The 53,546-nt window shown below is 70.5% G+C and carries 64 protein-coding genes (2 of these 64 cut by a window edge); 33 read left to right on the forward strand and 31 right to left on the reverse strand.

The window, feature by feature from the left end; all coding sequences use genetic code 11:
- From ACZ7CF_RS18290 to yhjD, 10 genes are all read left to right on the forward strand, one after another.
- On the forward strand, positions 1-46 hold the final stretch of the coding sequence (locus tag ACZ7CF_RS18290) for an SH3 domain-containing protein (protein WP_360395950.1). 242 nt of this gene lie to the left of the window's left edge; only the last 46 of its 288 coding nucleotides appear in the window; its start codon lies beyond the left edge, outside the window; the stop codon is at positions 44-46.
- A 22-nt stretch (positions 47-68) separates the two neighbouring features.
- Positions 69-287 (forward strand): hypothetical protein, encoded by a 219-nt coding sequence (locus tag ACZ7CF_RS18295; protein ID WP_360395951.1) that lies wholly within the window; start codon positions 69-71, stop codon positions 285-287.
- 11 nt (positions 288-298) lie between these two features.
- Positions 299-1,093, forward strand: a complete 795-nt coding sequence (locus ACZ7CF_RS18300) for an exodeoxyribonuclease III (protein WP_470370080.1) — start codon at positions 299-301, stop codon at positions 1,091-1,093.
- Between the two features lie 169 nt (positions 1,094-1,262).
- On the forward strand, positions 1,263-1,448 hold the full coding sequence (locus tag ACZ7CF_RS18305; RefSeq protein ID WP_470370081.1) for a nucleotidyltransferase family protein: 186 nt from the start codon (positions 1,263-1,265) through the stop codon (positions 1,446-1,448).
- Positions 1,438-1,578 carry a hypothetical protein gene (locus ACZ7CF_RS18310; protein WP_470370082.1) on the forward strand — a complete coding sequence of 47 codons (141 nt, stop codon included), beginning with the start codon at positions 1,438-1,440 and terminating at the stop codon, positions 1,576-1,578. The genes ACZ7CF_RS18305 and ACZ7CF_RS18310 overlap by 11 nt, the downstream gene beginning before the upstream one ends.
- 176 nt (positions 1,579-1,754) lie before the next feature.
- Complete coding sequence (locus ACZ7CF_RS18315; RefSeq protein ID WP_470370083.1) at positions 1,755-3,419, forward strand: TIGR03767 family metallophosphoesterase; 1,665 nt, start codon at positions 1,755-1,757, stop codon at positions 3,417-3,419.
- Positions 3,420-3,483: 64 nt separating this feature from the next.
- Entirely contained in the window at positions 3,484-6,006 is a 2,523-nt protein-coding gene (locus tag ACZ7CF_RS18320) for a bifunctional FO biosynthesis protein CofGH (RefSeq protein ID WP_360395961.1), read from the forward strand.
- Positions 6,007-6,128: 122 nt separating this feature from the next.
- Positions 6,129-6,323 carry a hypothetical protein gene (locus ACZ7CF_RS18325; RefSeq protein WP_360395962.1) on the forward strand — a complete coding sequence of 65 codons (195 nt, stop codon included), beginning with the start codon at positions 6,129-6,131 and terminating at the stop codon, positions 6,321-6,323.
- Positions 6,324-6,350: 27 nt separating this feature from the next.
- A complete protein-coding gene (gene trpS, locus ACZ7CF_RS18330) occupies positions 6,351-7,376 on the forward strand; it encodes a tryptophan--tRNA ligase (RefSeq protein WP_458430248.1) in 1,026 nt (341 codons plus the stop codon).
- 24 nt (positions 7,377-7,400) lie between these two features.
- Positions 7,401-8,387: an inner membrane protein YhjD gene (yhjD, locus tag ACZ7CF_RS18335; protein ID WP_458430249.1), complete on the forward strand. Its 987-nt coding sequence runs from the start codon at positions 7,401-7,403 to the stop codon at positions 8,385-8,387.
- A 4-nt stretch (positions 8,388-8,391) separates the two neighbouring features.
- On the opposite strand, the gene ACZ7CF_RS18340 is transcribed toward yhjD, so the two are convergent.
- Both ACZ7CF_RS18340 and ACZ7CF_RS18345 read right to left on the reverse strand, forming a co-directional pair.
- Entirely contained in the window at positions 8,392-9,327 is a 936-nt protein-coding gene (locus ACZ7CF_RS18340) for a hypothetical protein (RefSeq protein ID WP_470370084.1), read from the reverse strand.
- Between the two features lie 40 nt (positions 9,328-9,367).
- Entirely contained in the window at positions 9,368-9,589 is a 222-nt protein-coding gene (locus tag ACZ7CF_RS18345) for an LPXTG cell wall anchor domain-containing protein (protein WP_458430251.1), read from the reverse strand.
- Between ACZ7CF_RS18345 and ACZ7CF_RS18350 the strand changes: the two genes are divergently transcribed.
- The gene (locus ACZ7CF_RS18350; protein WP_470370085.1) at positions 9,567-10,085 is read left to right on the forward strand and encodes a hypothetical protein; all 519 of its coding nucleotides are present in this window, start codon (positions 9,567-9,569) and stop codon (positions 10,083-10,085) included. The genes ACZ7CF_RS18345 and ACZ7CF_RS18350 overlap by 23 nt on opposite strands.
- Before the next feature lie 96 nt (positions 10,086-10,181).
- Here ACZ7CF_RS18350 and ACZ7CF_RS18355 read toward each other — a convergent pair whose 3' ends face one another.
- Both ACZ7CF_RS18355 and ACZ7CF_RS18360 read right to left on the reverse strand, forming a co-directional pair.
- The gene (locus ACZ7CF_RS18355) at positions 10,182-10,532 is read right to left on the reverse strand and encodes a hypothetical protein (protein ID WP_360395969.1); all 351 of its coding nucleotides are present in this window, start codon (positions 10,530-10,532) and stop codon (positions 10,182-10,184) included.
- Positions 10,533-10,541: 9 nt separating this feature from the next.
- Positions 10,542-10,769, reverse strand: coding sequence for an SCO4848 family membrane protein (locus ACZ7CF_RS18360; protein ID WP_053737542.1), 228 nt, complete (start codon positions 10,767-10,769; stop codon positions 10,542-10,544).
- 61 nt (positions 10,770-10,830) lie between these two features.
- On the opposite strand from ACZ7CF_RS18360, the gene ACZ7CF_RS18365 reads away from it, so the two are divergent.
- Positions 10,831-12,093 carry a D-alanyl-D-alanine carboxypeptidase family protein gene (locus tag ACZ7CF_RS18365; protein ID WP_360395971.1) on the forward strand — a complete coding sequence of 421 codons (1,263 nt, stop codon included), beginning with the start codon at positions 10,831-10,833 and terminating at the stop codon, positions 12,091-12,093.
- A 122-nt stretch (positions 12,094-12,215) separates the two neighbouring features.
- Here ACZ7CF_RS18365 and ACZ7CF_RS18370 read toward each other — a convergent pair whose 3' ends face one another.
- From ACZ7CF_RS18370 to sdhC, 4 genes are read right to left on the reverse strand one after another with little or no spacing between them, the layout of a single operon-like run.
- Positions 12,216-12,995, reverse strand: coding sequence for a succinate dehydrogenase iron-sulfur subunit (locus ACZ7CF_RS18370; RefSeq protein WP_470370086.1), 780 nt, complete (start codon positions 12,993-12,995; stop codon positions 12,216-12,218).
- Positions 12,995-14,749, reverse strand: a complete 1,755-nt coding sequence (gene sdhA / locus ACZ7CF_RS18375) for a succinate dehydrogenase flavoprotein subunit (protein ID WP_360395975.1) — start codon at positions 14,747-14,749, stop codon at positions 12,995-12,997. Before sdhA ends, ACZ7CF_RS18370 begins: the two co-directional genes overlap by 1 nt.
- A 22-nt stretch (positions 14,750-14,771) precedes the next feature.
- Positions 14,772-15,179 carry a succinate dehydrogenase hydrophobic membrane anchor subunit gene (locus ACZ7CF_RS18380; RefSeq protein ID WP_360395977.1) on the reverse strand — a complete coding sequence of 136 codons (408 nt, stop codon included), beginning with the start codon at positions 15,177-15,179 and terminating at the stop codon, positions 14,772-14,774.
- Between the two features lies 1 nt (position 15,180).
- Positions 15,181-15,603 carry a succinate dehydrogenase, cytochrome b556 subunit gene (gene sdhC / locus ACZ7CF_RS18385; protein WP_053737536.1) on the reverse strand — a complete coding sequence of 141 codons (423 nt, stop codon included), beginning with the start codon at positions 15,601-15,603 and terminating at the stop codon, positions 15,181-15,183.
- A 504-nt stretch (positions 15,604-16,107) separates the two neighbouring features.
- Between sdhC and ACZ7CF_RS18390 the strand changes: the two genes are divergently transcribed.
- The 6 genes from ACZ7CF_RS18390 to ACZ7CF_RS18415 all read left to right on the forward strand — a co-directional run bounded on the left by ACZ7CF_RS18390 (position 16,108) and on the right by ACZ7CF_RS18415 (position 22,879).
- The gene (locus ACZ7CF_RS18390; RefSeq protein ID WP_360396071.1) at positions 16,108-17,241 is read left to right on the forward strand and encodes a BMP family lipoprotein; all 1,134 of its coding nucleotides are present in this window, start codon (positions 16,108-16,110) and stop codon (positions 17,239-17,241) included.
- 81 nt (positions 17,242-17,322) lie between these two features.
- The gene (locus tag ACZ7CF_RS18395) at positions 17,323-18,903 is read left to right on the forward strand and encodes an ABC transporter ATP-binding protein (protein WP_470370087.1); all 1,581 of its coding nucleotides are present in this window, start codon (positions 17,323-17,325) and stop codon (positions 18,901-18,903) included.
- Positions 18,903-19,976: an ABC transporter permease gene (locus ACZ7CF_RS18400; RefSeq protein ID WP_470370088.1), complete on the forward strand. Its 1,074-nt coding sequence runs from the start codon at positions 18,903-18,905 to the stop codon at positions 19,974-19,976. Before ACZ7CF_RS18395 ends, ACZ7CF_RS18400 begins: the two co-directional genes overlap by 1 nt.
- Positions 19,973-21,226 (forward strand): ABC transporter permease, encoded by a 1,254-nt coding sequence (locus ACZ7CF_RS18405; protein ID WP_360395981.1) that lies wholly within the window; start codon positions 19,973-19,975, stop codon positions 21,224-21,226. The genes ACZ7CF_RS18400 and ACZ7CF_RS18405 overlap by 4 nt, the downstream gene beginning before the upstream one ends.
- Positions 21,219-21,608 (forward strand): cytidine deaminase, encoded by a 390-nt coding sequence (locus ACZ7CF_RS18410; protein ID WP_360395982.1) that lies wholly within the window; start codon positions 21,219-21,221, stop codon positions 21,606-21,608. Before ACZ7CF_RS18405 ends, ACZ7CF_RS18410 begins: the two co-directional genes overlap by 8 nt.
- Positions 21,605-22,879, forward strand: coding sequence for a thymidine phosphorylase (locus tag ACZ7CF_RS18415; RefSeq protein ID WP_470370089.1), 1,275 nt, complete (start codon positions 21,605-21,607; stop codon positions 22,877-22,879). The genes ACZ7CF_RS18410 and ACZ7CF_RS18415 overlap by 4 nt, the downstream gene beginning before the upstream one ends.
- A gap of 77 nt (positions 22,880-22,956) precedes the next feature.
- Here ACZ7CF_RS18415 and ACZ7CF_RS18420 read toward each other — a convergent pair whose 3' ends face one another.
- A complete protein-coding gene (locus ACZ7CF_RS18420) occupies positions 22,957-24,390 on the reverse strand; it encodes a serine/threonine-protein kinase (protein ID WP_470370090.1) in 1,434 nt (477 codons plus the stop codon).
- Between the two features lie 187 nt (positions 24,391-24,577).
- Positions 24,578-25,957, reverse strand: a complete 1,380-nt coding sequence (locus ACZ7CF_RS18425) for a hypothetical protein (protein ID WP_458430255.1) — start codon at positions 25,955-25,957, stop codon at positions 24,578-24,580.
- A gap of 358 nt (positions 25,958-26,315) precedes the next feature.
- On the opposite strand from ACZ7CF_RS18425, the gene ACZ7CF_RS18430 reads away from it, so the two are divergent.
- Positions 26,316-27,413, forward strand: a complete 1,098-nt coding sequence (locus ACZ7CF_RS18430; protein WP_360395988.1) for an adenosine deaminase — start codon at positions 26,316-26,318, stop codon at positions 27,411-27,413.
- Here the strand turns inward: ACZ7CF_RS18430 and ACZ7CF_RS18435 are convergent.
- The 4 genes from ACZ7CF_RS18435 to ACZ7CF_RS18450 are packed head-to-tail and all read right to left on the reverse strand — an operon-like array spanning position 27,389 to position 30,036.
- Positions 27,389-27,946: a GDP-mannose 4,6-dehydratase gene (locus tag ACZ7CF_RS18435; RefSeq protein ID WP_470370091.1), complete on the reverse strand. Its 558-nt coding sequence runs from the start codon at positions 27,944-27,946 to the stop codon at positions 27,389-27,391. The two genes, ACZ7CF_RS18430 and ACZ7CF_RS18435, sit on opposite strands and share 25 nt — an antisense overlap.
- Positions 27,947-27,978: 32 nt before the next feature.
- Positions 27,979-29,190 carry a primosomal protein gene (locus ACZ7CF_RS18440; RefSeq protein WP_360395992.1) on the reverse strand — a complete coding sequence of 404 codons (1,212 nt, stop codon included), beginning with the start codon at positions 29,188-29,190 and terminating at the stop codon, positions 27,979-27,981.
- Between the two features lie 55 nt (positions 29,191-29,245).
- Complete coding sequence (locus ACZ7CF_RS18445; RefSeq protein WP_470370092.1) at positions 29,246-29,683, reverse strand: YbaB/EbfC family nucleoid-associated protein; 438 nt, start codon at positions 29,681-29,683, stop codon at positions 29,246-29,248.
- Complete coding sequence (locus ACZ7CF_RS18450; RefSeq protein WP_458430258.1) at positions 29,680-30,036, reverse strand: hypothetical protein; 357 nt, start codon at positions 30,034-30,036, stop codon at positions 29,680-29,682. The genes ACZ7CF_RS18445 and ACZ7CF_RS18450 overlap by 4 nt, the downstream gene beginning before the upstream one ends.
- A gap of 31 nt (positions 30,037-30,067) precedes the next feature.
- Here ACZ7CF_RS18450 and ACZ7CF_RS18455 point away from each other — a divergent pair, with 31 nt between their 5' ends.
- Positions 30,068-30,394 (forward strand): YnfA family protein, encoded by a 327-nt coding sequence (locus tag ACZ7CF_RS18455; protein ID WP_360395996.1) that lies wholly within the window; start codon positions 30,068-30,070, stop codon positions 30,392-30,394.
- Positions 30,395-30,404: 10 nt separating this feature from the next.
- Positions 30,405-30,839, forward strand: a complete 435-nt coding sequence (locus ACZ7CF_RS18460) for a limonene-1,2-epoxide hydrolase family protein (protein WP_470370093.1) — start codon at positions 30,405-30,407, stop codon at positions 30,837-30,839.
- Here the strand turns inward: ACZ7CF_RS18460 and ACZ7CF_RS18465 are convergent.
- Both ACZ7CF_RS18465 and ACZ7CF_RS18470 read right to left on the reverse strand, forming a co-directional pair.
- On the reverse strand, positions 30,821-32,014 hold the full coding sequence (locus ACZ7CF_RS18465; RefSeq protein WP_470370094.1) for a C40 family peptidase: 1,194 nt from the start codon (positions 32,012-32,014) through the stop codon (positions 30,821-30,823). The genes ACZ7CF_RS18460 and ACZ7CF_RS18465 overlap by 19 nt on opposite strands.
- Positions 32,011-32,337 (reverse strand): type VII secretion target, encoded by a 327-nt coding sequence (locus tag ACZ7CF_RS18470; RefSeq protein WP_360396001.1) that lies wholly within the window; start codon positions 32,335-32,337, stop codon positions 32,011-32,013. The genes ACZ7CF_RS18465 and ACZ7CF_RS18470 overlap by 4 nt, the downstream gene beginning before the upstream one ends.
- A gap of 91 nt (positions 32,338-32,428) precedes the next feature.
- Between ACZ7CF_RS18470 and ACZ7CF_RS18475 the strand changes: the two genes are divergently transcribed.
- Positions 32,429-32,965, forward strand: coding sequence for an SMI1/KNR4 family protein (locus ACZ7CF_RS18475; RefSeq protein WP_360396003.1), 537 nt, complete (start codon positions 32,429-32,431; stop codon positions 32,963-32,965).
- On the opposite strand, the gene ACZ7CF_RS18480 is transcribed toward ACZ7CF_RS18475, so the two are convergent.
- The 3 genes from ACZ7CF_RS18480 to ACZ7CF_RS18490 form a co-directional block, all read right to left on the reverse strand.
- Positions 32,928-33,452, reverse strand: coding sequence for a VanZ family protein (locus ACZ7CF_RS18480; protein WP_360396005.1), 525 nt, complete (start codon positions 33,450-33,452; stop codon positions 32,928-32,930). The two genes, ACZ7CF_RS18475 and ACZ7CF_RS18480, sit on opposite strands and share 38 nt — an antisense overlap.
- 77 nt (positions 33,453-33,529) lie before the next feature.
- Positions 33,530-35,707: an FtsX-like permease family protein gene (locus tag ACZ7CF_RS18485; RefSeq protein ID WP_470370095.1), complete on the reverse strand. Its 2,178-nt coding sequence runs from the start codon at positions 35,705-35,707 to the stop codon at positions 33,530-33,532.
- Positions 35,704-36,390, reverse strand: a complete 687-nt coding sequence (locus ACZ7CF_RS18490) for an ABC transporter ATP-binding protein (RefSeq protein ID WP_360396008.1) — start codon at positions 36,388-36,390, stop codon at positions 35,704-35,706. The genes ACZ7CF_RS18485 and ACZ7CF_RS18490 overlap by 4 nt, the downstream gene beginning before the upstream one ends.
- A gap of 109 nt (positions 36,391-36,499) precedes the next feature.
- Between ACZ7CF_RS18490 and ACZ7CF_RS18495 the strand changes: the two genes are divergently transcribed.
- From ACZ7CF_RS18495 to ACZ7CF_RS18505, 3 genes are all read left to right on the forward strand, one after another.
- The gene (locus tag ACZ7CF_RS18495) at positions 36,500-37,630 is read left to right on the forward strand and encodes a sensor histidine kinase (protein ID WP_360396010.1); all 1,131 of its coding nucleotides are present in this window, start codon (positions 36,500-36,502) and stop codon (positions 37,628-37,630) included.
- On the forward strand, positions 37,627-38,256 hold the full coding sequence (locus ACZ7CF_RS18500; RefSeq protein ID WP_360396012.1) for a response regulator transcription factor: 630 nt from the start codon (positions 37,627-37,629) through the stop codon (positions 38,254-38,256). The genes ACZ7CF_RS18495 and ACZ7CF_RS18500 overlap by 4 nt, the downstream gene beginning before the upstream one ends.
- Before the next feature lie 391 nt (positions 38,257-38,647).
- Positions 38,648-38,854, forward strand: a complete 207-nt coding sequence (locus ACZ7CF_RS18505) for a helix-hairpin-helix domain-containing protein (RefSeq protein ID WP_470370096.1) — start codon at positions 38,648-38,650, stop codon at positions 38,852-38,854.
- 4 nt (positions 38,855-38,858) lie between these two features.
- Here ACZ7CF_RS18505 and ACZ7CF_RS18510 read toward each other — a convergent pair whose 3' ends face one another.
- The 6 genes from ACZ7CF_RS18510 to ACZ7CF_RS18535 all read right to left on the reverse strand — a co-directional run bounded on the left by ACZ7CF_RS18510 (position 38,859) and on the right by ACZ7CF_RS18535 (position 44,226).
- Complete coding sequence (locus ACZ7CF_RS18510) at positions 38,859-39,722, reverse strand: aldehyde dehydrogenase family protein (RefSeq protein WP_470370097.1); 864 nt, start codon at positions 39,720-39,722, stop codon at positions 38,859-38,861.
- Positions 39,715-41,142 (reverse strand): aldehyde dehydrogenase family protein, encoded by a 1,428-nt coding sequence (locus ACZ7CF_RS18515; protein WP_470370098.1) that lies wholly within the window; start codon positions 41,140-41,142, stop codon positions 39,715-39,717. Before ACZ7CF_RS18515 ends, ACZ7CF_RS18510 begins: the two co-directional genes overlap by 8 nt.
- Positions 41,143-41,145: 3 nt before the next feature.
- Positions 41,146-42,102 (reverse strand): deoxyribose-phosphate aldolase, encoded by a 957-nt coding sequence (gene deoC / locus ACZ7CF_RS18520; RefSeq protein WP_360396019.1) that lies wholly within the window; start codon positions 42,100-42,102, stop codon positions 41,146-41,148.
- A gap of 101 nt (positions 42,103-42,203) precedes the next feature.
- Positions 42,204-42,848 (reverse strand): DUF1707 SHOCT-like domain-containing protein, encoded by a 645-nt coding sequence (locus ACZ7CF_RS18525; RefSeq protein ID WP_360396021.1) that lies wholly within the window; start codon positions 42,846-42,848, stop codon positions 42,204-42,206.
- Positions 42,849-42,867: 19 nt separating this feature from the next.
- Entirely contained in the window at positions 42,868-43,062 is a 195-nt protein-coding gene (locus tag ACZ7CF_RS18530) for a hypothetical protein (RefSeq protein WP_360396023.1), read from the reverse strand.
- Between the two features lie 171 nt (positions 43,063-43,233).
- Positions 43,234-44,226: a Gfo/Idh/MocA family protein gene (locus ACZ7CF_RS18535; protein ID WP_470370099.1), complete on the reverse strand. Its 993-nt coding sequence runs from the start codon at positions 44,224-44,226 to the stop codon at positions 43,234-43,236.
- 100 nt (positions 44,227-44,326) lie between these two features.
- On the opposite strand from ACZ7CF_RS18535, the gene upp reads away from it, so the two are divergent.
- Together upp and ACZ7CF_RS18545 are read left to right on the forward strand one after the other, a co-directional pair.
- The gene (gene upp, locus ACZ7CF_RS18540) at positions 44,327-44,950 is read left to right on the forward strand and encodes a uracil phosphoribosyltransferase (RefSeq protein WP_470370100.1); all 624 of its coding nucleotides are present in this window, start codon (positions 44,327-44,329) and stop codon (positions 44,948-44,950) included.
- A 95-nt stretch (positions 44,951-45,045) separates the two neighbouring features.
- The gene (locus tag ACZ7CF_RS18545) at positions 45,046-46,344 is read left to right on the forward strand and encodes a glycoside hydrolase family 18 protein (protein WP_470370101.1); all 1,299 of its coding nucleotides are present in this window, start codon (positions 45,046-45,048) and stop codon (positions 46,342-46,344) included.
- 101 nt (positions 46,345-46,445) lie between these two features.
- Here the strand turns inward: ACZ7CF_RS18545 and ACZ7CF_RS18550 are convergent, their stop codons facing one another.
- Positions 46,446-47,045: a TetR/AcrR family transcriptional regulator gene (locus ACZ7CF_RS18550; RefSeq protein ID WP_360396031.1), complete on the reverse strand. Its 600-nt coding sequence runs from the start codon at positions 47,043-47,045 to the stop codon at positions 46,446-46,448.
- A 56-nt stretch (positions 47,046-47,101) separates the two neighbouring features.
- On the opposite strand from ACZ7CF_RS18550, the gene ACZ7CF_RS18555 reads away from it, so the two are divergent.
- Genes ACZ7CF_RS18555 through ACZ7CF_RS18570 form a run of 4 tightly spaced genes read left to right on the forward strand, consistent with a single transcriptional unit; the run spans position 47,102 to position 49,101 of the window.
- Entirely contained in the window at positions 47,102-47,308 is a 207-nt protein-coding gene (locus ACZ7CF_RS18555) for a ribbon-helix-helix protein, CopG family (RefSeq protein WP_053737502.1), read from the forward strand.
- 32 nt (positions 47,309-47,340) lie between these two features.
- A complete protein-coding gene (locus ACZ7CF_RS18560; RefSeq protein WP_360396033.1) occupies positions 47,341-47,727 on the forward strand; it encodes a type II toxin-antitoxin system death-on-curing family toxin in 387 nt (128 codons plus the stop codon).
- Between the two features lie 34 nt (positions 47,728-47,761).
- Positions 47,762-48,139: a MerR family transcriptional regulator gene (locus ACZ7CF_RS18565; RefSeq protein ID WP_360396035.1), complete on the forward strand. Its 378-nt coding sequence runs from the start codon at positions 47,762-47,764 to the stop codon at positions 48,137-48,139.
- Between the two features lie 47 nt (positions 48,140-48,186).
- On the forward strand, positions 48,187-49,101 hold the full coding sequence (locus ACZ7CF_RS18570) for an aldo/keto reductase (protein WP_470370287.1): 915 nt from the start codon (positions 48,187-48,189) through the stop codon (positions 49,099-49,101).
- 70 nt (positions 49,102-49,171) lie between these two features.
- Here ACZ7CF_RS18570 and ACZ7CF_RS18575 read toward each other — a convergent pair whose 3' ends face one another.
- Positions 49,172-49,621: a flavodoxin family protein gene (locus ACZ7CF_RS18575; RefSeq protein ID WP_470370102.1), complete on the reverse strand. Its 450-nt coding sequence runs from the start codon at positions 49,619-49,621 to the stop codon at positions 49,172-49,174.
- Positions 49,622-49,632: 11 nt separating this feature from the next.
- Positions 49,633-50,097: a hypothetical protein gene (locus tag ACZ7CF_RS18580; protein ID WP_360396047.1), complete on the reverse strand. Its 465-nt coding sequence runs from the start codon at positions 50,095-50,097 to the stop codon at positions 49,633-49,635.
- Between the two features lie 20 nt (positions 50,098-50,117).
- Between ACZ7CF_RS18580 and ACZ7CF_RS18585 the strand changes: the two genes are divergently transcribed.
- Together ACZ7CF_RS18585 and ACZ7CF_RS18590 are read left to right on the forward strand one after the other, a co-directional pair.
- Positions 50,118-50,741 carry a class I SAM-dependent methyltransferase gene (locus ACZ7CF_RS18585; RefSeq protein ID WP_470370103.1) on the forward strand — a complete coding sequence of 208 codons (624 nt, stop codon included), beginning with the start codon at positions 50,118-50,120 and terminating at the stop codon, positions 50,739-50,741.
- Positions 50,742-50,762: 21 nt separating this feature from the next.
- The gene (locus ACZ7CF_RS18590) at positions 50,763-51,098 is read left to right on the forward strand and encodes a hypothetical protein (RefSeq protein WP_360396051.1); all 336 of its coding nucleotides are present in this window, start codon (positions 50,763-50,765) and stop codon (positions 51,096-51,098) included.
- 9 nt (positions 51,099-51,107) lie between these two features.
- Here the strand turns inward: ACZ7CF_RS18590 and ACZ7CF_RS18595 are convergent, their stop codons facing one another.
- The 3 genes in view from ACZ7CF_RS18595 to ACZ7CF_RS18605 are tightly spaced (at most 9 nt apart) and all read right to left on the reverse strand, a layout consistent with a single transcriptional unit that may run on beyond the window.
- Positions 51,108-52,718: a phospho-sugar mutase gene (locus ACZ7CF_RS18595; RefSeq protein ID WP_458430273.1), complete on the reverse strand. Its 1,611-nt coding sequence runs from the start codon at positions 52,716-52,718 to the stop codon at positions 51,108-51,110.
- Complete coding sequence (locus ACZ7CF_RS18600; protein WP_458430274.1) at positions 52,715-53,506, reverse strand: purine-nucleoside phosphorylase; 792 nt, start codon at positions 53,504-53,506, stop codon at positions 52,715-52,717. Before ACZ7CF_RS18600 ends, ACZ7CF_RS18595 begins: the two co-directional genes overlap by 4 nt.
- Positions 53,507-53,515: 9 nt before the next feature.
- Positions 53,516-53,546, reverse strand: partial view of a serine/threonine-protein kinase gene (locus ACZ7CF_RS18605; protein ID WP_360396057.1) — the final stretch only. It continues 1,595 nt past the right edge of the window; 31 of the gene's 1,626 nt are visible here — the last part of the coding sequence; its start codon lies off the right edge, out of view; it ends in the stop codon at positions 53,516-53,518.

The following is a 53,546-nucleotide window of genomic DNA, read 5'->3' on the forward strand; positions in this document are numbered from 1 at the left end:
CAACGGACAGTTCGTGGCGCTGACGAGCGACTCCACCTGCAGGTAGGCCCGGCTGGCACACTGGTGCCATGCTGCGCAACATGTTCCGGTGGGGCCGGGCGAAGTCCACGACCCGGTGCACCTGCACGCCGGAGTGGCAGGGCCTCTACACCGAGCTGGACGGCCAGCGCCAACTCGCGCTGCCCCGTGACGAGATGGCCACCTTGGTCGGCTACCTCGACCTGCGCGCCCACTGCGCCGGCTGCGGCGCCGAGTACCCGCACGCCTGGGGCCTGGCCTCCCAGTAGGCTCCCCGGTCGTGCTCACGGTCTCCACGGTCAACGTCAACGGTCTGCGCGCCGCCGCCAAGAAGGGCTACCTGGAGTGGCTCGCGTCCTCCTCGGCGGACGTGGTGTGCCTGCAGGAGGTCCGCGCGGAACCGGGTGACCTCGCAGCCGAGCTGCACACCCCTCCCGGTTGGCACGCCGTGTACGCCCCGTCGTCCCTGAAGGGCCGCGCTGGCGTGGGCGTGCTCTCGCGCGTTGAACCGTCATCGGTCCGCGTGGGCTTCGGCGAAGCGGAGTTCGAGTCGAGCGGCCGCTACGTGGAGGTCGAGCTGCCCGGCGTCGTCGTCGCGTCCCTGTACCTGCCCTCCGGTGACGTCGCCACGGAGCGCCAGGAGGAGAAGGACCGCTTCATGGCGTCCTTCCTGCCGTACCTGGTGTCGCTGCGGGAGAAGGCCGCCGTGTCGGGCCGTGAGGTGCTCGTGTGCGGGGACTGGAACATCGCGCACCAGCAGGCCGACCTGAAGAACTGGCGGACCAACCAGAAGGAGTCCGGGTTCCTGCCGTACGAGCGGGAGTGGATGTCCTCGGTGTTCGCCTCCGGGTACAACGACGTGGTGCGCGCGCTGCACCCCGATGTCGTCGGGCCGTACTCGTGGTGGTCGTATCGCGGGAAGGCGTTCGACAACGACTCCGGCTGGCGCATCGACTACCAGGTGGCGACGGACGGGCTGGCTGGGCGGGCGGTGTCCGCGGTGGTGGAGCGGGCGGCCACCTATGAGGAGCGGTGGTCGGACCACGCTCCGGTGACCGTCGTGTACTCGGGCTGATCGCAGGCTGCGGATCAGGCACAATCGTGCCCAGGAGGTGACGAGGGTGCACGAGGTCGTGGCCGCCAAGCTGACCGAGATCGAGGATCTGTGCCGGACGCTGGGCGTCCGCCGGCTCGACGTGTTCGGGTCGGCGGTCGGGTAGTCGTTCGACGTGGAGACGAGTGACGTGGACATCCTCGTGGAGTTCGACGTCACCGACGGGTTCGACCACTTCGGCAGCTACTTCGCGCTGAAGGAGGGGTTGGAGCGGATCCTCGACCGGCCCGTCGACCTGGTGGTCGGCGCCGGCATCCGCAACCCGTACTTCCACCAGCAGGTGATGGACACCAAGGAAACCCTGTGTGCGGCGTGATCCTCGCGCGTACCTGTGGGACGCGTTGCGCGCCACTGAGCTGCTGGCCGAGTTCAGCGACGGCAAGTCGTTCGCGGACTACGTCTCCTTGGAAGAGCACCTGCGCCAGTTGTCGGCTGGCTTGAGCTGACCGGCGTCACCCGGTTCACGTCCCAGCACCGCACCGCCGCACGGCCGGTCACCCGTTCCGCCGTCCGACCCAGCCCACCCGGTCTTTATCGCTCCCGTCACCCGACCGCCCGCTCGATTCAGCCCGCCCGTTCCCCGAACATGAGCACGATTCACCATCGATGAATCGGGGTGGGCATGACGGGTTTCAACCGGCGCAACTTCCTGCTGGCCATGGGCGTGGGCGCCGCGGGCGTGCCACTGCTCGACCTGGACGCGCAAGCGATTGCGAGCACCGCGGGCACCACGCTCGACACCACCGCCGCACCCATCGGCACCAGCGGCTACCGCAGGCTCCAGGCGGGACCGGGCTGGCCGGTGGTCGTCCGCGGCGACCTGGTCGCGGCCAAGCCCGGCCGGGAGGCGCGGCGCCAGGCGCTCGCCAGCTTCGTGCAGTTCAGCGACATGCACATCTGCGACGCGCAGAGCCCGCTGCGGTTCGAGTACCTGCACCCGGTCATGGGGTCCAGCGCGCACCGGCCGCAGGAGACGCTCACCGCGCAGGGCTCGACGGCACTCGTCAAGCGCGTCAACGCGGTCCAGCGAGGTCCCGTCACCGGGCGGAAGTTCGACTTCCTCATGACCACCGGCGACAACACCGACAACCACGAGCACGTCGAGCTCGACTGGTTCCTCACGGTCCTCAACGGTGGCCGGATCACGCCCAACACCGGCGACAGCAGGTACGAGGGCGTGCAGAACGCGGCGATCAGCACGTTCTGGCAGCCGGACCTGTCCGGCACCGACGACTACAAGGCCAAGGGCTTCCCGCAGCTCCCGGGACTGCTCGACGCGGCCACCAGGACGTTCACCAGCCCCGGCCTCGACATCCCCTGGTACGCCACGATCGGCAACCACGACGACAGCGTGGTCGGGGCGTTGCCGGACGGGCTGCTCGACGGCTGGTACACCGGGCGCAAGAAGATCGTCGGGTTCGGCGACCCCGTGCAGAACGCGAAGGTCGCGCAGGCGTTCCACGACCCCGCCGCCGTCCCCGAGGCGATGGCCATCCTCGCGAGTGGTGGGGTCGTCAGGACCGTGACGCCCGATGACCGGCGCAGGCTGTTCACCACCGGCGAGTACGTGCGCAAGCATCTGCCGACGGGCGGACACGGTTACACGGACGCCAACGCGGACGGGGTGGACGTCTTCTACACGTTCCGGATGGCGCCGGGGGTGACCGGCATCAGCATGGACACCACGAACCTCGCCGGGTTCTCCACCGGCTCGATCGGGCTGCACCAGCTCAACTGGATCGAGCGGACCCTCCGGCGCAACAGCTCGCTCTACTACGACTGGCTCGGGCTGCCGCAGCGGCAGAACGTCACCGACGAGCTGTTCGTGCTGTTCAGCCACCACACCAGCCAGACGATGGGCAACGTCCTGCCCGACCGCAGGCGGCCGCTCGACCCGCGGATGAACGGTGACGCGCTCGTGAACCTGCTGCACCGGTTCCCGAACGTGCTGGCGTGGGTCAACGGGCACACGCACCGCAACGTGATCACGCCGCACCGGCACGACACCCCGGGCAGGGGCTTCTGGGAGATCAACACCGCGGCGCACGTCGACTACCCGCAGCACGCCCGCGTCATCGAGGTGGCCGACAACGGTGACGGCACGTTGTCGCTGTTCACGACGTTGCTCGAAGCCGATGCGCCCTATCAGGTCGACTACGACGACCGCAGCGACGAAGCCCTCGCCAGCCTGTGCCGCGAGCTCACCTACAACGACCTCCACTCGCGGACGGACCCGCTGGGCACGCCGCTGGACCGGAACACCGAACTGCTCGTCTCGGTGCGCTGACGAGTGGGATGTCCCACAGCCCGTCACAACTGATCAGGAATTTCGGCGGCCTAAGGTCGTTGACGTGGCAGTGGACATCTCTCTGAACCCACCGCAGCCCCGTCCGAGCGCTGCGGCCCTGCGGCGTGCGCTGCGCCGGGCCGCCGACGGTGCCGTGCTGGACGCGACCGAGGCCGCGGTGCTGTTGCACGCGCGCGGGGAGGACCTGGACGCGCTGCTGGCCGCGGCCGGGCGGGTGCGGGACGCGCACCTGCTCGCCGAGGGGCGGCCGGGGGTCGTCACGTACAGCCGGTCGGTGTTCATCCCGCTGACCAGGTTGTGCCGGGACCGGTGCCACTACTGCACGTTCGCCACCGTGCCGCACAAGCTGCCCGCCGCGTTCCTGGAGCGCGACGAGGTGCTGGCGATCGCGCGCGCGGGAGCCGAGCAGGGCTGCAAGGAAGCGCTCTTCACGCTCGGCGACCGGCCGGAGGACCGGTGGCCGGCCGCGAAGGAGTGGCTGGAGGCGCGCGGCTACGAGTCCACTTTGGACTACGTGCGGGCCAGCGCCATCGCGGTGCTGGAGGAGACGGGGCTGCTGCCGCACCTCAACCCCGGCGTGCTGAGCTGGGAGGAGCTGCAGCGGCTGCGTCCCGTGGCCTCCAGCATGGGGATGATGCTGGAGACCACCGCGGAACGGCTGTGGAGCGAGAAGGGCGGCCCGCACCACGGCAGCCCGGACAAGGACCCCGCGGTCCGGCTGCGCGTGCTCACCGACGCGGGCCGGGTGAACGTGCCGTTCACGACCGGCATCCTGATCGGCATCGGCGAGAACCTGACCGAGCGCGCGGAGTCGTTGCTCGCCATGCGGCAGATCGCCAAGCAGTACGGGCACATCCAGGAAGTCATCATCCAGAACTTCCGCGCCAAGCCGGACACGGCGATGCGCGGCATGCCCGACGCCGACCTCACCGAGCTCGCCGCGACGATCGCCGTCGCGCGCCTGGTGATGCCGTCGACCGTGAGCGTGCAGGCACCGCCGAACCTGGTCGGCGGGGAGTTCGGCCTCATGCTGCGCGCGGGCGTCGACGACTGGGGCGGCGTCTCGCCGGTCACGCCCGACCACGTCAACCCGGAGAAGCCGTGGCCGCAGGTCGACGAGCTCGCCGGCATCACGCGTGCCGCCGGTTTCTCCTTGCGGGAACGGCTGAACGTCTACCCGCGCTACGTCCGCGCGACCGCCGGGCAGTGGATCGACACCCGGCTCACCGCCCACGTCTCCGCGCTGGCGCTGGAGAACGGGCTCGCGAACCCGGACGCCGAGGTCGCCGGCCGCGAGTGGCAGGAACCGGACGGCGGTCTCGACACCTACGGCCGCGCCGACCTCAACACCGCGATCGACACCGAGGGCCGCACCGGCGACCGGCGCGGCGACTTCGACGAGGTCTACGGCGACTGGGACGAGCTCAAGGTTCCCGTTGCCCCGCAACGACTTCCCGAAGACGTCCAACGTGGACTGAAGATCGCGGCGGACGACCCGGCCGCGCTGCTCGGCGACACCGACGCCGCCATGGCGCTGCTGACCGCCGACGGCGACGCGCTGGAGCACCTCGTCCGGCTCGCCGACGAGCTGCGCCGCGAGGTGGTCGGCGACGACGTCACCTACGTGGTCAACCGCAACATCAACTTCTCGAACGTCTGCTACGTCGGCTGCCGCTTCTGCGCCTTCGCGCAACGCGAGCGCGACGCCGACGCGTTCCGGCTCTCGGCGGAGGAGGTGGCCGACCGCGCGCAGGAGGCGTGGGACGCGGGCGCCACCGAGGTCTGCATGCAGGGCGGCATCGACCCCAAGCTGCCGGTCACCTACTACGCCGACGTCGTCCGCGCGATCAAGAAGCGGCTGCCGGACATGCACGTGCACGCGTTCAGCCCGATGGAGATCGTCTCCGCCGCGGCCAAGGCGGGCGTGAGCGTGCGCGAGTGGCTGACCGAGCTCAAGCAGGCCGGGCTCGACACCATCCCCGGCACGGCGGCCGAGATCCTCGACGACGACGTGCGCTGGGTGCTGACCAAGGGCAAGCTGCCGACCGCGACCTGGCTCGACGTCGTCGGCACCGCCCACGAGCTGGGCATCCGCTCGTCGAGCACGATGATGTACGGCCACGTCGACCACCCCGGCCACTGGCTCAGCCACTTCCGGGTGCTGGCGCAGCTGCAGGACCGCACCGGCGGGCTCACCGAGTTCGTCGCGCTGCCGTTCGTGCACCGCAACGCCCCCATCTACCTGGCGGGGGTCGCCCGGCCCGGCCCCACCCGCCGCGACAACCGGGCCGTGCACGCCTTCGCCCGGCTGGCACTGCACGGCCGCGTCGACAACATCCAGTGCTCCTGGGTCAAGCTCGGCGACGAGGGCACCGCGGAGATCCTCAACGGCGGCGCCAACGACCTCGGCGGCACGTTGATGGAGGAGACGATCAGCCGCATGGCCGGGTCCGAACACGGGTCGGCGCGCACTGTGCGTGAGCTCAACACCATGGCTTCACTAGCAGGGCGTAACGCCCGTCAGCGAACTACGACATATGGGCGAGTGCGATCCGATCACCGGTGACCGATAGTCTGACTTGGCGCATGGACGCTACCGGTCCTCGGTAGCTTGGCGGCCAATCAGTCAGCAAGGTTCACCCGTTCCGGGGTGGTCTGTGCTTTGGGGAGGCTCGGCAAGTGCAAGGCGTGAGTTTTGTACTGAGCGCTGCTGTTGAGAGCAGTGTCTCGGGCACCGCTGCGGGTCCAGTCGGTCTGATCGCGGTCACGGCGGGCGTCGGTGGTCTGGTGTACGGCTTCGTGAAGCAGCGCCGCAAGCCGGCGGTGGTGTCGGCGCAGAACCAGCGCGTCGACCTGGTCCAGCAGGACACCCCGCTGAGCTGATTTCCCCGGTCTGAGAAGATTTCTCCCGTGTCCACGGAGAACGCACCCGCACAGCCCGTTCGTCGGCCGCGTGTCCTGTCCGGCATCCAGCCCACGGCAGGCTCGTTCCACCTCGGCAACTACCTGGGTGCGGTGCGGCAGTGGGTGGCCCTGCAGGAGGACCACGACGCGTTCTACTGCGTCGTCGACCTGCACGCCATCACCGTGGAGCAGAACCCCAAGGAGCTGCGGCAGAACACCCGCGTCTCGGCGGCCCAGCTGCTCGCGCTGGGCATCGACCCGGACCGCGCGACGCTGTTCGTCCAGTCCCACGTCCCCGAGCACGCCCAGCTCGGCTGGGTCATGCAGTGCCTCACCGGCTTCGGCGAGGCCTCGCGGATGACCCAGTTCAAGGACAAGTCCGCACGTCAGGAAGCAGCCGTCGGCGTCGGCCTCTTCACCTACCCGATCCTGCAGGCCGCGGACATCCTGCTGTACCAGGCGCACTACGTGCCGGTCGGCGAGGACCAGCGCCAGCACCTGGAGCTGACCCGCGACCTCGCGACCAGGTTCAACTCGCGCTACGGCAAGACCTTCCGCCTGCCGGAGGCGTACATCGTCAAGGACACGGCCAAGATCTACGACCTGCAGGACCCGACCGCGAAGATGAGCAAGTCGGTCCCCGGCGGCGTCGTCGAGCTGCTGGAGGACCCGAAGCGGTCCGCGAAGAAGATCCGCTCGGCCGTCACCGACACCGGCCGCGAGATCGTCTTCGACGTCGAGAACAAGCCGGGCGTCTCCAACCTGCTCACCATCTTCTCGGCGCTGACCGGCCGCACGGTCGAGTCGCTGGTCGCCGACTACGACGGCAAGGGCTACGGCGACCTGAAGAAGGACCTCGGAGAGGTCTTCACCGAGTGGGTCACGCCGGTGCAGGACCGCGTCCGCACGTACCTCGACGACGTGGCCGGCCTGGACAAGATCCTCGCCACCGGCGCCGAGCGCGCCCGCGACGTCGCCGCCGGCACGCTGCGCCGCACGTACGAGAAGATCGGCTTCGTTCTGCCCGAGTAGTGCGCTTGCACTAGCGTCCTACCCGTGGACAAGTGGCGGCAGAAGTACGCGTGGCTCGACCACATCATCCGCGCGTACGAGCGGTTCGACCAGCGGTACGGCACCCAGCACGCCGCGGCGGTCACGTACTTCAGCGTGCTCTCGCTCGTGCCGATCCTGATGATCGGCTTCGCCGTCGCCGGTTTCGTGCTGCAGTCGCAGCCCGACCTGCTCGCGTCGCTGCGCGCCAGCATCGCCGAGGCCGTGCCGGACCAGCAGCTGCGCACCCAGATCAACGAGGCCGTCGACACCGCCCTGGAGTCGAAGGGCACCGTCGGCATCATCGGTCTGCTCGGCGCCGCCTACTCCGGTCTCGGCTGGATGAGCAACCTCCGCGACGCGCTGACCGCGCAGTGGGGTCAGGCCAAGGGCGACCTGCCGTTCCTGGGAACGCTGTGGCGGGACCTCCTGTCGCTGGTCGGGCTCGGGCTGGCGATCGTGCTGTCCTTCGGCATCACGGCCGCGGGCTCCGGCTTCGCCGAGCAGGTCCTGAAGTGGCTGGGGTTCGAGGACGCCGGCTGGGCGCACGTGCTGCTGCGGATCGGCACGATCGTGCTGTCGCTGCTCGCGAACTGGATGGTGTTCCTGTGGGTGCTCGCGCGCCTGCCCCGCAAGCCCGTCGGCTGGCGGAGCGCCGTGCGCGGCGCGCTGGCGGCCGCGATCGGCTTCGAGGTGCTCAAGCAGGCCGCCACGATCTTCCTGTCGTTCACGACGAAGTCGCCGACCTCGGCCGCGTTCGGGTCGGTCATCGGCGTGCTCGTGTTCGCGAACCTCGTGGCGCAGTTCATGTTGTTCATCACCGCGTGGACGGCGACCGCGAAGGAGAACCGGGAGCCCGAGGTCGTGCAGGCCCCGGCTCCCGCGGTGATCTCGCCGGTCGTGTCGGTGCGGCCGGGGCCCTCTCCTTCGCTGATGGTCGGGGTCGGCGCCGTGCTCGGCGCGCTGGTGGGACTGAGGTGGAAGAGGCGGTAGCCGCTCACCACCCCCGCGGCGCGGCCCGGTCGTCCGGCGCGATCCGCACCGCAGGCCGAGGCCGGGCCCCGGCGGCCTCGTAGGCCCGTCTCAGCTCAGTCGCCACCTGGTCCGGGTGCGTTCTCAACCGCGCCGGCAGCGTCTGCACGACGAGAATCCCCGCCGCCGCGTACCTCGTGTTGCGGGCGAGCGTGCGCTCGTAGTCGCGAGCTCCGCAGTGGAACGCGCGCGAGTCGATCTCCCAGGCCAGTGCCACGTCGTCGAACCACGCGTCCGGTCTGCCGACGACCTGGCCGCGCGCGTCGACGACGGTGGCGTTCCAGTGCGGGGTGGTCAGGCGGATGCGGCGGGAGAGGCGGCGGGCGTCCCGTTCGGCCACCGACTCGGCCCGGCCCAGGTCGGCGAGGACCGAGCGGACCAGCTTCGCGCCGAAGCGGTGGGTGCGGGCCTCCTCGCGGAGGGCCTCCGGGGTGCAGCGGCCCCTCTGGATCGCGGCGGCGACCAGGGCCGTCACCTCGTCCGCCGACCGGAGCTGACGGCAGGCGTCCACGACCGCGCGGGCCGGGCGCACCAGGGGGAAGCCGTCGACGGTCGTGGTCGGCGGCATCGGGGACGCGCGTTCGACGACCAGCCGGCCGCTGCCGCGGACCGGGGCCGGTGCGAGCAGGTGGAGCTCGCGGCCGCGGGCGGGCAGGCCGTGGCGGCGGCAGGCCTCCGCCCCCGTCAAGGCGGCACCGGGGCCCGCGCGCAGCAGGGCCGCCGTGAGGTGCTGGTCCTGGGTGGGCGGGCCGTTGTGCAGCAGCACGACACCGGGGTACATGCGCTGCCACGGCCCGCCCGAGGCGCACCGGTGCCAGGGGTTCGAGACGCCCAGGGACTTCAGGGTCGCGGTGGTGATGACGCCGAGGTCGCTGCGTTCGCGCAGCTGGTCGATTCGCACGTCACCAGTGTGACGAGGACCACCGACAGTTCCGGAGCGGTCAGCGCCGGGCGGGCCTGGTGCGGTTCAGCAGGAGCAGGAGCGCGCCGGCGAGGAGCAGCAGCGTGCCCAGTGCGGCCAGCCAGCCGGTCGAGGCGCCGGTGGAGGCCAGGTGGCCCTCGTCGTGGCGCGGTGGCGCGGCGACGGGCTTGGTGGTCGTGGCCGGCGGCGTCGTCGCGTTCGTGGCGGACGTCGTCGTGGTGACCGGCGTTGTCGTCGTCACCGGCGTCGTGGTCGTGACCGGTGTCGTGGTGGTGCTGGACGTGTCGGTGGTGCTGGTCGTGCTCGACGGGGTGGTGGTCGTCGTCGAGTCCGTGGTCGACGTCGTCGTGGACGTCGTCGAGCCGGTCGTGGTGGTCGTCGAGCTCGTGGTCGTGGTCGTCGAACCGGTCGTCGTGGTCGAGCCGGTCGTCGTGGTCGTCGAACCGGTGGTCGTGGAGTCCGTGGTCGTGGTGGTCGCACCGGTGGTCGTCGTGGTCGAGCCGGTGGTGGTGGTCGTGCAGTCGGTCGTGGTCGTCGTGGGGGTCGTCGTGGTCGTCGACGGCTTGGTCCACGAGGTCTTGGTCGTGGGTTCGCCTCTTTCCACGGGGGCGAGGCGTTCCTGCGGGCACCACGAGGCGGCGCACACCTGGCCGTCGCCGGAGGCGGAGGCCTCCGGCGACGCGCCGTGCAGTCCGGCGAACGTCAGCACCGCGCCCGCGGTGAGCACACCGATGTAGGCGATACGAGACATGCCCGCGATCGTGTCGCCGCCCACATCGGGCCGCGCGTGATCTGGGACAACGTCACCCGCGAGTGAGCAGGACTTCCCTCGATCAGGTCCAGAAGACCGCGATGCCCACGTTCAGCACGACCAGCGAGGCGGCGGTCGGCAGCAGCCAGGACGGGGCCTTGGGCTTGTTCACGGTGATCGCGACGACCACCGCGATGGCGACGACGACGGCCAGCTTCACACCGATCTTGACGTGGTCGTACTTCACCGAGTCGACGAGCGGGTCGATGCCGACCAGCGCCAGGCCGGTGAGCAGCTGCAGGGCGGCGCCGTGCAGCCAGCCCTTGTTCACCGGGGCGTCCTTGCCGGCCCTCGCCTGCAACATGATCATCGCGACGAGCATGCCCATGCCCAGCAGGTGCAGGAAGACCAGCACCAGGCGTACGAACTCCACAGCGTTTCCCTATCGACGTCGGGTGGCGAGGAAACCCCGCACGCCCAGCACGCCGATGACGGTGCCGAAGACGAGCGAGGCGATCACGAGCACGAGGTGCACCGTGAAGAACGGGGTCGGTCCGTCGCTGAACGAACGCGGGTCGTTCCAGATGTTCTTCAGGAACGTGGGCCAGATCACCCACGACCACACTCCGAAAGCCACCAGGAAGAGTGACATCGGGCGCGAGAGCTTCACGGCGACCAGTATCGGACGTGGTGCGTGCAAGACGTTGAACGGGGGTGGATAGCCTGGGGGCGTGCCCTTCACCCATCGGCTCATCGTCGCCCTGGTCCTCGCCCTGGCCACAGCCGCGTTCGCCGCACCGACCGGCACGGCACAGCAGAACCTCGCCGCCCAGTGCGCCAACCGCGAGACCCCGCCCCCGCCCGTGGACACCTCCGAGCAGCCGGCGCCCGGTCAGAAGGCCCCCGCACCGCTCGAGGTGCCCGAGAAGCCGATCGGTGGTGACCGGCTCGGCGAGTGCGGCCTGATCCTCCCGCCGAACTCGGCGCAGCCCCCGAGCGGCAACACCGCGGCCTCCTGGCTGCTGGCCGACATGGACAGCGGCGCCGTCATCGCCGCGTACGACCCGCACGGCCGCCAGCGCCCCGCGAGCGTCATGAAGGTCCTGCTCGCGCTCGTCGTGGCCAAGGAGCTGCGCGGCGACATGGTGGTGACCGCCTCCGCGGAGGACACGCAGCAGGAGTGCACCTGCGTCGGCCTGCGCGACGGCGGCCAGTACACCGTCCGCCAGCTGCTGCACGGCCTGCTGCTCACCTCCGGCAACGACGTCGCGCACACCCTCGCCCGCCAGCTCGGCGGCGTGCCGAGGGCGCTGGGCAAGATGAACGCCATGGCCCGCGAGCTCGGCGCCCTGGACACCCGCGCGGTCACGCCGTCCGGTCTGGACGGCCCCGGCACCAGCACGTCGGCCTACGACGTCGCCCTGATCTTCCGCGGCGCCATGAAGTACGACGAGTTCGCCAGCGCCATCAAGCTGAAGCAGTCGCAGTTCCCCGGCCGCAACGGGGGCACGATCATGCTGACCAACGACAACCGCCTCCTCTCGAACTACGAGGGCGCGATCGGCGGCAAGACCGGCTTCACCGACGACTCCCAGCACACCTACGTGGGTGCCGCGGAACGCAACGGCCGCCGCCTCGTCGTCGTGCTGCTGCGCGGCCAGCAGACGCCGACCCCGATCACCACCCAGGCCTCGAAGCTGCTCGACTACGGCTTCGCGATGGGCCCCGGCGGCGTCGGCAAGCTCGTGGACGGCGCCCCGCAGCCCAAGCCGAGGGTGACCTCCACCCAGAACGCCGACGCGGACGCCGTGGCGGCACCCGGTGACAGCGCCAACGGCCGCCCGGCCCCGACCATGTTCGGCACCGTCGGCCTCCCCATCACGGCCGCCGCCGGCGTGGGCCTGCTGGCCGCCGTGTTCCTCTACCTCCGCAACAAGAGGGCCAAGGCGGCACGGGCACGCCGCCAGGCCGCCCAGGCCGCACAGGGCTTCTGAGAGCGTTCTTCCACGAGGGCCCCGGCGCACACCGCGCCGGGGCCCTCGTCGTCGGCACACCGGGTGCAACGACACGGCGCCGCGTCCCCGAGGGGAACGCGGCGCCGTCGTCGAACGGGAGATCAGGTGCGCTTGAACAGCAGCGCGCGCTTCACTTCCTGGATCGCCTTGGTGACCTGGATGCCACGCGGGCAGGCGTCCGTGCAGTTGAACGTGGTGCGGCAGCGCCACACGCCGTCGACGTCGTTGAGGATGTCGAGCCGCTCCTCGGCGCCCTCGTCCCGCGAGTCGAAGATGAAGCGGTGCGCGTTGACGATCGCGGCGGGACCGAAGTACGAGCCCTCCGTCCAGTACACCGGGCACGAGGTCGTGCAGCAGGCGCACAGGATGCACTTGGTGGTGTCGTCGAAGCGCTCGCGGTCGGCGACCGACTGGATCCGCTCCCGCGTCGGCTCGTTGCCGTAGGTCACGAGGTACGGCTTGACGGCGCGGAAGGCCTCGAAGAACGGCTCCATGTCGACGAGCAGGTCCTTGTTCACCGGCAGGCCCTTGATGGGCTCGATGGTGATGGTGCTCTGCTTGTCCTTCAGCAGCAGGTCCTTCAGCAGGACCTTGCACGCCAGGCGGTTCACGCCGTTGATGCGCATGGCGTCCGAACCGCAGATGCCGTGCGCGCAGGAGCGGCGGAACGTCAGCGTGCCGTCCACGTACCACTTGATGTGGTGCAGCAGGTTCAGCACGCGGTCCGACGGCAGCGCGGGGATGTCGAACGAGTCCCAGCGGGGCTCGTCGTCGACCTCCGGGTTGAAGCGCCGGATCTTGACGGTGACCATGACAGCGCCGTCCGGAACCGGCGGCTGGGAGCCGCGCGAGCCAGCAGTGGTTTCAGCGGTGGCGGTCATCAGTACTTGCGCTCCATCGGCTTGTACCGGGTAAAGGTCACGGGCTTGTAGTCCAGCCGGATGTCCGCGGCCAGGCCCTCGCCCTGCTTGTAGAACATGCTGTGGCGCATGAAGTTCGTGTCGTCGCGGTTCGGGTAGTCCTCGCGCGCGTGACCGCCGCGGGACTCCTTGCGCGCGAGCGCGCCCACCACGAGCACCTCGGCCAGCTCCAGCAGGAAGCCGAGCTCGACGGCCTCCAGCAGGTCGGTGTTGAAGCGCTTGCCCTTGTCCTGCACCTGGATGTGCGCGTAGCGCTCCTTCAGGGCCTGGACGTCGTGCAGCGCCGTCTTCAGCGTGTCCTCGGTGCGGTAGACGGACGCGTTGGCGTCCATCGTGGCCTGCAGCTCGGTGCGGATGTCCGCCACGCGCTCCTGGCCGTGCTCCGACAGCGCCAGCGCGACCTGGGCCTCGACGGCGGCGGCCGGGTTCTCCGGCAGCTCGACGTGCGACTCGCGGGAGAGCGCGTACTCGGCGGCGGCGATGCCGGCGCGGCGGCCGAAGACGTTGATGTCCAGCAGCGAGTTCGTGCCGAGGCGGTTCGCGCCGTGCACGGAGACGCAGGCGCACTCGCCGGCGGCGTAGAGGCCGGGGACGACGTTGTCGTTGTCCCGCAGCACCTCGCCGTGGATGTTCGTCGGGATGCCGCCCATCGCGTAGTGCGCGGTCGGGTAGACCGGGACGGGCTCGACGACCGGGTCGACCGCGAGGTAGGTGCGGGCGAACTCGGTGATGTCCGGCAGCTTCGTCTCCAGGACCTCGGCACCGAGGTGCGTGCAGTCCAGCAGCACGTAGTCCTTGTTCGGGCCGGCGCCACGGCCTTCGAGCACCTCGAGGGCCATCGAGCGGGCCACGATGTCGCGCGGCGCCAGGTCCTTGATGGTCGGGGCGTAGCGCTCCATGAACCGCTCACCAGAGGCGTTGCGCAGGATCGCGCCCTCGCCGCGGGCACCCTCGGTCAGCAGGATGCCGAGACCGGCCAGGCCGGTCGGGTGGAACTGGTAGAACTCCATGTCCTCCAGGGGCAGGCCCTTGCGGAAGACGATGCCCATGCCGTCACCGGTCAGCGTGTGGGCGTTCGACGTGGTCTTGAAGACCTTGCCGAAGCCACCGGTCGCGAACACGACGGACTTGGCCTGGAAGACGTGGATCTCGCCGGTCGCCAGCTCGTACGCGACGGCACCGGTGCAGACCGGGCCGTTCTCCGTCTCGGTGAGGCAGATGTCGAGCACGTAGAACTCGTTGAAGAACTCGATGCCGTGCTTGACGCAGTTCTGGTACAGCGTCTGCAGGATCATGTGACCGGTGCGGTCCGCGGCGTAGCAGGCGCGGCGCACGGCGGCTTCACCGTGGTTGCGCGTGTGACCGCCGAACCGGCGCTGGTCGATCTTGCCCTCGGGCGTGCGGTTGAACGGCAGGCCCATCTTCTCGAGGTCGAGAACGGCGTCGATCGCCTCCTTCGCCATGATCTCGGCGGCGTCCTGGTCGACCAGGTAGTCGCCGCCCTTGATCGTGTCGAAGGTGTGCCACTCCCAGTTGTCCTCCTCGACGTTGGCGAGGGCGGCGCACATGCCGCCCTGGGCCGCGCCGGTGTGGGACCGGGTGGGGTAGAGCTTCGTCAGCACCGCGGTGCGGGCGCGCTGGCCGGACTCGATCGCCGCGCGCATACCGGCACCACCAGCGCCGATGATGACTACGTCGTACTTGTGGAACTGCATTGTGGTGGGCTCCCCGCGCGGGTCAGTTCGAGATGTTCGGGTCGAAGGTGAAGATCACGAACGTGCCGAGCGAGATGATCAGCACCATCGACACGTAGAGCAGCATCTTCAACCAGAACCGGGTGGAGTCCTTGCGCGCGTAGTCGTTGATGACCGTGCGCAGGCCGTTGCCGCCGTGGAGCTGAGCGAGCCACAGCATGGAGAGGTCCCAGAACTGCCAGAACGGGGACGACCAGCGGCCGGCGACGAAGGCGAAGTTGATCTTGTGGACGCCGCCGTCGAGGATGTTCATGATGAACAGGTGGCCCAGGACCAGGACCACGAGCAGCAGGCCGGACAGCCGCATGAACAGCCAGCTGCGGAGCTCGCCGTTGCCGCGGCGGGCCGCGGGGCGGCGCGGCGAGCGGGGCTTGTCGAGTGCGAGAGACATGTCAGTGACCCCCAACCAGGTCGGAGATCGTGCGCTCCATCATGAAGTAGAAGCCGGGGATCATCACGACGACCCAGACGGCCAGCACGACCCAGAGCATGACCCGCTGGTACTTGGCGCCCTTCTCCCAGAAGTCCACCAGCATGACCCGGATGCCGTTGAGCGCGTGGTAGAGCACCGCGCCGACCAGGCCGACCTCGAAGAGGTTCACGACCGGGTTCTTGTAGGTCTCGATCACCGCGTCGTACGCGTTCGGTGACACCCGCACGAGTGCGGTGTCGAGCACGTGGGTGAAGAGGAAGAAGAACGTGAGGACACCGGTGATCCGGTGGGCGACCCAGGACCACATGCCCAGATCACCGCGGTAGAGCGTCCCACCCCCTCGGGTGGTGCCCGACCGCTCGGGTGCGCCTGCGCTGGTCATGCGCCGCGGCCTCCAACGTCAGTGGTGGTGGTCGGCGAAACGGTTCATCCCGACCATGACCGGAAAATCGTAGTCCTGCACGTTGGGACGGACCCAGCAGGCGTACCCGCTCTGTGACTGACGAGACACGCTGTCGATCGGCCAAGCGGTCTTTATCGATACGGAAATGCGGTCTACGCCACAGCTACCGGCGAGTACGCCAGCTGGGCGGTGTGAAGCCGTAGCAGAAGTTTCACAGTTACCGGACCTCTCTTCGGGCCGCACCACTGGGCCGTTGGGACGACGACCAAGGCCCGGAAGCGGCCGAAGCGGACTTTTCCGCCACGCGGCGAACACGGCTGATCACCACTCGTGCGGTCAAAGCGTCGAATGCGTAACCGATAGGGGTCTTTGTAGGTGCTGGCGGCAACGGGGTTGGTTACTAAGAGGTACGGTGCCGCGTCTAGGACCCAACAACGTCGTTGGGGAGGAACCTCAGGGAGGAGACGAGCCGTGCGTCGTCGTATGCGTGGTGTCGCGGTCGCCGCGATCGCGTTGACCAGCGTGATGACTATGGCCGCCTGCGCGAAGGACTCGGGTGGCGGAAGCAACAACTCGAGCGCTGGTACTGGTGCCGCCTGCGAGTTCGCCGCGGCTCCGCCCGCGCCCACCACCTCGAACACCAGCGCCGCCAACGGCGCCAAGGTGGATGCGAGCGCGCTGAAGATCGGTCTGGCCTACGACATCGGTGGCCGTGGCGACGCGTCGTTCAACGACTCCGCCGCCGCCGGTCTGGACAAGGCCATCTCGGACATGGGCGTGAAGAAGGAGAACACGCGCGAGCTGTCCGCCGCCCCGAACGAGGACGAGTCCGCCAAGCAGACCCGGCTGCGCCAGCTGGCCGCCGAGGGCTTCAGCCCGATCATCGGTGTCGGCTTCGCCTACGCCGAGTCGATGAAGCTCGTCGCCGCGGAGTTCCCGAACGTCAAGTTCTCGCTGGTCGACGGCTCCGTCGACGGTGCGGCCAACGTGACGCCGCTGCTGTTCGCCGAGCAGGAGGGTTCCTTCCTCGCCGGTGTCATCGCCGCGTACCAGAGCAAGAAGTGCCACGTGGGCTTCGTCGGCGGCGTCGAGATCCCGCTGATCCAGAAGTTCGAGGCCGGCTACTTCCAGGGTGCGCAGACCGCCGCCCCGAAGATCAAGGTCGAGAAGAAGTACATCACGCCCGCGGGTGACTTCACCGGCTTCCAGGACGCCCCGAAGGGCCAGGAAGCCGCGAAGGGCCAGATCGACAAGGGTGCGGACGTCATCTACCAGGCCGCCGGCGCGTCCGGCAAGGGCATCTTCTCCGCCGCCAAGCAGGCGGGCGTGCTGGCCATCGGCGTCGACTCCGACCAGTACAACCAGGCGACCGTCGCCGACACCAAGGACGTCATCGTGTCGTCCATGCTCAAGCGCGTCGACGTCGCGGTCTACGACTACATCGCCGCCGTCGCGAAGAACGACCTCGCGTCGCTGCCGAAGGTCTTCGACCTGAAGGTCGACGGCGTCGGTTACGCCACGACGGGTGGCAAGATCGACGCGAAGCTGCAGGGCATCCTCGAGGGCTACAAGGCTCAGATCATCGAGGGCAAGATCACGGTCAAGGACAAGCCGTAGTCCGGAAGCCACGAACACCGCCGGGCCCTGTGAGGTTTCGCCCTCACAGGGCCCGGTGCGTGGTAGGAGGAGCACTCGACGATGAGCAGTTCCACGTCCGTCGGCACGGACGAACACCCCGCGGTGGTGCTCACGGGCATCACCAAGCGATTCCCCGGTGTGGTCGCCAACAGCGACGTCCACCTGACCGTCCGCCGCAGCGAGGTGCACGCGCTCTGCGGTGAGAACGGCGCGGGCAAGTCGACCCTGATGAAGATCCTCTACGGCATGCAGCCGCCGGACGAGGGCACCATCGAGGTGAACGGCGAGCAGGTGCGGTTCCGCACCCCGTCCGACGCCATCAAGGCCGGCATCGGCATGGTGCACCAGCACTTCATGCTCGCCGACAACCTCACGGTGCAGGAGAACGTCGTCCTGGGCGCCGAGGCGCTGCACGGCATCGGCAAGAAGGCCCGCGCGCGCATCATCGAGCTCTCCGGCAAGACCGGTCTCAACGTCGACCCCGGCGTGCTCGTCGAGCAGCTCGGTGTCGCCGACCGGCAGCGCGTCGAGATCCTCAAGGTGCTCTACCGCGGCGCCAGGGTGATCATCCTGGACGAGCCGACCGCCGTGCTCGTGCCGCAGGAGGTCAACGAGCTCTTCGACACCGTCCGCGGCATGCAGGAGCAGGGCTACACGTTCCTGTTCATCTCGCACAAGCTCGACGAGGTCCGCGCGATCGCGGACTCCGTCACGGTGATCCGCCGCGGCACGACGGTGGGCAGCGCGGACCCGAAGACGGTGTCGTCGCGCCAGCTCGCGGAGATGATGGTCGGCAGCGAGCTGCCCAGCCCGGAGACCCGCGAGTCCACCGTCACCGACCGGGTCGTGCTGGCGGTCGAGGGCCTGCGGCTGATGACCCCGGACGGCGCGCGGCCGATCCTCGACGACGTCGACATGGTCGTGCGGTCCGGCGAGGTCGTCGGCATCGCGGGTGTCGAGGGCAACGGCCAGACCGAGCTCGTCGAGGCCGTCATGGGCATGCGCAAGGCCGGTGGCGGCACGATCACGTTGCAGGGCAAGGACATCACCAAGCTCGGGACGCTCGCCCGGCGCGAGGCGGGCATCGGCTACGTGCCGGAGGACCGCCACCGCCACGGCCTGCTGCTCACGCAACCCCTCTGGTACAACCGCATCCTCGGCTACCAGACCCGCAAGCCCACCTCCAAGGGCATGTGGCTCGACATCGACGGTGCCAAGAACGACACCGAGCGGATCGTCGCGGACTTCGACGTCCGCACGCCCGGCATCGACGTCCCCGCGGCGGCGCTCTCCGGTGGCAACCAGCAGAAGCTGGTCGTCGGCCGCGAGCTGTCCGGCGACCCGGTGCTGCTGATCGCCTCGCACCCCACCCGCGGTGTGGACGTCGGCGCGCAGGCGTTGATCTGGGACGAGATCAAGCGCGCCCGCGCCGCCGGTCTCGCCGTCCTGCTGATCTCCGCCGACCTGGACGAGCTGATCGGCCTGTCGGACACGATCAAGGTCATGCTGCGCGGCCGCCTGGTGGCCGACGCGGACCCGAACACCGTCACGCCCGAGGACCTCGGCAGCGCGATGACGGGTGCGGGCAGCACGAGTGCCGCGGTGCACGAGACCGCCGCGGTAGAGGAAGGCGAGCACTGATGGGACACCTGCGCGGCAAACTCCTGCCGCCCGCGTTGGCGATCGTCTTCTCGATGCTGTTGTGCGGCGTGGCGCTCGTCATCTCCGGTGCCAACCCGCTCAAGGCGTTCGGCGTGATGGTGACGCAGGTCGGCAAGGGCACGACGTTCGTCGACATCATCAACTCGACGGGCATCTACTACATCGCGGCGCTCGCGGTGGCGATCGGGTTCCAGATGAACCTGTTCAACATCGGTGTCGAGGGTCAGTACCGCGTCGCCGCCGTCATCGCGGCGGTCGTCGGCGGCTCGATCGTGCTGCCGCCCGGCATCCACACGCTGGTGATCATCATCGTCGCCGCGCTCGCCGGTGCCGCCTGGGCCGCGATCCCCGCGATCCTCAAGGTGACGCGCGGCGTCAACGAGGTCATCTCGACGATCATGATGAACGGGCTGGCGATCGGCCTGTCCGCCTACCTGATCCGCCGCGACGTCTTCGGTGAGCTGCGCGGCAACAACATCCGCACCGCCGAGATCCCGGAGTCCGGCTGGATGCCCGGCATCTCGTTCGGCGGCAGCGGCACGATGTTCGGCTTCATCTTCGTGGCCATCGCGCTGGGCATCGGCTACTGGGTGATGATGAACAAGACCCGGTTCGGCTTCGAGCTGCGCGCGTCCGGCGAGTCCTCGACCGCCGCGTCCGCCGGTGGCGTCAACGCCAAGAAGATGGTCCTGGTGTCGATGCTGCTCTCGGGCGCCATCGCGGGCCTGATCTCGCTGCCCGAGCTGCTCGGCCGCGACCACACGTTCAGCCTGAACTTCACCGCCGGCATCGGCTTCTCGGGCATCGCGATCGCGCTGCTCGGCCGCAACCACCCCGGTGGCATCGCGTTCGGCGCGCTGCTCTGGGCGTTCCTCGACAAGTCGGGCCTCGCGCTCGACAACGTCGGCGTGCCCAGGGAGATCGTCACCATCATGCAGGGCTCGATCGTCCTGTCGGTCGTCGTCGCCTACGAGGTGGTGCGCCGCTTCGAGCTCGCCGCCGAACAGCGCCGCGTCGGCCGTGAGCTCGGAACCGTTGGAGGTGCCGCGTGATCTCGACGTTGGAGGAGAAGCCGCACATCCCGGCAGCGCCCCGCAAGCGCAGGGTTCCCGGGTGGGCCGTCGGCATGCTCGGCGTCGCCGGTGCGATCGCGCTGCTGTCGATCACGTCGATGCAGACCGGTTTCCCGCAGCTCACTTCGTCCGGCACGACCCAGACGGCGGTCCGCCTGGGCCTGCCGATCCTGCTCGCCGGCCTCGGCGGCCTGTGGGCGGAACGCGCCGGCGTGGTCAACATCGGCCTCGAAGGCATGATGATCATGGGCACCTGGGGCGCGGCGTGGGCCGGCTACCAGTGGGGCCCGTGGGTCGCGGTGCTCGCGGCCGTCGTGTTCGGCGCACTGGGTGGCCTGCTGCACGCGATCGCCACCGTCACGTTCGGCGTCAACCACATCGTCTCCGGTGTGGCGATCAACCTGCTCGGCGCCGGTCTGACGAAGTACCTGTCGACACTGGTGTTCTTCCCGCTGTCGAACAACCCGCGGCAGTCGCCGCCGGTGCAGCCGTTCGACACGTTCTCCGCGGCGGGCCTCGACGACTGGCTCGGCGAGCTGGAGGCCGGTCAGCGCCTGTTCATCTCGGACGTCGCCGGCATCCTGCGCGGCCTCGTCACCGGCGTCTCGCCGCTGACGATGCTGGCGATCCTGCTGCTGCCGCTGTCGTACTACCTGCTCTGGCACACCCGCTTCGGCCTGCGCCTGCGCTCGGTCGGCGAGAACCCGCACGCGGCGGACTCGCTGGGCGTGAAGGTGTACTTCCACAAGTACGTCGCCGTGATCGTCTCCGGTGGTCTCGCCGGTCTGGGTGGCGCGGCGCTCGTGCTGAACCCCGGTCAGCTGTCCTACCTGGAGGGCCAGACCGGCGGCCGCGGCTACATCGGCCTCGCCGCGATGATCTTCGGCAACTGGCGGCCCGGTGGCCTGCTCGGTGGTGCGGCGCTGTTCGGCTACGCCGACGGCCTGCAGCTGCGGTCGGGTGGCGACACGGTGCTGGCGCTGGTCTACGGCGTCGTGCTGCTGCTCGGCGTGATCGTGGTGTGGCAGCTCATCCGCCGCAAGTGGTTCTCCGCGGCGGCGGCCATCGTCGTGGCCGTGCTCATGTACCTGCTCTACATCAGCCTCGACGAGATCCCGAGCGAGTTCGTGGCCTACGCGCCGCACATGGTGACGCTGGCCGTGCTCGCCGTCGCCTCGCAACGACTCCGCATGCCGGCGGCCGACGGTGAGGTGTACCGCCGTGGCTGAGGTCGACTGGGACGTGCTGCGGGCACGGGCGGTGGAGGCGGCGCAGTCCGCCTACTGCCCGTACTCGGGGCTGCGGGTCGGTTCCGCGGCGCTGTGCGACGACGGCCGGATCGTGACGGGCTGCAACGTCGAGAACGCCTCGTACGGCGTGGGTCTGTGCGCCGAGTGCGCGATGGCCGGTCAGCTGCAGCTCACGGGTGGCGGCCGGTTCGTCGCCGTGGCCTGCCGGTCCGGTGCCGGCGAGCTGCTGATGCCGTGCGGCCGGTGCCGCCAGGTGCTCTACGAGCTGGGTGGCCGGGACTGCCTGGTGGACACGCCGTCCGGGGTCCTGCCGATGTCGTCGGTGCTGCCGGACGCGTTCGGACCGGAGGACCTGCCATGAGCTTCTCGGCGGTGGACGTCATCCGCGTCAAGCGCGACGGTGCGGCGCTGACGTCCGAGCAGATCGACTGGGTGATCGACGCCTACACGCGCGGCGCGGTCGCCGACGAGCAGATGTCCGCGCTGGCCATGGCGATCTTCCTGAACGGCATGACGCCCGCGGAGACCGCGCGCTGGACGCAGGCGATGATCGCCTCCGGCGAGCGGTTGTCGTTGCACGTCGACCGCCCCACCGTCGACAAGCACTCGACCGGTGGCGTCGGCGACAAGATCACACTGCCGCTGGCACCGCTGGTCGCCGCCTGCGGTGCCGCGGTGCCGCAGCTGTCCGGTCGCGGGCTCGGGCACACCGGCGGGACGCTGGACAAGCTGGAGTCGATCCCCGGGTGGCGGGCCGCACTGTCCACTTCGGAGATCCTCGACCAGCTGTCGTCGGTCGGTGCCGTGGTGTGCGCTGCCACGGAAGGACTTGCTCCCGCCGACCGCAAGCTCTACGCGTTGCGCGACGTCACCGGGACGGTCGAGGCGATCCCGCTGATCGCGTCCTCGATCATGTCGAAGAAGATCGCGGAGGGCGCCGAGTCGCTGGTGCTCGACGTGAAGGTCGGCTCCGGTGCGTTCATGAAGGACCTCGCGTCCGCGCGGGAGCTGGCCTCGGCGCTCGTGTCGATCGGCGTTGAGCACGGCGTGCGGATCTCGGCGCTGCTGACGGACATGTCGGTGCCGCTGGGCCGGGCCGTGGGCAACGCGGTCGAGGTGGCCGAGTCCGTGGACGTGCTGCGCGGTGGCGGTCCGGCCGACGTGGTCGAGCTGACCGTCGCGCTGGCCGCGGAGATGCTGTCGCTGGCCGGGATCTCCGCCGACCCGGCCGCCGTGCTGGCCTCGGGTGAGGCCTACGAGGTGTGGGCGCGGATGATCAGCGCCCAGGGCGGCGACCCGGAGGCCGCTCTGCCGGTGGCCGCGCACAAGCACGTCGTGACGGCACCGGCCGCCGGTGTGCTGTCCACGTTGGACGCCTACGGCGTGGGTGTCGCGGCGTGGCGGCTCGGTGCCGGCCGCGCGCGCAAGGAGGACCCGGTGCAGGCCGGTGCCGGCGTCGTGTGCCTGGCCAAGCCGGGTGACGTCGTGGAGGCCGGTCAGCCGTTGCTGGAGCTGCACACCGACACCCCCGACGCGGTCACCGGTGCTCTGCAGGCCCTCGAAGGTGCCTACAGCGTCACGGACTCCGCGCCGGAACGGTCACCGCTGGTGATCGACACCATCCGCGGCTGACTGACAACCCCGCCCCTGGCTTCCACGGCATCTGCAAGTACCGAGTACTTGCAGATGCCTGGGCCAGCAGGGGGAGGTCAGTTGACGAGGGAGCCGGCCAGGGGGGACCTGTCCTGTTTCCAGAGCACGCACAGGACCTCCTGGCGGCCCGGTGCGGTGGCGTCCTGCCAGGCCTCCCACTCCTCCTGGGTGGGCACGAGGCCGGTGAAGCCGAGCGGCTCCTGGATCTTCGGCTCGACCACCCTGAACTGCTCGGTGCAGTAGTCCTTCGTGAAGTCGGCCAGCCACTTCGTGCCGGGGTACGGCGTCTCCTTGGGCTTGTCCCACAGCGGCGTCGCCGCGGAGAACAGCTGGATTCCGTGCGGTCCGTCGCACGGCACGTTCGTGCGCACCGGCGAGCCCTGCGTGAGGAAGTCCTTCCCGCACTGCGTCCCCGACAGGTTCCACTCGGGCACGTCACCACCACGGCCGAACGTGGCGATGCGGCGGGCCGGCAGCGGGGCGCCCACCGGGAGCTGCGAGGCCTCCGCCCACTCGGTGGAGCTCTGCCCGCTGGGTGCGGAGCCCGTGGTGCCGTCGGGCTTGAAGGCCTGGTAACCGGCGAACGCCGCCCCCGCGAGCACCAGCGCACCGAGCGCGACCGCGCCGGCCACGACGAGCCTGTTCTTGTTGCGCGGCAACGACACCGGCGCCGTACCCTGCACGATCGCGACCAGCATCTGACGTGCCTGGGGTGCGGTCAGGCGCCGCGCGGGGTCGACGGTCAGCAGCCCGCGGATCACCTGGGCCAGCGCGGGTGACGCGCGCCGCAGCACCGGCGGCTCGTTCATGACGGCGTGCAACGTGGACGCCGTGGACGTCCGCTCGAACGGGCTGATGCCCTCGACCGCGTGGGCGATCGTGACGCCGAGTGCCCACAGGTCCGACGCGGGCGAGGCCTCCCAGCCGCTCAGCCGGTCCGGTGACATGTACGCGGGCGACCCGACGATGCCGCCGTTGTGCGTGAGCCGCGGGTCGTCCACGGCCTGCGCGATGCCGAAGTCGGTGAGCTTCACCGTCCCGTCCGGACGCACCATGACGTTGCTGGGCTTCACGTCCCGGTGCACGATCCCGGCCTGGTGCGCGGCCTCCAGCGCCCCCAGCACCTGCAACGCGACCCCGGCCATCCAGGTGGAGTCGCGCGGCCCGTTCCGCTGCACGATGCTCGCGAGGTCGAGCGCGTCGACCAGCTCCATGGCGAGGTAGGTGCGGCCGTCCTCGCGGACGACGTCGTAGACGGTGACGACCGCCGGGTGGTTCAGCCGGCCCGCGGTCCGCGCCTCGCGGAGCATGCGCTCCTCCAGCACGGTGCGTTCCTCGGCGGCGATGCCCTGCGGCGGGTGCAGTTCCTTGAGCGCGACCGCCCGGCCCAGCAGCTGGTCCTGGGCACGCCACACGACACCCATCGCACCTCTGCCGAGCTCGACGAGCAGGGTGTAGCGGTTGGCGACGACTCGCTGTTGCTGCTGCACGGACTTCCCTTCCGGACGCCACCGGCTGCCCTTGTGGTCACCCCCAGCCGGCGCGAGCATAACCACGGCGTGTGTGAGCGCTCTCCCCGTGGGCACGTGCGTCGCACGGCAACCGGTTCACCGCAAACGCGGAACGGCCCCGGAGCGACGTTGCTCCGGGGCCGTTCCTGGTGGGGGTCTCAGGCGCTCAGGCGCCCTCGGCCGCCAGGTCGTCGTCGTCCACGTCCTTGCCGCCGTTGGCCGGCTTCGGGCCGCCGTTCTTGCGGGTGCGGCGCTGCGGGCGGGGCAGGGCGGTGGGCGGCGGGGGAGGCGTGGGCGAGCCGCCGCCGAGGATCAGCTCGGCGAAGGTGGCCATGGCCTCGTCGAGCTGGCCGCCGATGCGCAGTTCCGACTCCTGGTTCGACCGGCGGACCAGGGACTGCAGCGCGTCGGTGTCCGGGCGGGCGCCGACGGTCTCCGCGACCTTGGAGAGGCTCGCGTCGACGGTGCCGCCGAGCTCGGCGATGCGCGCGGCGAAGCCGTCCTCGACCTTGTCGAGGCGGTTGGTCATGGTGTCGAGCTGCGAGGTGACCAGCTCCAGGCGGCGGGCCAGCGCCTCCAGGCGGTCCGCGGAGTCGACCTGGTCGCGGGACTGCTCGATCGCCGCGTACAGGGCGGTGCGGGCCTCGTCGAGCTTGCCGTTGACGACGTCGCGCGTGTCGGCGACGGCGGAGGTGAGCTCCGCGCGGGTCTCGGCGAGCGAGCCGGCCAGCGAGTCGCGGGTCTCCACCACGGCGCCGGCGAGCTCGGAACGGGCCTGCGACAGGGAGCCGGCGAGCGAGTCGCGGGTCTCGGCCAGCGAGGTCGAGATCTGGGTGGTGCGGTCCGCGAGCGAGCCGGCGAGGGAGTCGCGGGACTCGGTGATCGCGGCGGACAGCTCGGCGCGGGCGGCGGCGAGGGTGTCGCGCTGCTCGTCGGCGCGGCCGTGCAGGCCGGAGAACGACTCGGCGAGGATCTTCTGCAGGGCCTCGCGGGTGCCGTCGAGGTGCTCGTGCACGCCCTCGTCGACCTCGTCCAGGCGGCCGCGCAGCGCGGCTTCGAGGGCCTCGATGCGCTCGCGCAGCGGCGTCGTGACAGCGGCGGGGAGCGCCTCGACCTTGCCGTCCTGCTTGTCCAGGTGGCCGTCGAGGTCGTCGATGCGCTTGTGGATGCTGGAGAGCTTGTCCTCCAGGCCGTCCATGCGGCCGGCGACGCCCTCGAAGCGGCCGGCGACGCCGTCGAGGCGGCCGTCGAGCTGGGCGAAGGGCTTGGCGAGCTTGTCGACCAGGCCGTCGACCGCGCGGCCGATGTCCTGAACGGCGTTGTCCTGGGCCTCCAGCTTGGCGAGTGCCTCGTCGAGACGTTCCGCGAGCACGCTGACCTCGGTGCGGTCCGGCAGCTCCGACAGGCGCTTGCGGACCGAACCCAGCGACTCCAGAGGCGACATCCGGGCGTGGATCTCGTCCAACGCGTCGAAGATCTGCTGCTGCTCGCTCTCACGGATCTCCGCGGCGCGCGTGAGCATGTTGCGCATCCGATCGAAGGACATCGTGGAGTTGTTGTTCTCTGTCACGGCTGAGTGCCTTCGTCCAAGGGGAGGGGAGACCACGGGAGCCTATCCGCGTCATGGCGTGGCTCCGTACCACCCCCGCCGGAAAAAGGCCGTGCGCGGATGGCTGGCTAGCCCGGTCGGGCTAGCGTGCTGGACCGAACGCCAAGTCACTGGCCGCGAGTGGGCGGTAGCGAGAAGTGATGTTCCTACCTTGGGGTGACGTGAGCCTCGCCCTGGTTGCAGAAAGTTGCTGATCACGGATCGGCAACATCTGAGAACGACTCCTGAGCATAGCGCCGCCAAGATCATTTCATCCGGCTCTGAAGCGGCGTGTCGCCTGGAGTAACGTGTAGTGATGTCCACGCCGCTTACCTTGGAGACCATCCGCAGCGCGCCGAAGGTCCTGCTGCACGACCACCTCGACGGTGGCCTCCGCCCGCAGACGGTGATCGAACTCGCCGATGCCACCGGCTACCAGGGCCTGCCCACCACCGACGCGGGCGTCCTGGGCGGCTGGTTCCGCGACAACGCGAACTCCGGGTCCCTCGTGCGCTACCTGGAGGGCTTCGCCCACACGTGCGGGGTCATGCAGGACGAGGCGTCCCTGGTCCGCGTCGCCGCCGAGGCCGTGGAGGACCTCGCGGCCGACGGCGTCGTCTACGCCGAGATCCGCTACGCCCCCGAGCTGAACACCGAGAAGGGCCTCTCGCTGGAGCAGGTCGTCGAGGCCGTCCAGGAGGGCTTCCGGGTCGGGTCCGCCCGCGTCGCCGAGACCGGTCGCAAGATCCGCGTCGGCACGCTGCTGTGCGCCATGCGCCAGAACGAGGGCTGGCTGCGCATCGCCGAGCTCGCCGTCCGCTACCGCGACCTCGGCGTCGTCGGGTTCGACATCGCGGGCCCCGAGGCCGGCTTCCCTCCCACCCGCGGCCTCGACACGTTCGAGTACCTGCGTCAGCAGAACGCGCACTTCACCATCCACGCCGGTGAGGCGTTCGGCCTGCCCTCGATCTGGGAGGCGATCCAGCACTGCGGTGCCGAACGCCTCGGCCACGGGGTGCGGATCGTCGACGACATCAAGGTGTCCGACGGCGACGTCGCCGGCGCCGAGCTGGGCCGCCTGGCCGCGTACGTGCGCGACCGCCGCATCCCGCTGGAGATGTGCCCGACGTCGAACCTGCAGACCGGTGCCGCTCCGACGCTCGCCGAGCACCCGATCGGCCTGCTCGCGAAGCTGCGCTTCCGCGTCACCGTCAACACCGACAACCGCCTGATGAGCGACTGCTCGCTGTCGAGCGAGTTCGCCGCGCTCGCCGAGACGTTCGGCTACGGCTGGGCCGACCTGCAGTGGTTCACGATCAACGCCATGAAGTCGGCGTTCATCGGGTTCGACGAGCGGCTCGCCATCATCAACGAGCTCGTCAAGCCGGGCTACGCGGCGCTCACCGCGCGGTAGCCCATGCGCTCTCGTCGACCGGGCTGAGCGTCCGCAACGGCTCCCACCACGCGCGGTTGGCCGCGTACCAGCGGATGGTGTCCCGGACACCGGCCTCGAAGCCGATCTCCGGGCGCCAGCCCAGCTCGCGGCCGGATCTCCGGGCGCCAGCCCAGTTCGCGGCCGATCACGCGGGAGTCGAGCAGGTAGCGGCGGTCGTGACCGGGCCGGTCCGGCACGACCTGTTCGCGCGACTGCGGCAGCACGTTCCCAGGCAACTGGTTCGGCCCGTAGTTGTCGGCGCAGTTGGTGATCGTGACCGGCAGCCCGAACGTCTCGAAGTACGACCGCACCGCGTGGTCGCCGCCTGCCTTGGAGGCGTTGCACGGCGTGCGCGGCCGGTAGGGCGAGTCCCCGTGGAACGCCTCGGTGGCGTCGACGCCGGCCAGCTCGGCCTCGCTCTCCATCGACCCGGCCGGGCCGTGGTCGCCGAGCGTGCTGCGGTCGCGGAGGTCGGCGGCGAGCCGCTGCGACGAGGAAGGGGCCGCTCGCATCGCGCGAGCGGCCCCTTCCCCGTGCCGGAACGTCAGTTGACGTTGAGCCGGTCCTCGAACTTGGCCTGCAGCTCGCGGAACGACGCCACCTCCGCGTCGTACGGCGCGGACGGCGCGAGGCGCGTCGGGTCCGGCGCGACCACGAACGACACCAGCCAGCCCAGCGACTCCGAGGTGGCCAGCGCCTCCTTCACGGACTCGTCGCCCGCCCACTCGGCCGCGTCCTCGAACAGCTCGACGGCGAGGTCGAGCTGCTGCGGGTCGAGGGCGTCGGGGCCCTCCTCCATGTCCTCGGCGATGCCGGTGAGCACGTAGACGTTGTCGTCGTCCACCTCGGCGTCGAGCTCGCCCGCGGTGGCCTTGACCTTCACGTCGTTCCAGGTCTCGACCTCGGCCAGGTCGTGGTCGTCGTTCTCGGCGACGAACCGGCTCAGCGCGCGCGACGAGGTGAAGACCTCGATCTTGCCGCGGCGGCCCAGGAAGATCGGGTCGTCGCCGAGGTAGCAGCGCAGCGTGTAGAACTCGCCGGCGGACGTGATGATCTTGATGGGGTCGATGCCGACCTCGGCCCAGAAGCCGGTGGGCTCCGCCTTCTCCTCGTCGCCGTCCTCGGTGACGTCGTCGACCTCGGCGGGCTGGGCGGCTTCGAGCTCGGCGAGCTCCTCCTGCGCGAGGGTGAGCTCCTTCTCCGGCACCTCCGGCGTGTTGACCACGCTGTCGATGGCGTCGAGGACCTCGTCCCACTTCTCCGAGACGACCGAGGACAGCTCGTCCCACAGCTTCGCCCCGTCACGGCCGCTGAACGGCAGCGTGCCCTGCGGCAGCAGCGAGAAGCCCTCCGCGGAGTCGAGCACCTCGTGGATCTTCTCGAGGTCGCAGACGTCCGCGAGCGACCGGACGATCGCGATCACGTCCGCGAGCTCGCCGATGGTCCAGGTGTCCGGGTCCTCCGCGACCAGTTCGGGCACGCCCACCAGGTCGAACTGGTGGTTGTCGTCCGGCGAGAGGTCCGCGATGCCGAGCTTCGGCACGATCGGCCACGCCGGGTGGTCGGTGAGGTCGTGTTCGCCCGCGGTGCGCACGAAGGCGGCGAGGTGCGCGGCGTCGGGGAAGACGAACAGGTCCTCCTCGTCACCGAGGAAGGCCTCCCACTCCTCACCCTCCTCACGCCACCGGGGTGCCCACAGCGTGACCACGTCACCCTGCGTCAGCCCCAGCTCGATGGGGACGATGTCCTGCGCCATCACTGACCTCCCGGTCATGCCTGCCGAATGCCGTGGGCGAGCCTAACGGTGCTGATCACCGGCGCCCAAAGGGGTTCTCGAAGAAGGCGTCCTCGTCCGGGTCGTCGACGAGGGGCGTCCTCGGCTGCCTGGGCGCAACCGCCTCAGGAGCTGCAACGACCGGGGGCACCACCGGGTTCCACGTCGCGCGGAACGGCGAGTCGCCGGCGATCGCCTCGACGTTGATGGCCATGCCGTCGCCCAGCGCCAGCGCCAGCCTGTTGAAGCTCGTCTGCACGGCCGCGTTCGTCGCGAGCCGCGCGGTCTCGGTGACGACCTGGCCGACCGCCCGCGCACCCCGGCTCAGCAGCGCCGGGTGCAGGTGCAGGGCCCTGAGCTCACCGCTCGCCGTCGCCGTGGCGGTGCACAGGCCGCTCGGGTGCTCGACGGTCTCCGCGGTCACCGCGAGGTCGCGCTGGAGCTGCTCGACGGCCCGCATGCGTTCCTCGTTCACCGCAGCCACCCCTGCTGCTGCTCGTCGTCGTGGCCGCGTTCGAAGCCCATCGCGTTCAGCTCCCGCGGGTCGACGACCCGTTCCAGCGTCTCGTGCAGCCGCGAGCCGGCGCTGAGCCGGGCCTTCTCGGCGACGCGCACGATCTCGGCGGCCAGCCCGTGCGGACCCATCCGCAGCGCGGCGGCGCTCACCGAGATCTCCAGCGGCGGACCACCCGGTGTCCCGACCACCGTCACCGCGCCGTCCGGCGAGGACGCCCGTCCCGTGACGGGACCACTGCGCGTGACGTGTTCCGACACCGCCTGCCCGACATCGCGCACCTTCCGAGCGGCGCGCTCGACGTCGTCGTCCACCTGATCACCCCCTACTGCGACAGTGTGCCGCATGATCCTGCGTTCGGTCGCGTTGTTCGCACTCGCCGCCCTGCTGGAGATCGGCGGTGCCTGGCTGGTCTGGCAGGGCGTCCGGGAGGACCGCGGCTGGTTGTGGATCGGCGGCGGGGTGATCGCGCTCGGCGTCTACGGCTTCGTCGCCACGCTGCAGCCGGACGCGAACTTCGGCCGCATCCTCGCGGCCTACGGCGGTGTGTTCGTGGCCGGGTCGCTGGCCTGGGGCATGGTGCTCGACGGGTACCGGCCGGACCGCTACGACGTCACCGGCGCGCTGATCTGCCTGGTGGGCGTGGCCGTGATCATGTACGCGCCTCGCTAACGTTCCGGGCGTGACGAACCCGAGCGACGTTGTCCTGGCGCTGCTGCGCGCCACCGAGACCCTCGACGAGAACGCCGTCGTGCGGCACATGGGCGACGGGGTGGTGTGGCGGAACATGCCGTTCCCGCCCGCTCGCGGCAAGAGGACGGTCGCCCGGCACCTGCGGCTGATGAACAGGGCCGTCACCGGCGTCGAGGTCCGCGTCCACCACATCGCGGCCAACGGCGGCGTCGTGCTCACGCAACGGACCGACGTCGTCCGGCGCGGCGGGTTCGAGGCGGCGTTCTGGGTGTGCGGCACGTTCGTCGTGAAAGACGGCAAGGTCGTGCTGTGGCGCGACCACTACGACCACGCGTACGTCGCGGGTGCCTTCCTGAAGGGCCTGGCCAAGCTCGGCCTCGGCGCCCTCAGGAAGGCGCTGTCCGGTCAGCCCGTCGGGCGGTAGAACCCGTAGAACGACATGCCGGAGTTCGTCGTGCGGATCGGCTGCACCTGCACGGGGTCACCGGCCTCGACCATCTGGCCGTTGCCGATCACCATCGCGACGTGGCCGTCCCACACCACGAGGTCGCCGGGCAGCACCTGGCCCGGCGGCACCGAGGCGCCCATCGCCTGGTCGCAGGCGGGCCGCGGGATGTCGAAGCCCGCGCCCTTGTAGGCCCACTGCGTCAGGCCGGAGCAGTCGGTGCCCTGCGGCGGGTTCGCGCCGCCCCACACGTACGGCGTGCCCAGCGCGGACAGCGCGTTGCGCACGGCCATCGCCGCGGTCTCGTTCGGCGCCTCGGCGCTGCTGCCGTCGGGCAGGTTCACGCCGACGCCGTCGCCGGGCTGCGGCGGGATCGCGACCGGCAGCCGCGGGCCGGAACCGCCGCCGCCACCACCGTTGCCGCCGCCCCCACCGCCGCCGCCTCCGCCACCACCGCTGCCGGAGCCACCGCCGCCGCCACCGCTCGAACCGCCGGAGCCGTTGCCGTTGCCGGACGGAGCGGCCTCCTGCTTCGGGGAGTCGGAGACGCCCGACGTCGAGGTCGAGCCGTCGTCACCGCCCAGCGGCTCGCCGAGCTTGCCGAGAGCGCCGGTGTCGGGTTTCTGCATGCCGTTCAGCTGGCCGACGAGCTGGGTGAGCTGCTCGCGGACCTTCTGCAGCTCGGCCGTGGTCTTCGCCTGGTAGCCGCTGGCCATCCCGGCCAGGTCGGCGAGCGCGGCCAGCACGGCGCCGGGGCCCGCGACCAGGCTGGCGGCCACCGCGGCGGCGAGCCGCGGGGTGGCTTTGGCGGTGAACTCGTCGATGAGGCCCTGGATGGCGGTGCGACCGCCTGTCACGGCCGAGACGCCGGCCGAGGCCACCGTCTTCACCGTCGAGGCGTTCTGCACGAGCACGTTCGTGGCCGCGGCGAACGTCGCCACGCGGCCGGTGAACGCGTTGGCCTTGTCGCCGGACCACGTGTTCAGCACCGCGGTGGAGACCGAGCTGTGCCGGCCGCCGAGGTCGGCGAGCGCGGTCTGGGCGCGGTCGAACGCGTCACCGGCCCGCTGGGCACCGCCGGTGTCGCCGTCCAGCTTCGCCAGGTCCTGCTTCATGGGCGCGATGAACTGGCCCAGCAGCCCCTCGACGCTCACGTGCGGGCCGCCTTGTTCAGCGCGGCGGCGTTCGCGTCTTCCTGCGCGATGTAGGCCTCGCGGGCCTTGGTGACGGCGGTGCCGAGCCCGGACAGCCCCGTGGACGCCGCTTTCAGCGCGTCCAGCTGCACCTGTGCGGCCTGCTGGAAGGCCGCGCTGAGCCCGACCTCGTCGCCGATCTTGCCGAAGCAGTCGCCGGGCAGCGCGGTGGTGCCGCTCAACGTGCCGGTGCCGACCGTGCCGATCTCGTTCGCCAATCCGCTGACCGCCGACGCATATCCGGTCAATGCGTCGAGATCGACCTTGAGACCCTGTTCTGCCATCTGAAGCCGCTTCCCCCGGTGTGACCTGTTCGCGTTGATCCTGCCCCGATGAGCGGTACCTCGCCCGTCGTTCCGCCAAGATCATGGAACAGTGGGTGTCATCGAGCACTGGAACCGGATCCTGGCATGGCTGGCGGAACACGCTCCCGCTACCCGAGCCGTGCTCCGTCCGAGGTACGACGCACTGCCTGAGCTGAGGGTTCCCGACGACCTGCAGCTGTGGTGGAGCGTCTACGGCGGAACGGACCCCGACCTCTTCGCCGAGATCCTGCCGCCCTTTTACACACCGCTGGGTGCTGAACGGGCTTTTGTGCTGAGGGAAACCCACGTCAAGAAGCCGGCGGATTCTTCGGAAGCGGGTTCGCCGACGATCGGATTCCACTCGGAATGGCTTCCGATCGCGTTCGACGGCACCGGTGACGTGCTCGCCGTCGACCTCCGTCCCGGCGTGCTGCGCGGCTGCGTGGTCGAGTGGGACAAGGACCGCAACGAGATGTCCAAGCCGGAGTGGACGTCGATCGTCGAGATGTTCGACCAGGTCGCCACGGCACTGGAGACGCGCAGCGCGATCGGGCACTGCACGGCCGAGGTCAACTCCGCTGGTGAGCTGGGCTGGCGGACCAGCTGACCCGGTCGGCGACACCGGTCCAGACCTTCACCGCGGCCACCGCGCAGAGCCACCCGAGCGCGGTGCCGGTGGTGTTCGCGACCAGGTCGTCCACGTCGAAGATCCGGTTCGCCCACAGGAGCTGCGAACCCTCGATGACGAGCGAGACGCCGCAGCCGATGAGCGCCGTCTGGCCGATGGTGCGCTTGCCCCAGAACATCAGCATCGCGCCGAGGGGCACGAACAGCAGCACGTTCAACGTCATCTGGTCGAAGGCGATCCGCCCGTCGCGGAGCGTGTCGGCGACCCACTGGAACGGGACCAGCTGCACGGACTGGCGCGGCGGCACGGTCTGCAGCGGCAGGAACGTCGCGGCGAACAGCATGCTCGCGTAGCCGGTGACGAGCGCGCTGCGCCAGGTGAGCTGGCGGAAGAACAGCTGCGGCGCAATGAAGACCACGGAGAGGAAAAGGCCCCACTGGATGCTGGCGAGCTGTGCATTCGTCATGAATCCAAAGTAGGAAAACGGCCCTCCGCGCACATCGCGCTGAGGGCCAGTTCCCGCCTCGTACTTCCGGCCGAGTGCTACTCCGCCGCGTAATCCCGCGGGCTGATGCCGCGTAGTACCGGGCCGCACGCCAACGCCGCTACCAGCGCGACCACCACTCCGACGGCGACCGGTGCCACCACCCACGGCGTGAGCGGCATTTCCCCGTGACCCACCAGTCCGCGCGCCAGGACGAGCAGTCCGAGACCCACGGCGACTCCCGCCCCGCACGCCGCGATGGTGACGGCGAACACGGGAAGAACCACTTCCCGGCGCAATGCGCGACCCAGCACGCGAATCGGCGTTCCGGCCGCTGTCAACGCGCCGAAGGTGCGCCTGCGGTCGATCACCGAACCGGCCGCCGCCACCGCCGCGCCGATGCCGCCGAGCACCGCCGCGATCGACAGGCCGATGACCGTGGCGCGCCGGAGGTCCTCCATCAGCGTGTCGCCGTAGAGGCCGCGCTGCTCACCGTCGGCAAGCCGCGCGCCGGGCAACGTGCCGACCAGTGCCGTGTGCACGACCTCGCGGTTCTCCGCCGTGGTCGGCACGCCCACCATCGACACCCGGCCCGCCAGCTGGGGCAGCACCTCCGGGTCGATCACCGCGAAGATCCGGCCCGCGCCGGTGAACGCCCGCGTCTCGTACCGCCGCGGCAGCGGCACGGTGACCTCGTCACCCGGCCCGGCGGTGCGGAACCGGTCCCCCTGCAGCTCCTCGGGGGCGTAGACGGCCGGGCCCGGCCGGCAGTCCAGGCCGGTGAGGACCGTCGCGACCTCCGCGCACCTGCCGACGACGACGTAGTGGCCGGAGCGGCCCTCCTCGCCGTCGCTCACGAACCCGTCGAGCATCGGCACGACCGGCGCCGAGGTGGCCGCGCGCAGCGGTCCGAGGTCGCTCGACACCTGCTCGGCGACGATCGCGCCCCCCTGCCACGTCGCGTCGCGGAACGGCACCTGGCTCTCCAGGCCGGGCAGCATCGTCAGCGCCATCGAGCCGGTGAACACCGCTATCACCACGCCTGCCGAGCCGCGGAACGCCGCCACCGGGTCACCGGCGAGCCTGCGCCCGGCGAGCAACGTCGACGGCGTGCGCCACCGGCCCACGAAGAACCGGCCGACCTGCGCCGTGAGCACCGGACCGGCCAGCACCAGCGCCAGCGCCACCGCGCCGAGCCCGAGCAGCACCACGGTGAACTGGCTGTCGCCACCGGCCTGCTGCGCGTAGACGACGCCGAGGAAGAACACGCCCAGCGCGACGGCGATCGACACCAGCCGCCACGACCGCACCCGCCGTTGCTCCTCCGCGGCCAGCGGGCGGTTCACCACGCGGCGCAGGCCCATGATCGCGGCCGCGATGACCAGCACCGGTGCCAGCAGGGCCACCGCGGCGACCACCGCGGTCGAGGGCACGAAGTCGCCGGGGTACCAGGTCCCGCCCTCCCACGGGATCTTCGCGGTCAGGTGGCTGAACGGCTGGGCCGCCAGCACGCCGAGCACGCTGCCGACGACGGCACCGACCGCGGTCTCCACGGCCGTCATCACGACGACCTGCCCCGGTGTCGCGCCGGCCAGCCGGAGCGCGGCGAGGCGCCGTTCCCGTTTCGCCGCCGTCAGCCGCGCGGCCGAGGCGACCAGCACCAGGCACGGCACCACCAGCACGACCAGGCCGACGCGGGTGAGCAGGTAGAGCATGCCGTGGTGGTCGTCGCGGTAGGAGCCCGCCGCGTTGCGCAGCGCGTCGGTGCTGAACCCGTTCACGCCCGCGCGTCCGACGACGGCGACGAGCTCACCGGGGTGCTTGAGCGCCTCCGGCCCCAGCACGCCGGCGACCGTGCCGGGGAAGCGGTTGCCGAGTTCCTCGGCCGGGTGCGCGCGCACCAGGTCGGCCAGCGCGGGGGACAGCAGGACCTCGCCGGCCTCCGGGAACCTGCCGAGACCGGCGGCGACCGGCACGTCACCCGGCTCGTTGCGGGAGACCTCGAACCGCTCGACGAGCTGCCCGCGGAACGAGTCGGTGGTGTGGTCGACCGTGATCCGGGTGCCCTGGTTCACCGCGTCCCGCCACGCGGTGCGGTCGGCGCGCGCCTGCAGTCCGTTCGGTGCGGCGACGAGCCACAGCACCAGCGACACCGCGATCATCACGCCGAGCGCGACCAGCACGGTGGCGACCTGGCTGCGGCGGTCCCTGCGCAGCACCGCGAGCGCGATCCTCATGCCGGCACCTGACCGCGGTTCGGAACGGCGATGCGGCCGTCCTGGATGTCGACGACCCGGTGGGCCCGGTCGGCGATCGCCTTGTCGTGCGTGACGATCACGACAGCGGCGTTCGTCTCCCGCGCGGCCTGCAGCAGCGCGGTCATCATCTCCTGCCCGGTGCGGGTGTCGAGGGCACCGGTCGGCTCGTCCGCGAACACCACCCGCGGCCGGTGCGCCAGCGCCCGTGCGATGGCGACCCGCTGCGCCTGGCCGCCGGACAGCTCACCGGGCCGCCGCTGCTCCATGCCCTGCAGGCCCAGCCGCGCGAGCCACAGCCGGGCCGCGCCGAGCGACTCCTCGCGCGAGCGCCCGCCGAGCAGCATCGGCAGCGCGGCGTTCTCCTCGGCCGTGAGCTCGGCGACGAGCATGCCGGACTGGAACACGAACCCGAACGCCGTGCGCCGCAGCTCGCTGCGCCCCGTCTCGCTCAGCTCCCCGATCGCGCGCCCGTCGAGGAACACGTCACCGCCGTCGGCCCGCAGGATTCCGGACAGCACGTGCAGCAGGGTCGTCTTGCCGGAACCGGACGGGCCGACCACGGCCAGCACGTCACCTGGCGAGATGTCGATGTCCACCCCGGCGAGCGCGTGCACGTCGCCGTAGGTCTTGACGAGGCCACGAGCGGCCAGAACCGAATTCATGGTGCTGACGGTGCCGGGTCCGCGCCGGGGAAACCTCAGCCTTGACGACACACCGGATCAGCCGGATGACCGAGGCCGGAACGGTTCGGTGGTCCTACCGTTGTCTCCCGTGGACAGTCATCGGGGCCAATGGCCGATCGCCGCCGGGCTCGCGCTGCTGATGCTCGCCGAGCTCATCTTCATGTCGGGGCCGACGAGCTCGCAGGCCCTGGTGTGGCTGCTCAGCGTGCCGCCCTGCATCGCGGCGGTGGCGTCGTTCAGGTCCCGCGCCTTCACCATCCCGGTGACCGTGGCGTCGATCTTCGTGGCGTCGTTCGTGGTCCGGCTGTTCGACGTGAACCTGCCGACGGTCCTCAGCCCGCTCACCGTGGCCGAGACCGCCGCCTGCCTGGTGCTCACCGCTGTGGTCGTGCGCGAGGAACCCCGCCGCTCCGCCACCTGGTCGGTCGGCTCGCTGATGGCCGTGAGCGTGTTCGCCGCGATCATCCGCGACAACTGGCTCGCGTCCTACAACTACAACGAGGTCCTCGGCTCCCTCGTCCTCGGCTTCCTCGCCGTCGGCACCGGCCTGTACTTCCGCGCCCGCGACTCCGAGAGCGGCCGCCTGATCGCCGCCGCCGTCACCGACGCGCAGAAGGAGGAGCGCATCGTCCTGGCCCGCGAGCTGCACGACGTCGTCGCCCACCACGTCACCGGCATGCTCATCCAGGCCCAGGCGGCGCTGGAGGTCTCCGACGACGACCCGCGCGCCGCCCACCGCCTGCTGCCCGGCATCGTCCGCAGCGGCACGGAGGCCCTCGGCGCGATGCGCCGCCTGGTCGGCACCCTGCGCCAGGGCGAGAACGACGTGGCCACCACCGACCTCGCCGCCGACGTGATCGCCACCGTCGAACGCACCCGCGAGCTCGGCTTCACCACCCGCCTGCGCATGGACCTGCCCGAGGTCGTGCCCCCGGAGCTGGGCCGCTCGGTGCTGCGCCTGGTCCAGGAGTCCCTGACGAACGTGCACAAGCACGCCGAGTCCCCGACCGCGGTCGACGTCGACATCTCCCGCACCCCCGCGGGAGCACTGCGCGTGGTGGTCGCCGACGACGGCCGCCCCGGCGAGCTGAACCAGGGTGGGTACGGTCTGGTGGGCATGCGTGAACGCGTCGACCTGCTCGGCGGCCTGTTCTCCGCCGGCCCGCGCGAGAACGGCTGGCAGGTGCTCGCGGAACTGCCACTGGAAGGAACCAAGTGATCTCGGTCCTCATCGCCGACGACCAGGAGATGGTCCGCGTCGGGTTTCGGATGATCCTGGAGAAGCAGCCCGACATCACCGTCGTCGCCGACGTGCCCGACGGCGTGACCGCGGTGACCGCCGCCAGGGAACTCCAGCCGGACGTGGCGCTGCTGGACATCCGCATGCCCGGTCTCGACGGGCTGGAGGTCACCAAGAAGCTGTCCGTGACCTCGACCAAGGTCGTCGTGGTGACGACCTTCGACCTGGACGAGTACGTGCACACGGCTCTGGAGAACGGCGCTTCGGGATTCTTGACCAAGGACGCCGGGCCCGCGCTGCTGGTGGAGGCCGTGCGGGCGGCAGCCGCCGGGAACGCGCTGATCTCGCCGCAGGTGACCGTGCGGATGCTGGAGCACTTCGCGCGGCCCGCGTCGCGGCCGGACCTCGGGCTGCTCACGGCTCGGGAGCAGGACGTGGTGCGGGAGGTCGCCCGCGGGCTGTCGAACCAGGAGATCGCCGGGGCGTTGTACCTGTCGTTGTCGACGGTGAAGACGCACCTGGCGTCGGTGCAGACGAAGTTGAACGTGAAGAACCGGGTGGGGATCGCTTCGTGGGCCTGGCGGGCGGGGCTGGTGAACTCCTGAGCCGTCGCGGCTGTTCCTGGGGCTCGTCGGCTGTTCCTGGGGCTCCGCCCCAGACCCCGACACTCCCAAAGAAGCCGCCGGCGCCGTTCGTGGGTTGATGGCACGCCTGTTGCTTTGTGCGGCTGCCGGTTGCGTTGTTGGTTGCGTTGCGGTGGGCGTCTGCCCCGCCTAGCGCACCAGAGCGCGCCAGACCTGGGGAGGGATGTCAACCGGGCGAAGAGCGTGCCCGGTTGACATCCCTCCCCAGGCCCGGCAGGACGATCGGAGCGCTAGACGGGGAAGCCACCCACCGCGGAACCGCCCGAGGAAGAGCTCTGGACGCCTCGCCTTCGGCTCGGTCACGAACGCGAGCCTTCGGTTCGACAGGCGTCCACAACGCCAGAATGTGGCCATGAGCGAACAGCTTGAGACCGAGTTCCCGCGTGCCATCGGCAAAGTCGCCACCCGTGAGCTGGCCGCCCACGGCTACACCACGTTCGACTCCCTCACCGAGGTCTCCGCGAAGACCCTGCTGAGCATCCACGGCGTCGGCCCGAAGGCGGTCCGCATCCTCGGCGAGGAGCTGGCGGCGCAGGGCAAGACCTACGCCGCCGGCTGAGGTCTCACACCCCCATCGGGTGCCAGACCGTCTTCGTCTCCAGGTACGCCCGCAACCGGGACAGGTCCGGCTCGCGGGTGAAGTCCTCGTCGGGCCGGATGCGCAGGACCCGCTTCACCGTTCCCGCGGCCGACCGTTCCAGGTCCGCGCGCAGCGACTCGGGGGCGCCGGTCAGGTCCAGCGCGTTCACGTCCGCGTGCGAGGCGAGCCACGGGGCGATCTCCGCCGTGTGGCCGGTGATGATGTTGACGACGCCGCCGGGCAGGTCGCTGGTGGCCATCACCTCGGACAGCGTGATCGCCGGGAGCGGGCGGTCCTGCGAGGTGATGACGACGCAGGTGTTGCCGGAGGCGATCACCGGGGCGATGACCGAGACCAGGCCCAGCAGGGACGACTGCTGGGGGGCCAGTACGGCCACCACGCCGGTCGGTTCCGGGGTGCTGAACGAGAAGTACGGGCCGGCGACCGGGTTCGAGGAGCCCAGGACCGCGGCGATCTTGTCCGTCCAGCCCGCGTACCAGACCCAGCGGTCGATGGCGGTGTCCACGAGGGACTGGGCCTTCTTCACCGCGACGCCCTCGGAGACGGCGACCTCGGTGGTGAACTGCTCGCGGCGGCCCTCCAGGACCTCGGCCACCCGGTACAGGACCTGGCCGCGGTTGTAGGCCGTGGCGCCGGACCAGGGGCCGAACGCCTTGCGGGCCGCGGTCACGGCGTCGCGGGCGTCCTTGCGGGAGCCGTGGGCGGCGTTGGCGAGGAAGGCGCCCTTGGTGTCGGTCACCGGGTAGGAGCGGCCCGACTCGGAACGCGGGAAGGCGCCGCCGATGTAGAGCTTGTAGGTCTTCGCGACCGAGATGCGATCAGACATCGAGGTAGGCCTCCAGACCGGTGCGGCCGCCCTCGCGGCCGAAGCCCGACTCCTGGTAGCCGCCGAACGGGGCGGTGGGGTCGAAGCGGTTGAACGTGTTGGACCACACCACGCCGGCGCGCATCTTCGACGCCATCCAGAGGATGCGCGAGCCCTTCTCGGTCCACACGCCGGCCGACAGGCCGTACGGGGTGTTGTTGGCCTTGGCCACGGCCTCTTCCGGGGTGCGGAAGGTCAGGACCGACAGCACCGGGCCGAAGATCTCCTCACGGGCGATGCGCATCGCCTGCGAGACGTTGGAGAACACCGTCGGGGCGAAGTAGAAGCCCTTGTCCGGCAACGGGCACGAGGAGGTCCAGCGGACCGCGCCCTCGGCCTCGCCCGACTCGGTCAGCTCCTGGATCTTCGTGAGCTGCTCGCGGGAGTTGATCGCGCCGACGTCGGTGTTCTTGTCGAGCGGGTCGCCGACGCGCAGCGTGGACACGCGGGCGTGCAGCTTCTCCAACAGCTCGTCGGCGACGGACTCCTGCACGAGCAGGCGGGAACCGGCGCAGCAGACGTGGCCCTGGTTGAAGAAGATGCCGTTGACGATGCCCTCGACGGCCTGGTCGAGCGGGGCGTCGTCGAACACGATGTTCGCCGCCTTGCCGCCGAGCTCCAGGGTGAGCTTCTTCGCCGTGCCGGCCAGGTTGCCTTGGATGATCTTGCCGACCTCGGTCGAGCCGGTGAAGGCGACCTTGTTCACGTCCGGGTGCTCGACGAGGGTCGCGCCCACGTCACCGGCACCGGGGAGGATGTTGACGACGCCCGGCGGCAGGTCGCACTGCTGGATGATCTCGGCGAGCACCAGCGCGGTCAGCGGGGTGGTCTCGGCGGGCTTCAGCACCACGGTGTTGCCGCAGGCCAGGGCCGGGGCGATCTTCCACGCGGCCATCAGCAGCGGGAAGTTCCACGGGATGACCTGACCGGCCACGCCCAGCGGGCGCGGGTCGGGGCCGTAGCCCGCGTACGAGAGCTTGTCCGCCCAGCCCGCGTGGTAGAAGAAGTGCGCGGCGGCCGTGGGGACGTCGACGTCGCGCGACTCCCTGATCGGCTTGCCGTTGTCCAGCGACTCCAGCACCGCGAGCTCGCGGCCGCGTTCCTGGATCTGGCGCGCGATCCGGTAGATGTACTTGGCGCGCTCGGCACCGGGCATCTTCGACCACACGCGGTCGTAGGCGCGGCGTGCGGCCGTCACCGCGGTGTCCACATCGGACTTCGACGCGGTGGAGACCTCGGCCAGCACCTCCTCGGTGCCGGGGTTGATGCTCTTGAGCGGTTCGCCGGAGCCCTCGACGAACTCGCCGTCGACGAACATCCGGTAGTTCGGCTTGAGGTTCGCGATGGCCCGCGACTCGGGCGCGGGGGCGTATTCCCACATGTGTCAGTCCACCGTCACGTAGTCCGGGCCGCTGTAGTGGCCGTCCAACTGGGTCCGCCGCTGCATGAGCAGGTCGTTCAGCAACGTCGACGCGCCGAACCGGAAGAGGTGCGGGTCGAGCCACTCGGGGCCGGCCACCTCGTTCACGGCCACCAGGTACTTGATCGCGTCCTTGGTCGTGCGGATGCCACCGGCGGGCTTGACCCCGCGCAGCTCGCCGGTCTGGGTCTTCCAGTCCCGCACCGCCTGCAGCATCACGTGCGTGACCGGCAGCGTCGCCGCGGGCTGCACCTTGCCGGTCGAGGTCTTGATGAAGTCGCCGCCGGCGAGCAACGCGAGCCACGAGGCGCGGCGGACGTTGTCGTAGGTCACCAGCTCACCGGTCTCCAGGATGACCTTGAGGTGCGCGTCCCCGCAGGCCTCCTTGACCTTGACGATCTCCTCGAACACCAGCCCGTAGCGGCCGGAGAGGAACGCGCCGCGGTCGATCACCATGTCGACCTCGGCGGCGCCCTGCTCGACGGCGAACCGGGTGTCGGCGAGCTTGACGTCGATCGTGCTGCGGCCGCTCGGGAACGCCGTCGCGACGCTGGCGACGCCGATCCCGCTGCCCTGCAGGCCGTCCACGGCCGTCTTCACCATGTCCGGATACACGCAGACAGCGGCGACCTGCGGCACGTCCGGCCGCTCCGGGTCGGGCCTGCGGGCCTTCGCGGCGAGCGAGCGGACCTTGCCGGGGGTGTCGGCGCCTTCGAGCGTGGTCAGGTCCACCATGCTGATCGCCAGGTCGATGGCGTGCAGCTTGCTGGCCTTCTTGATGCTCCGCGTGCCGAGGCCCGCGGCTCGTTGCTCGACGCCGACCTGGTCGACGCCGGGAAGGCCGTGCAGGAAGCGCCGCAGCGACGATTCGTCGCGCACGGCGTCCGCCAGGGCCGACGGCAGTGTCGTAGGAGCAGCCATGGTCCGGAGTCTAGGCGGAATGGGACGCCCGTCCTAAGTGAGCGGGTTCGCGCAGGTCAGCGCCGTTTGCGACAGCTTCGGGCCCGCTGTCGGGGCCGATGTCAGTCCAGGAGCTCGCGCAAGATCTTGGACTTCTTCTTCTTGGGTCCCTTGACCTCGACCCCGCCCATGATCGCGAGCCCGGTGACCCGCACGGTCGGCGCGCCGGGGATGTACCGGCGGCTCGGCGCCTTGTCCTCGAACCCGCCCAGGAGCCCGAACCCGTCGACCTTCACGTTGATGTCGTCGGGCACGCGCACCTCGACCCCGCCCCAGAACGCGAAGACGCTGATCGTGACCTCCTGCTCGGCGAACCGCGCGTGGGTCAGGTCGAGCTCGACGCCACCCATGACGGCCACGGCGTTGTGCAGCCGCGGCACCACCCAGTCGCCCTTGCGGTTGACGCCGGACCAGAACGCCACCGACACGGCACTGCCGGGCTCACCGCCGACGCGGTGGTCGACAGCGGAGTGGTGCTGCGGTCCCACCGCGGGCTGCGGCAGCCCGTTGAGCACCAGGTCGGCGGTGATGGGAGCGAGCTCACCGTAGGTCTTGGCGGCGTAGACGGCGGTCAGCCGCTCGTCCAGCTCGTGGATGTCGAGGCGCCCCTCAGCGGTCGCCTCGTGCAGCACCTGCGCGATCCGTTCCCGGTCCGCGTCCGAGGCGCGCAGGTGACTCTGGTCAGCCGGTACCAGCTCGTCGCTCACCCGATCGAGTCTAGAACCCTCACTTGCGGTTCGGTGCGTACTTGACCGTGATCGCGAAAGCCGCGACCAGGAGCAGCGCGAGACCGCACGCGAGGGCCGGCTCGTGCAGCCACAGCCGCGGCAACGCGCCGATGAGCACCCCGAGGGTGACCGACACGACCAGGATGAGCAGCGGCGACTCACACCGCTGCCGGACGGGCTTCTGCTCGATCATCACCGTTCACACCTCCGCGTCTTGTCTGGACTCCAAGAACTTCGGAGGTGCGGAGCGGGTTCTTGACTCCCGGAACGGGTGGGGCAGGACCCTGATCAGGTGGTCCGCCGGTCGCTCTCCTCGACGGGGCGGGCGAGGCGGGCGGGCGGACGAGGTGGGCGGGGCGGGAGCTCAGGCGCTCGGCCGGCGCACCGGCAGACCGGCGGCCCGGTAGACCGCGTCGATCACCGCCATGTTCCGCACCGCGTCGTCCGCCGTCGTCGGGAACGGCTTGCCGTGCAGGACCGCGTCGGTGAACGCGTCGAGCTGGTGGGCGTAGGTGGAGCGGCGGCCGAACGTCTCCACCGAGCGCCTGTCCTTGAGCCGCAACGACAAGCGGTGGGCGAGCTGCGGGCCGAGCGGGTTGAGCACGGTCAGCACGCCGTCCTCGCCGACGGCCCTCATCGACAGCTTGAGGACGGTGGCCGACCACAGCGAGGCGTGCACGGAACCCGTGTGGCCGGAGGGGAAGCGCAGGGTCGCGCGCATCGCCCGGTCGATCGCCGGGGCGCGCAGCAGGGCGTGGGCGGAGCGGACCGCGGGCTCCTCGCCGCCGAGCAGGCGGGCCATGTGCACTGCGTAGCAGCCGGCGTCCATCATCGCGCCGCCCGCGAGCGCGTAGTCGTAGCGGATGTCGGAGAACACCGGCAGCGGGAAGCAGACGGAGGCCTCGACGTGGCGCAGCGGGCCCAGCACACCGGACCGCACGATCTCGGCCGCGCGCTGGGCCAGCGGGTGGTAGCGGTAGTGGAAGGCCTCCATCACCACCAGGCCGGAGGCCTCGGCGGCGGCCGCGACGGTGGCGGCTTCGGCGGCGTTGGCCGTGAAGGGCTTCTCGCACAGCACGTGCTTGCCGGCTTCGAGGGCGGCCAGGGTCCAGCGGCCGTGCAGGCCGTTGGGCAGCGGGTTGTAGACGGCGTCCACGGCCGGGTCGGCGAGCAGGGCCTCGTAGGAACCGTGCACGCGGGCGATGCCGTGCCGGTCGGCGAACGCCTGCGCGCGGTCGGTGGAACGGGCCGCCACGGCGACCACCTCGGCGGCGGTCGAGGAGCGGGCGGGGCGGATGACAGCGGTCGGCGCGATCCTGGCCGCGCCCAGCACTCCGATGCGCACGTGGTCCGTCACGCGGCTGACCCTACACCCGCCGAGTTAACGGTGTTCACGACGGCGGCCTGGTCCACTCTGGACACCTTGCCGGGTTCGCCCAGCGGTTACGGTGTCGGGCATGGACGTCCTCGTCGTCGATCACCCGCTCGCCAAGGCGAGACTCACCACCATGCGCGACGCGCGCACGGACAACGCGGCGTTCCGCGCGGCGTTGCACGAACTGACCGTCATGCTGGTCTACGAAGCGATGCGGGAGGCGCCGCTGAAGGAGGACCGCACGCACACGCCGGTCGCGCGGACCACCGGCTTCAGGCTCGCGAACCCGCCGCTGCTCGTGCCGGTCCTGCGGGCCGGGCTCGGCATGGCCGACCAGGCGCACAAGCTGATCCCCGACGCGCAGATGGGGTTCGTGGGGCTCGCGCGCGACGAGGAGACGTTGCAGCCGACGCCGTACATGGAGTCGCTGCCGGAGGACCTCGCCGGGCGGCCGGTGCTCGTGCTCGACCCGATGCTCGCGACCGGTGGCTCGATGGCCTACACGATCCGGCTGCTGATCCAGCGCGGCGCGACGGACGTGACGGCGGTGTGCGTGCTCGCCGCTCCCGAGGGCATCAACCACCTGGAGGACTCGAACCTGCCGGTGCGCCTCGTCACGGCGTCGGTGGACGAGCGGCTGAACGACTCCGGCTTCATCGTGCCCGGCCTGGGCGACGCCGGTGACCGTCTGTACGGGGCGGTTTAGGACATACCTCCGATCGGACGTAGCAATGGTCTAGACCTCAGGCCTATCGTGCTGTGGACCGCATCGCCGCTGCCGCGATCTGACTGAGGAGTCACATGTCCAGACGGAGATGGGGTGTCGCCGCACTCGCGGTCGGCGCCCTGTCCGCGTCGCTGGCTTCCGCGCCCGCGAACGCCGACGTCGAGACCAACGGGCACCACGGGTACTCGAAGACCCGCACGGTCGGGTACTTCATCCAGTGGGGCGTGTACGACCGGAACTTCCGGGTCAAGAACCTCGTGGACAGCGGGGCCGCGGCCCGGCTCACGCACCTGAACTACGCGTTCGGGTTCCTCGACGAGTCGGGCAAGTGCGTCAGCGCCGACCCGTGGGCGGACTGGCAGATGCCCCACACCGCCGAGCAGTCGGTGAGCGGCAAGGCCGACGAGGCCGGTCAGGTGCTCATGGGCAACCTGAACCAGCTCAAGCAGCTCAAGGCCAAGTACCCCGGGTTGAGGGTGAACATCTCCCTGGGCGGCTGGACGGGGTCGCGGTACTTCTCCAACGCCGCGCTGACCCCCGAGTCGCGCGCCGCGCACGTCAAGTCGTGCACCGACATGTGGATCAAGGGCAACCTGCCGGGGCTGCCGGAGGGCGCCGCGAAGGGCGTCTTCGACGGCGTCGACCTCGACTGGGAGTGGCCGGCGAGCGAGGGCAACCCGACGCCGCCGAACGTCGTGCGCCCCGAGGACAAGCAGAACTTCACCAAGCTGCTCGCCGAGTACCGCAAGCAGATGGGCTGGAACCGCGACCTCACCGCGTTCCTGCCGGCCGACCCCAGGCAGGTCGACCGGGGCTTCGAGGTCGCGAAGGTGTTCTGCTACCTCACCTTCGGCACCTTGCAGGGCTACGACTACCACGGTGCGTGGGACGCGGCGGCGAACCAGCAGTCCGCGCTGCGCGTGCCCAAGGGCGACCCGTCGGAGTTCGAGTTCAGCTCCGAGGTGACGGTGAACGCGTGGCTCTCGCGCGGTGCCCCGCGCTCCAAGGCCGTGCTCGGCGTGCCGTTCTACGGCCGCGGCTGGGACGGCGTCGCACCCGGCACCCGCAACGGCCTGTTCGGCACCGGTGTGCCCGCGCCCGCCAAGTACGAGAACGGCTACGAGGACTTCCACCGCATCAAGGCGAAGCTCTCCGAACCCGGCAACACCTACAAGGTCCACCGCGACGAGCGCGCGGGCTTCGCGTGGATCTACGACGGCAAGACGTGGTGGACCTACGACGACGCGACCGAGATGAAGCGCAAGGCCCGCTTCATCAACGACCGCCGCCTCGGCGGCGCGATGATCTGGTCGCTCGACGGTGACACCGCGAACGGCGAGCTGATCAAGGCGCTGGACGGCGCCCTCAGGTAGACGCCGCACCACAGGCGAACTGTCCCGTTGGGACAGTTCAGCGGGTCCGGGGAGGTTTCGCGGCGGCCGCCTCCCCGGATTCCGTCATTTCCGCGACGGGATCACTTCCGCGACGGGGTCTCCGCCAGCCAGCCGCGGCCGTGCGCGCGCAACGCCAGCTCGTACGTGGCGGCGGCGTCCACTCCGCGCGGCAGGTTCCCGTTGAGCTCCAGGCTCACCAGCCCGTGCGCGATGCCCCACATCGACATCGCGATCTGCTCGGGGTCCTCGTCCCGGTAGACGCCCAGCTCGATCGCCCGCCGCACCGCGTTGCGCACCGGCGCGAACGTCCGGCCGGCCGCGCGGCTCATCTCCTTCGTCGGCTCGACGACCTTGGAGTACAGCACCGAGTAGAACCGCGGGTCCGCGAGCGCGCCGCGCCGGTAGGCGAGACCGATCTGCAGCAGGTCCTCCGCCGGGTCGTCGGTGGTCGGCACCGCGGCCAGGTTCGCCCCGAACCGGCTGAACGCCTCGTCGTGGAGCGCTTCCAGCAACGCCGGCTTCCCGCCGAAGAGGGAATAGACGGCGGTGGTGGAGGTGTTGACGTCGGTGGCGATCCTGCGCAGGCTCACCGCGTCGGGTCCCCTGGTGCTGAGCAGCTCGCCCGCCCGCTCGAGCAGACGCCGGCGCAGTGCGTCGTCGTGGGTCTTGGGCCTGGGCATCACGCAATCCTAATGGCCCCTGGCCTGAGTGGTATCACATTGGTACCGTGCCGGGAATGGCGATGACCTTGCGGTTGACCGAGGAGGAGAACCTGCGGCTCGCGGAGCTCGCGGCGGCCGAGGGGCGCTCCAAGCAGGAGGTCGTGCGGTTGGCGATCGCGGATCGTTACCAGCGCATGCAGCAGGAGGAGAAGCTGGGCGAGGTCCTCGGGAGGGTGCTGCCCAAGTACCGAGGTCTTTTGGATAGGCTCGGATCTTCCTGAAACTGTCGGACGTCTGTGATCAACTGGGTGCTGTGATCTCCTACCTCGACGCCGGGGACCTCTTGGTGCTGGCCACGGCTGTGACCGGTGGTGACCTCGTCGTGAGGGACATCGGGCTGCTGGACACGGCGGCGTACCGCCCCCGAGCGACCGTGCTCGGCGTGGAGGCGTACGACACGCTGTGGCTGAAGTCGTCCGCACTCCTCGACTCGATCGTCCGCACCCGCCCTCTCGTCGAGGGCAACTGGCGGCTCGGCTGGGTCGCCGCCGTCACGATGTGCGACATCAACGGCTACTGGATCGACGCCGACGAGGACGACGCGCTCGACCTCGTCCGCGCCCTCGGCCGGGACAAGATCGACGTGGCCGAGATGGCTGGCCACCTCCAGGCGTGGGGGCTGCCCAAGGATTCCGCTTGACCTAGAGCGCACTCCAGGTCTTAGCGTCGATTTCGTGAGTTACTCGATAGCCCAGGCCGCGCAGCGCAGCGGGTTGTCCATCGACACCCTGCGCTACTACGAACGAATCGGGCTCGTCGACCCGCCCGCCCGCGACTCGGGTGGCCGCCGCGTCTACTCGGAGGAAGACCTCGGCTGGCTGGCCTTCGTGACCCGCCTGCGCACCACCGGCATGCCGATCCGCATGATGCGCGAGTTCGCGCAGCTCAGGCACCGCGGCGAGCACACGGCGGGCCGCCGCAAGCAGATCCTCGTGGAACACCGCACCGACGTCCGCGCCCGCATCGCGGAGCTGCAGTCGTGCCTCGAGGTGCTGGACTACAAGATCGACCACTACGCCGTGGTCGAGAGCGATTTGGAGGCGACGGCGTGACCCGTCAGCTCGGTTCACTGGAGGTCGGGCCGCAGGGGCTCGGCTGCATGGGGATGTCGGAGTTCTACGGTGCCGGCGACGACACCGAGTCGATCGCGGTCATCCACCGGGCCCTGGAGCTCGGCGTGACGCTGATCGACACGGCCGACATGTACGGCCCGCACACCAACGAGGAACTGGTCGGCCGCGCGATCGCCGGCCGCAGGGACTCGGTGGTGCTGGCCACGAAGTTCGGCATCGTCCGCGACGGCGACCGCCGCGGCGTGCGGGGCGACCGCGCCTACGTGCGGCAGGCGGTCGAGGGGTCGCTGAAGCGGCTCGGGGTCGACGTGATCGACCTCTACTACCTGCACCGGGTGCCCTCGGACACGCCCATCGAGGAGACCGTCGGGGCGATGGGCGAGCTGGTGGCCGAGGGCAAAGTCCGCCACCTGGGCCTGTCCGAGGCCGGCGCCGAGACGCTGTGCCGCGCCCACGCCGTCCACCCGATCACGGCGCTGCAGAGCGAGTGGTCGCTGTGGTCGCGCGACATCGAGGCGGAGATCGTGCCCACCGCACGCGAGCTCGGCATCGGCCTGGTGCCGTACTCGCCGCTCGGCCGCGGCGTGCTGACCGGCCGGTTCGCCTCCTCCGCCGACTTCGCCGAGGGCGACTTCCGCGCCGCGAACCCGCGGTTCTCCGGCGCGAACCTCGACGCGAACCTGAAGATGGTCGCCGACCTGCGCGCCCTGGCCGACGAACGCGGCGTCACCGCGGGCCAGCTCGCGCTGGCGTGGGTGCAGCACCGCGGGTCCGACGTCGTGCCGATCCCCGGCACCAAGCGGCTGAAGTACCTGGAGGAGAACGTCGCGGCGGCCGCCCTGGAGCTGTCCGAGGCCGACCTGGCCGCGATCGAGGCCGCCGTTCCGGCGTCCGCGGTGGCCGGCGACCGGTACCCGGACATGAGCTCGATCGGCCGTTAGAACACCTGTTCGAATCCATCCCCAGGGTTGTCCACAGGGTGGGGACAAGTGGCTGTGGACAACTCTGGGGTCATGTGGACAACTGGGCCGCGACGGTGGCCCCGAGCTCCCAGCACGCCTCCAGGTCGGCCTTGCCCGGCTCGCCCGTGACGACCACGTGCTGGGCCGCCTTCACCCAGTCCAGGCCGGTCGTGGCGGTCTCCACGCTCCTGACCGCACCGGTCGTGTCGTTGTTGCCGTGCACATAAAGCCCGAACGGGCGACCGCGCGTGGAGTCCAGGCACGGGTAGTACACGGTGTCGAAGAAGTGCTTCAGCGCACCGCTCATGTAGCCCAGGTTCGCGGGTGTGCCCAGCAGGTAGCCGTCCGCTTCCAGGACATCCACAGCGGTTGTGGACAACGCGGCTCGGCGCACCACTTCCACGCCCTCCACCTCGGGGGTGGTGGCGCCGGAGACGACCGCCTCGAACATCGCCTGCAGGGCGGGCGAGGGCGTGTGGTGGACGATCAGCAGCCTCATGGCGGTCAAAGCTATAGCCAGTCGCCGTCGGGGTCGGTCGGCTCCGCGGTGTCCACGCCGATGGCCTGGAGCTGCTCGGTCGTCACGACCGTTCCGTCGTCCGGCTTGGCCAGTGCGAGGATCTCCACCGTGAGGTCGACGAGCCGTTCCTGCGTCCGCTCGTGCAGGGTGGCCAGCTCGACGCACCTGTCCATGACGTCCGTGCCTTCGAACCGCTTGACCAGCAGGCCGCCCTCCAGCACGCCGGAGAGCGGGTGGCGGTTGCCGCGGTAGGAGTACGCCACGCTGCGGAAGAAGAACTTCAGCAGCTGGTCGTCGTTCAGGTCGAAGCCGAAGAGCTGCTTCAGGCCGCGCAGCAGTTGCCGGTGGTAGGTCTTCATGCGGGCGTACAGCGACTCGGGGTCCACCTCGTGGTGCTCCGGCACCGGATACGCCTCGAGGTAGGCCAGGGCCAGGTCACGCCGGGTGTACTCCATGCGCGGCAAGATAGATGACCATGACCCGTGTCAGCTACGACATTGTTGCGGCCAGCTACGCCCGGCTCCTCCCCGACGCCCACGACGGCCGCCCGTTCGACGCCGCGATCACGCGCGCCTTCGCCGAGCTGGCTGCGGGACGGGTCGGTGACCTCGGCTGCGGCACCGGCCGCATCACCCAGCACCTGCACGAGCTGGGCCTGGACGTGTTCGGCGTCGACCTCTCCGACGGCATGCTCGCCCAGGCCAAGCAGCACCACCCGCACCTCGACTTCCGGCAGGGCGACATCACGGCGCTCGACCTGGCGGACGAGAGCCTCGGCGGCGCGGTCGTCTGGTACTCCACGGTGCACATGCCGGCGCAGGACGTGCCGTGGCGGGAGTTCCACCGCGTGCTCAAGCCCGGCGGATACCTGTTGCACGCGTTCAAAGCGGGTGACGAGAAACGGCACCTCGACCACGCGTACGGCCACGATGTGGATTTGGACGTCTACTGGCACGACGTCGACGAGACCGTGCGCAACGCCACCGCGGCCGGGTTCAACGAAGTGGCCAGGCTCGTGCGTCAGAGGGGTGTGGACGAGGCAGGGCCGCAGGCGTTCCTGGTGTTGCAACGCAACCCCGCGGCCGGGAAGACGTCCTAGAAGGTGTACACAGGAGGGACCATGAAGACCACCGCCCTATTGACCACGAGTCCTCGACAGCGTCGCATCACCTGGGGTTTCGGCCTCGCGATCGGCATCGGGATGATCGGGATCGGGCCCCTCTTCGCGTCGCTGTGGCCGGGGTTCGACCACAGCCCGTGGGACGTCAACACGATGTTGCTCGGACTCGGCGTGGGGCTCTGCTCGGTTGCCTACATCTTCGGCCGGATCGCGGTCGCGGCCGTGACGGAGGGACGCCGCACCGCGGTCGCCCCGCCGACCAGGAGGGCCTACTGGGTGGCCGGCGGGGGTTTCGCCCTCGCGGTGCTGTGCCTGCTGATCGCTCTCGCCGGCTGACGCCGGGAGCTAGCTGACCAGCGCTGTCACCCGTTCCCGCAGCTCCGCCAACCGCGTCCGCGCCGCCGCACGGGCGGACTCCAGTCCGTCCGTGACCGGCTCGACGACCTCCAGGTAAGCCTTGAGCTTCGGTTCGGTGCCGGACGGCCGCACGATCACCCGCACGCCGGGGGCCGTCCACCGCAGCACGTCCGCGCCGGGCAGCAGGTCCTCGGACGTGAAGTCCGCCGGCGGTTCGGCGCGCAGCCGGGCCATCGTCGCGCCGATCAGCGACAGGTCGGTGTAGCGCAACGACACCTGGTCGGTCAGGTGCAGGCCGTGGTCCAGCGCGAGCTGGTCCAGCGCGTCGAGCAACGTCCGCCCGGCCGCCTTCAGGCCCGCCGCCAGGTCCGCGGCGACGACCGCGGCCGAGATGCCGTCCTTGTCCGCCACGAACTCCGGGTCGACGCAGTTGCCCAGCGCCTCCTCGTAGGCGAACACCAGGCCGTCACCGGCACGCGCGAGCCACTTGAAGCCCGTCAACGTCTCCGCGTACCGCGCGCCGTGCGCCTCGGCGATCGACTTCAGCAGCGACGACGACACGATCGTCGTGGCCACCAACGGGTCCGCGCTCTCCACAGTGGACAGCACGAGCGAGCCGAGCAGCACGCCCGTCTCGTCGCCGCGCAGCATCCGCCACGCCGACCCGTCCCGCACGCCCAGCGCACAGCGGTCGGCGTCCGGGTCCAGCGCGATGGCGAGGTCGGCGTCCACCGAGTCCGCGAGCGCGAGCAGCTCGTCCGCGGCACCGGGTTCCTCGGGGTTCGGGAACACCACCGTCGGGAAGTCCGGGTCCGGCACGGCCTGCGACCGCACCACGTGCACGTCGGTGAAACCCGCGCGCCGCAACGCTTCCACGGCGAACTGGCCGCCGACGCCGTGCATCGGCGTCAACGCGATCTTCAACGTCCGCGCGGTGCCGCTGGGCAGCGACGCGACCCGGTCCAGGTAGGCGTCGACGTCCGCGTCCGGCACGACCGAGTACGTCGAGGCGCGCGGCACCGACACCGCGGCGGGCACCGCCTCGATCGCCCGCTCGATCTCCGCGTCCGACGGCGGCACGATCTGCGAACCGCCGGCCAGGTACAGCTTGTAGCCGTTGTCCGCGGGCGGGTTGTGCGACGCGGTGATCTGGATGCCCGCCACCGCACCGTGTGCTCGCACCAGGAAGGCGAGCACCGGCGTCGGCAGCGGGCCGGGCAGCACCCGCACGTCGAAGCCCGCTGCCGCCATGACCTCGGCGGCGGCGACGGCGAACTCCTCGGACCCGTGGCGCGCGTCCCTGCCGACGAAGACGAGCCCCGCAGCGCCGGACGCCTTCAGCCAGGCGGCCAGACCGGCCGTCGTGCGGACCACGGTGGCCACGTTCATGCCGTTCGTACCGGCCCGCACCGGACCGCGCAGCCCGGCCGTGCCGAACGTCAACGGCCCCGCCATGCGGTCGGCGAGGTCCTCGCGCGCCGCGGCGTCACCGCCCATCGCCCGCGCCAGCACCCCCTGCAGCTCCTCACGGGTGGCCGCGGAGGGGTCGTCGGCGATCCACCGGAACGTCGCGTCGCGCAGTGCCGGCGTCAGGCTCATGCGCGGTCCACCAGCTCGCGCAGCAGCGTGCCCATGCGCTCGGCCGCGGCGGCACCGGCGTCCAGCACCTCCTGGTGGTTCAGCGGCTCACCGGTGATGCCCGCGGCGAGGTTCGTGACCAGCGACAACCCGAACACCTCGACGCCCTCTGCCCGCGCGGCGATCGCCTCGTGCACGGTCGACATGCCCACCAGGTCGGCACCCAGGGTGCGCAGCATGCGGATCTCGGCCGGCGTCTCGAAGTGCGGACCGGGCAGCCCCGCGTACACGCCCTCCTCCAGCGACGGGTCGATCTCCTGCGCGACCTCGCGCAGCCGCGGCGAGTACAGGTCCGTGAGGTCCACGAACCGCGCGCCGACCAGCGGCGACAGCGCGGTCAGGTTGAGGTGGTCGGAGATCAGCACCGGCTGCCCGACGGACATGCCCTGGCGCAGGCCACCGGCGGCGTTGGTCAGCACGACCGTCCGCACGCCCGCGGCGGCGACGGTGCGCACGCCGTGGACGACCTTCTGCACGCCCTTGCCCTCGTAGCCGTGGGTGCGGCCGAGGACTACGAGGACCTTCTTGCCGCCCACCTCGACGGACCGGATGGTGCCGCCGTGGCCGAGCGCGGTCGGCGCCTCGAACCCGGTCAGCTCCCCGACGGGGATCTCCGCGACCGGCTCGCCGATCACGTCGGCGGCGGGTCGCCAGCCGGATCCGAGCACGATCGCGATGTCGTGCTTCGCCACGCCGGTGCGGTCCTGGATCTCTTCCGCGGCCTTGCCGGCCAGCTCTTCTGGAGTCACCGCGAGAGCTTAAACCGGGGCGAATGTCGATGCGATCGCG

The sequence above is a fragment of the Lentzea sp. NPDC036955 genome (genome assembly GCF_055608005.1).

Coding starts and splice junctions, on each gene's coding strand:
- ACZ7CF_RS18505 (WP_470370096.1), top strand. CDS start 38,648: ATGAGCGAACAGCTTGAGACCGAGTTCCCGCGTGCCATCGGCAAAGTC.
- ACZ7CF_RS18390 (WP_360396071.1), top strand. CDS start 16,108: ATGCGTGGTGTCGCGGTCGCCGCGATCGCGTTGACCAGCGTGATGACT.
- ACZ7CF_RS18440 (WP_360395992.1), bottom strand. CDS start 29,190: ATGGCGCAGGACATCGTCCCCATCGAGCTGGGGCTGACGCAGGGTGAC.
- deoC (WP_360396019.1), bottom strand. CDS start 42,102: ATGGCTGCTCCTACGACACTGCCGTCGGCCCTGGCGGACGCCGTGCGC.
- ACZ7CF_RS18545 (WP_470370101.1), top strand. CDS start 45,046: ATGTCCAGACGGAGATGGGGTGTCGCCGCACTCGCGGTCGGCGCCCTG.
- ACZ7CF_RS18455 (WP_360395996.1), top strand. CDS start 30,068: ATGATCCTGCGTTCGGTCGCGTTGTTCGCACTCGCCGCCCTGCTGGAG.
- ACZ7CF_RS18510 (WP_470370097.1), bottom strand. CDS start 39,722: ATGTCTGATCGCATCTCGGTCGCGAAGACCTACAAGCTCTACATCGGC.
- ACZ7CF_RS18295 (WP_360395951.1), top strand. CDS start 69: ATGCTGCGCAACATGTTCCGGTGGGGCCGGGCGAAGTCCACGACCCGG.
- ACZ7CF_RS18590 (WP_360396051.1), top strand. CDS start 50,763: ATGAAGACCACCGCCCTATTGACCACGAGTCCTCGACAGCGTCGCATC.
- ACZ7CF_RS18480 (WP_360396005.1), bottom strand. CDS start 33,452: ATGACGAATGCACAGCTCGCCAGCATCCAGTGGGGCCTTTTCCTCTCC.
- ACZ7CF_RS18435 (WP_470370091.1), bottom strand. CDS start 27,946: ATGCGAGCGGCCCCTTCCTCGTCGCAGCGGCTCGCCGCCGACCTCCGC.
- sdhC (WP_053737536.1), bottom strand. CDS start 15,603: ATGACCAGCGCAGGCGCACCCGAGCGGTCGGGCACCACCCGAGGGGGT.
- ACZ7CF_RS18415 (WP_470370089.1), top strand. CDS start 21,605: ATGAGCTTCTCGGCGGTGGACGTCATCCGCGTCAAGCGCGACGGTGCG.
- ACZ7CF_RS18395 (WP_470370087.1), top strand. CDS start 17,323: ATGAGCAGTTCCACGTCCGTCGGCACGGACGAACACCCCGCGGTGGTG.
- ACZ7CF_RS18570 (WP_470370287.1), top strand. CDS start 48,187: ATGGGGATGTCGGAGTTCTACGGTGCCGGCGACGACACCGAGTCGATC.
- ACZ7CF_RS18470 (WP_360396001.1), bottom strand. CDS start 32,337: ATGGCAGAACAGGGTCTCAAGGTCGATCTCGACGCATTGACCGGATAT.
- ACZ7CF_RS18400 (WP_470370088.1), top strand. CDS start 18,903: ATGGGACACCTGCGCGGCAAACTCCTGCCGCCCGCGTTGGCGATCGTC.
- ACZ7CF_RS18530 (WP_360396023.1), bottom strand. CDS start 43,062: ATGATCGAGCAGAAGCCCGTCCGGCAGCGGTGTGAGTCGCCGCTGCTC.
- ACZ7CF_RS18430 (WP_360395988.1), top strand. CDS start 26,316: ATGTCCACGCCGCTTACCTTGGAGACCATCCGCAGCGCGCCGAAGGTC.
- sdhA (WP_360395975.1), bottom strand. CDS start 14,749: ATGCAGTTCCACAAGTACGACGTAGTCATCATCGGCGCTGGTGGTGCC.
- ACZ7CF_RS18580 (WP_360396047.1), bottom strand. CDS start 50,097: ATGGAGTACACCCGGCGTGACCTGGCCCTGGCCTACCTCGAGGCGTAT.
- ACZ7CF_RS18370 (WP_470370086.1), bottom strand. CDS start 12,995: ATGACCGCCACCGCTGAAACCACTGCTGGCTCGCGCGGCTCCCAGCCG.
- ACZ7CF_RS18490 (WP_360396008.1), bottom strand. CDS start 36,390: ATGAATTCGGTTCTGGCCGCTCGTGGCCTCGTCAAGACCTACGGCGAC.
- ACZ7CF_RS18555 (WP_053737502.1), top strand. CDS start 47,102: ATGGCGATGACCTTGCGGTTGACCGAGGAGGAGAACCTGCGGCTCGCG.
- ACZ7CF_RS18595 (WP_458430273.1), bottom strand. CDS start 52,718: ATGAGCCTGACGCCGGCACTGCGCGACGCGACGTTCCGGTGGATCGCC.
- ACZ7CF_RS18425 (WP_458430255.1), bottom strand. CDS start 25,957: ATGTCCTTCGATCGGATGCGCAACATGCTCACGCGCGCCGCGGAGATC.
- ACZ7CF_RS18315 (WP_470370083.1), top strand. CDS start 1,755: ATGACGGGTTTCAACCGGCGCAACTTCCTGCTGGCCATGGGCGTGGGC.
- upp (WP_470370100.1), top strand. CDS start 44,327: ATGGACGTCCTCGTCGTCGATCACCCGCTCGCCAAGGCGAGACTCACC.
- ACZ7CF_RS18575 (WP_470370102.1), bottom strand. CDS start 49,621: ATGAGGCTGCTGATCGTCCACCACACGCCCTCGCCCGCCCTGCAGGCG.
- ACZ7CF_RS18485 (WP_470370095.1), bottom strand. CDS start 35,707: ATGAGGATCGCGCTCGCGGTGCTGCGCAGGGACCGCCGCAGCCAGGTC.
- ACZ7CF_RS18515 (WP_470370098.1), bottom strand. CDS start 41,142: ATGTGGGAATACGCCCCCGCGCCCGAGTCGCGGGCCATCGCGAACCTC.
- ACZ7CF_RS18380 (WP_360395977.1), bottom strand. CDS start 15,179: ATGTCTCTCGCACTCGACAAGCCCCGCTCGCCGCGCCGCCCCGCGGCC.
- ACZ7CF_RS18585 (WP_470370103.1), top strand. CDS start 50,118: ATGACCCGTGTCAGCTACGACATTGTTGCGGCCAGCTACGCCCGGCTC.
- ACZ7CF_RS18550 (WP_360396031.1), bottom strand. CDS start 47,045: ATGCCCAGGCCCAAGACCCACGACGACGCACTGCGCCGGCGTCTGCTC.